At 36.2% G+C, this 57,671-nt stretch carries 39 protein-coding genes (1 of these 39 only partly in view); 38 read left to right on the top strand and 1 reads right to left on the bottom strand.

Annotation, left to right across the window (positions count from 1 at the left end):
• From GQR59_RS14630 to GQR59_RS14530, 21 genes are all read left to right on the top strand, one after another.
• Positions 1 to 370 carry the end of a glycosyltransferase gene (locus tag GQR59_RS14630; protein ID WP_160063900.1) on the top strand. It extends 434 nt beyond the left edge of the window, so the window shows 370 of its 804 coding nt (coding positions 435-804); its start codon lies beyond the left edge, outside the window; the stop codon is at positions 368 to 370.
• Complete coding sequence (locus tag GQR59_RS14625; protein WP_160063898.1) at positions 367 to 1,323, top strand: glycosyltransferase family 2 protein; 957 nt, start codon at positions 367 to 369, stop codon at positions 1,321 to 1,323. Before GQR59_RS14630 ends, GQR59_RS14625 begins: the two co-directional genes overlap by 4 nt.
• Positions 1,324 to 1,354: 31 nt before the next feature.
• Positions 1,355 to 2,272 (top strand): dTDP-4-dehydrorhamnose reductase, encoded by a 918-nt coding sequence (gene rfbD, locus GQR59_RS14620; RefSeq protein WP_160063896.1) that lies wholly within the window; start codon positions 1,355 to 1,357, stop codon positions 2,270 to 2,272.
• Positions 2,273 to 2,483: 211 nt separating this feature from the next.
• Positions 2,484 to 3,566 (top strand): dTDP-glucose 4,6-dehydratase, encoded by a 1,083-nt coding sequence (gene rfbB, locus GQR59_RS14615; protein ID WP_160063894.1) that lies wholly within the window; start codon positions 2,484 to 2,486, stop codon positions 3,564 to 3,566.
• Between the two features lie 2 nt (positions 3,567 to 3,568).
• Positions 3,569 to 7,315, top strand: a complete 3,747-nt coding sequence (locus GQR59_RS14610; RefSeq protein ID WP_236546780.1) for a glycosyltransferase — start codon at positions 3,569 to 3,571, stop codon at positions 7,313 to 7,315.
• On the top strand, positions 7,312 to 8,163 hold the full coding sequence (locus GQR59_RS14605) for a sulfotransferase domain-containing protein (RefSeq protein ID WP_160063892.1): 852 nt from the start codon (positions 7,312 to 7,314) through the stop codon (positions 8,161 to 8,163). The genes GQR59_RS14610 and GQR59_RS14605 overlap by 4 nt, the downstream gene beginning before the upstream one ends.
• Positions 8,151 to 9,887, top strand: coding sequence for a tetratricopeptide repeat protein (locus tag GQR59_RS14600; RefSeq protein ID WP_160063890.1), 1,737 nt, complete (start codon positions 8,151 to 8,153; stop codon positions 9,885 to 9,887). The genes GQR59_RS14605 and GQR59_RS14600 overlap by 13 nt, the downstream gene beginning before the upstream one ends.
• A complete protein-coding gene (locus GQR59_RS14595) occupies positions 9,888 to 10,655 on the top strand; it encodes an NAD(P)-dependent oxidoreductase (RefSeq protein WP_160063888.1) in 768 nt (255 codons plus the stop codon).
• A gap of 42 nt (positions 10,656 to 10,697) precedes the next feature.
• Positions 10,698 to 11,774, top strand: coding sequence for an FAD-dependent oxidoreductase (locus tag GQR59_RS14590; RefSeq protein WP_160063886.1), 1,077 nt, complete (start codon positions 10,698 to 10,700; stop codon positions 11,772 to 11,774).
• Between the two features lie 12 nt (positions 11,775 to 11,786).
• Positions 11,787 to 12,593, top strand: a complete 807-nt coding sequence (locus tag GQR59_RS14585; RefSeq protein ID WP_160063884.1) for a sugar phosphate isomerase/epimerase family protein — start codon at positions 11,787 to 11,789, stop codon at positions 12,591 to 12,593.
• Positions 12,594 to 12,695: 102 nt separating this feature from the next.
• Positions 12,696 to 14,123: a hypothetical protein gene (locus GQR59_RS14580; protein ID WP_160063882.1), complete on the top strand. Its 1,428-nt coding sequence runs from the start codon at positions 12,696 to 12,698 to the stop codon at positions 14,121 to 14,123.
• Positions 14,124 to 14,997: 874 nt separating this feature from the next.
• Positions 14,998 to 16,044, top strand: coding sequence for an HAD family hydrolase (locus GQR59_RS14575; protein WP_160063881.1), 1,047 nt, complete (start codon positions 14,998 to 15,000; stop codon positions 16,042 to 16,044).
• Positions 16,041 to 18,068 (top strand): rhamnan synthesis F family protein, encoded by a 2,028-nt coding sequence (locus GQR59_RS14570; protein WP_160063879.1) that lies wholly within the window; start codon positions 16,041 to 16,043, stop codon positions 18,066 to 18,068. Before GQR59_RS14575 ends, GQR59_RS14570 begins: the two co-directional genes overlap by 4 nt.
• 8 nt (positions 18,069 to 18,076) lie before the next feature.
• Complete coding sequence (locus GQR59_RS14565) at positions 18,077 to 18,925, top strand: hypothetical protein (protein ID WP_160063877.1); 849 nt, start codon at positions 18,077 to 18,079, stop codon at positions 18,923 to 18,925.
• 137 nt (positions 18,926 to 19,062) lie between these two features.
• Complete coding sequence (locus GQR59_RS14560; RefSeq protein ID WP_160063875.1) at positions 19,063 to 20,106, top strand: hypothetical protein; 1,044 nt, start codon at positions 19,063 to 19,065, stop codon at positions 20,104 to 20,106.
• A complete protein-coding gene (locus tag GQR59_RS14555; RefSeq protein ID WP_160063873.1) occupies positions 20,096 to 21,259 on the top strand; it encodes a glycosyltransferase family 2 protein in 1,164 nt (387 codons plus the stop codon). Before GQR59_RS14560 ends, GQR59_RS14555 begins: the two co-directional genes overlap by 11 nt.
• Before the next feature lie 145 nt (positions 21,260 to 21,404).
• Positions 21,405 to 22,631, top strand: a complete 1,227-nt coding sequence (locus tag GQR59_RS14550; RefSeq protein ID WP_160063871.1) for a hypothetical protein — start codon at positions 21,405 to 21,407, stop codon at positions 22,629 to 22,631.
• Positions 22,632 to 22,713: 82 nt separating this feature from the next.
• Positions 22,714 to 23,739 carry a hypothetical protein gene (locus GQR59_RS14545; RefSeq protein WP_160063869.1) on the top strand — a complete coding sequence of 342 codons (1,026 nt, stop codon included), beginning with the start codon at positions 22,714 to 22,716 and terminating at the stop codon, positions 23,737 to 23,739.
• A gap of 135 nt (positions 23,740 to 23,874) precedes the next feature.
• Positions 23,875 to 25,629 carry a glycosyltransferase family 2 protein gene (locus tag GQR59_RS14540; RefSeq protein WP_160063867.1) on the top strand — a complete coding sequence of 585 codons (1,755 nt, stop codon included), beginning with the start codon at positions 23,875 to 23,877 and terminating at the stop codon, positions 25,627 to 25,629.
• A 46-nt stretch (positions 25,630 to 25,675) separates the two neighbouring features.
• A complete protein-coding gene (locus GQR59_RS14535; protein WP_160063865.1) occupies positions 25,676 to 26,776 on the top strand; it encodes a sulfotransferase family 2 domain-containing protein in 1,101 nt (366 codons plus the stop codon).
• 418 nt (positions 26,777 to 27,194) lie between these two features.
• On the top strand, positions 27,195 to 28,589 hold the full coding sequence (locus GQR59_RS14530) for an MBL fold metallo-hydrolase RNA specificity domain-containing protein (protein ID WP_160063863.1): 1,395 nt from the start codon (positions 27,195 to 27,197) through the stop codon (positions 28,587 to 28,589).
• Positions 28,590 to 30,266: 1,677 nt separating this feature from the next.
• Here the strand turns inward: GQR59_RS14530 and GQR59_RS14525 are convergent.
• Positions 30,267 to 31,571: an ABC transporter substrate-binding protein gene (locus tag GQR59_RS14525; protein WP_160063861.1), complete on the bottom strand. Its 1,305-nt coding sequence runs from the start codon at positions 31,569 to 31,571 to the stop codon at positions 30,267 to 30,269.
• Between the two features lie 345 nt (positions 31,572 to 31,916).
• On the opposite strand from GQR59_RS14525, the gene GQR59_RS14520 reads away from it, so the two are divergent.
• The 17 genes from GQR59_RS14520 (at position 31,917) to tusB (ending at position 57,447) form a co-directional block, all read left to right on the top strand.
• A complete protein-coding gene (locus GQR59_RS14520) occupies positions 31,917 to 33,947 on the top strand; it encodes a HAMP domain-containing methyl-accepting chemotaxis protein (protein WP_160063859.1) in 2,031 nt (676 codons plus the stop codon).
• A 695-nt stretch (positions 33,948 to 34,642) separates the two neighbouring features.
• A complete protein-coding gene (locus GQR59_RS14515; protein WP_025565275.1) occupies positions 34,643 to 35,293 on the top strand; it encodes an ABC transporter ATP-binding protein in 651 nt (216 codons plus the stop codon).
• 291 nt (positions 35,294 to 35,584) lie between these two features.
• Complete coding sequence (wecA, locus tag GQR59_RS14510) at positions 35,585 to 36,697, top strand: UDP-N-acetylglucosamine--undecaprenyl-phosphate N-acetylglucosaminephosphotransferase (RefSeq protein WP_160063857.1); 1,113 nt, start codon at positions 35,585 to 35,587, stop codon at positions 36,695 to 36,697.
• Positions 36,698 to 36,710: 13 nt separating this feature from the next.
• A complete protein-coding gene (locus GQR59_RS14505; RefSeq protein WP_160063855.1) occupies positions 36,711 to 37,667 on the top strand; it encodes a DHH family phosphoesterase in 957 nt (318 codons plus the stop codon).
• 199 nt (positions 37,668 to 37,866) lie between these two features.
• Entirely contained in the window at positions 37,867 to 39,036 is a 1,170-nt protein-coding gene (locus GQR59_RS14500) for a nucleotide sugar dehydrogenase (RefSeq protein WP_160063853.1), read from the top strand.
• Positions 39,037 to 40,653: 1,617 nt separating this feature from the next.
• On the top strand, positions 40,654 to 41,034 hold the full coding sequence (gene secE, locus GQR59_RS14495; RefSeq protein ID WP_160063851.1) for a preprotein translocase subunit SecE: 381 nt from the start codon (positions 40,654 to 40,656) through the stop codon (positions 41,032 to 41,034).
• A 9-nt stretch (positions 41,035 to 41,043) separates the two neighbouring features.
• Positions 41,044 to 41,592 (top strand): transcription termination/antitermination protein NusG, encoded by a 549-nt coding sequence (nusG, locus tag GQR59_RS14490; RefSeq protein ID WP_160063849.1) that lies wholly within the window; start codon positions 41,044 to 41,046, stop codon positions 41,590 to 41,592.
• Between the two features lie 290 nt (positions 41,593 to 41,882).
• Positions 41,883 to 42,311, top strand: a complete 429-nt coding sequence (rplK, locus tag GQR59_RS14485) for a 50S ribosomal protein L11 (RefSeq protein ID WP_113818378.1) — start codon at positions 41,883 to 41,885, stop codon at positions 42,309 to 42,311.
• Positions 42,312 to 42,315: 4 nt separating this feature from the next.
• Positions 42,316 to 43,020 (top strand): 50S ribosomal protein L1, encoded by a 705-nt coding sequence (gene rplA / locus GQR59_RS14480; RefSeq protein WP_025565260.1) that lies wholly within the window; start codon positions 42,316 to 42,318, stop codon positions 43,018 to 43,020.
• Positions 43,021 to 43,288: 268 nt separating this feature from the next.
• Entirely contained in the window at positions 43,289 to 43,792 is a 504-nt protein-coding gene (rplJ, locus tag GQR59_RS14475; RefSeq protein WP_025565259.1) for a 50S ribosomal protein L10, read from the top strand.
• Positions 43,793 to 43,835: 43 nt separating this feature from the next.
• Positions 43,836 to 44,201 (top strand): 50S ribosomal protein L7/L12, encoded by a 366-nt coding sequence (gene rplL / locus GQR59_RS14470; RefSeq protein WP_025565258.1) that lies wholly within the window; start codon positions 43,836 to 43,838, stop codon positions 44,199 to 44,201.
• Between the two features lie 319 nt (positions 44,202 to 44,520).
• Positions 44,521 to 48,555, top strand: a complete 4,035-nt coding sequence (gene rpoB, locus GQR59_RS14465) for a DNA-directed RNA polymerase subunit beta (RefSeq protein WP_160063847.1) — start codon at positions 44,521 to 44,523, stop codon at positions 48,553 to 48,555.
• 76 nt (positions 48,556 to 48,631) lie between these two features.
• Positions 48,632 to 52,852, top strand: coding sequence for a DNA-directed RNA polymerase subunit beta' (rpoC, locus tag GQR59_RS14460; RefSeq protein ID WP_160063845.1), 4,221 nt, complete (start codon positions 48,632 to 48,634; stop codon positions 52,850 to 52,852).
• Between the two features lie 3,095 nt (positions 52,853 to 55,947).
• Entirely contained in the window at positions 55,948 to 56,340 is a 393-nt protein-coding gene (locus tag GQR59_RS14455) for a RidA family protein (protein ID WP_160063843.1), read from the top strand.
• A 26-nt stretch (positions 56,341 to 56,366) separates the two neighbouring features.
• Positions 56,367 to 56,771 (top strand): sulfurtransferase complex subunit TusD, encoded by a 405-nt coding sequence (gene tusD / locus GQR59_RS14450; protein ID WP_160063841.1) that lies wholly within the window; start codon positions 56,367 to 56,369, stop codon positions 56,769 to 56,771.
• Positions 56,772 to 56,796: 25 nt separating this feature from the next.
• On the top strand, positions 56,797 to 57,156 hold the full coding sequence (tusC, locus tag GQR59_RS14445; protein WP_160063839.1) for a sulfurtransferase complex subunit TusC: 360 nt from the start codon (positions 56,797 to 56,799) through the stop codon (positions 57,154 to 57,156).
• Complete coding sequence (gene tusB, locus GQR59_RS14440) at positions 57,157 to 57,447, top strand: sulfurtransferase complex subunit TusB (RefSeq protein ID WP_160063837.1); 291 nt, start codon at positions 57,157 to 57,159, stop codon at positions 57,445 to 57,447.
• Positions 57,448 to 57,671 lie beyond the last annotated feature (224 nt).

Here is a 57,671-nt window from a genome sequence, read left to right as displayed (position 1 = left end):
TTACCTGCTCAATGATCGCTCTACTATGGTTAATCGTAAAAAAGGCTTATCCCCCTCTAAAAAATACTGGGCAAGTTGTGCGTTTCTGATTGTAAAAGCTGATGTCTATAATCAGCTTAATGGCTTAGATGAACGTTATTATATGTATTGTGAAGATATCGATTTTAGTTTTAGAGCCAATAAAGCGGGCTTTCCTCTTCAGTATTTTGAAGATGTCAAAGCGGTTCACTTCAGACGCTGCTCAAGCAAGCAGTTCTTAAGTAAATACTTCTTTTGGCATGTGCAAAGTGTCTTTAAATATTCATTTGGTAAGAAGCAAGAGTCAGCATTAAACTCGAGCCTTGAATACCAAAATCGCTATAAAAAATGATTGATATCGTACTAGCGACCTACAATGGCCAAGCTTTTTTAGCTGAGCAGATAAAATCAATACAAGCTAATGTCGGCTATCATAAATGGGTTAATAAAATCATTGTCACTGATGATGGTTCAACGGATAACACACAAAATATTGTTGCTACATTAGCCGAACAAGACAATAAAATAATTTGGATTGAAAACAGTAGTGGAAAAAAAGGCCCTAAAGATAACTTCGCCTTTGGATTAAGCCAAAGTACTGCTGACTACATTATGCTGTGTGACCAAGATGATATTTGGTTACCTCATAAAATAGAACTCTCTATGCAACACCTAAAGCAAGCTGAAAGTACCTTACCTCCCCACACTCCGTTATTAATTTTCAGTGATAAACAAATCGTAGATGAAAATTTACAACAGATCTGTAACAGCTATTTCAAACTGAAAAATATCAGCAAAGAATGGCATTTTAAGTTTAATCAACTATGCCAACAGAACGTCATTTCAGGTTGCACCATGTTATTTAATCGTGCATTAATTGATAAAGCCTTACCGATGCCTGAAAAAGCCTATATGCATGATTGGTGGTTAGGGTTAGTCGCACATCGCTGTGGTGAAATTGTATTTATTGATCAAGCATTAATTCAATATCGTCAGCATCATGCGAATGTCATTGGCGCAAAACACCGAAGTCTGTTCTCTTTATGCTTTCAATTTTTTAAACATTTGAAAGCATTTAAAAAAAGCCAACAAGCGCTTATTAACCAAGCAATTGCTTTTCAGGCATTTGAACAAAAAAATAAAATGATACCAAATAGAACAATTAATATACTAAGCTCTTTGAATTATCTGCCTATACACAAAAAAATATCTTATTTTTGTAAAGGGAATGTGACTCGTTCTCATTTTTTAGGTAGACTTGCTCTTTTGATATCGCTTTTAACAAGTAAACGTCAACGGCATTAAAAATGCACAATTAAAAACGAATAAGGTTGTTATGAAAGTATTAATTACAGGGAAAGGCGGCCAGTTAGCCTGGGAATTAGAGAGGTTAGTACCTAAAAGCGTACAGCTGCTTAGTTGCTCTGCACAAGACTTAGATATTACCGACGTAAATCAAGTTAATCATACGATTGAACAATTTCAGCCAGACATAGTAATTAATGCGGCTGCTTATACTGCAGTAGACAAAGCAGAAACCGATACAGAAACAGCTTATGCGGTTAATGATCTAGGCAGTGAATATCTAGCCCTTGCCTGTAAAAAAATTGAAGCTAAGTTAATTCATGTCTCAACGGATTTTGTTTTTGACGGTACCAAAACAACCCCTTATCAAACTGATGATCAAGTAAACCCCATTAATGTTTATGGCGCTTCAAAACTCGCTGGTGATATTAAAGTGAATGCTATTTTAGGGAGTCAAGCGACCATCATTCGTACCGCTTGGGTATATTCTGTTAATGGCAATAATTTTGTCAAAACAATGTTACGCCTAATGGCTGAAAAAGATCAATTAGGCATTGTCTACGATCAAGTCGGTACACCTACTTGGGCTAAAGGGTTAGCGACCATGATATGGGCGTTAGCAAGCAAAACCCAAAATCCACAAGAGACTGAATCAATATCAACATCAGCATCAACACCAAATACAGCTCAAGTTTTACATTGGACAGATGCAGGTGTTTGCTCATGGTATGACTTCGCCGTGGCAATACAAGAATTAGCCATTGAAAAAGGGTTGCTTGATAAATCCATTCCAGTACGTCCAATACCAGCAAGTGCTTACCCTACACCAGCGCAACGCCCAAGTTTTAGCGTGATTGATAAACAGTCAGCTGAGCAAGCGAGTGGAGTAGAAACAACGCATTGGCGAAAACAGCTATCTACAATGATGGATGAATTGAAAGCAAATTGAAGATTAAAGAGTTTATCTAACTAAGTTAGCAAATAGATAAGTTAGCAATTAGATAAGTTAACGATTAGGTAAATTCAAACCTTAAATTATAAAAAAGCAGCTAATAAACCTTAGATAGGGAACTCTGCTCAATTTAATTAAACGTTGTGAACTTAAAAAGTTAGAACATGACAGCGTTATAAATATTAACCAAAAAAGACGGAATAGTGATATGCGAAATTTATTAGTAACAGGTGGTGCAGGTTTTATTGGTGCTAACTACGTTTTATATTGGCTTGCAAACAATCCTCAAGATAAAGTGGTTGTATTAGATGCATTAACTTATGCAGGTAACCGTGAAAGTCTTGCATCAGTAGAAAGCAACCCAAATTTTGTATTTGCGCACGGTGATATTTGCGATACTGCATTAGTAGAAACGCTATTAAAAGAGCATAGCATTGATACATTAGTACACTTTGCTGCTGAATCACATGTCGACCGTTCAATCACTGGCCCTGATGCTTTTATTGAAACCAATATCATTGGGACTTACAGCCTATTAAAAGCGGCTAAAAAAGTATGGATTGACGAGCCGAAAGCAGACGGTAAAGCGCCACTTAAACATCGCTTCCATCATGTATCAACAGATGAAGTTTACGGAGAGCTAGGGCCAAACGATCCTGCATTTACTGAAGAAACGGCTTATGCACCAAATTCACCTTATTCAGCGTCTAAAGCCGCATCTGACCATCTTGTTCGTGCTTATCACCATACTTACGGTTTAGAAGTGACTACCTCTAACTGTTCAAACAACTATGGTCCTTATCATTTCCCTGAAAAACTTATTCCACTGATTATTACTAATATTCTTCATGATAAACCATTACCTGTTTATGGCGATGGTCAACAAATCCGAGACTGGTTATACGTAGAAGATCATGCTCGTGGCATTGAGTTGGTGCTAAACAAAGGTCGTCTAGGTGAAAACTACAATATCGGTGGCCATAATGAATGGGCTAATATCGATATTGTTAAATTAGTTTGTCAACTAATGAACGAACAGTTCCAAAAAAATCCTGCACTAGCAACCGCATATCCACTGGCTAAAACAGTATTTGAAAACAAAGCTGAACAGTTAATTACTTTTGTGACTGATAGAGCAGGCCATGATTGGCGCTATGCAATTGACGCGACTAAAACCAATAATGAATTAGGTTACAAACCTGTAGAGTCTTTTGAAACAGGTATTCGTAAAACGATTGAATGGTACTTGTCAAAAGAAGACTGGTGGTCACCTTTATTGGAAGAGAAGTAATAATGGATAAAAATAAAATGGAAAAGACAGTCTTGAAAGATAAAGTGACTGCAATAGAAAAAGGAATTGGATCAGATGAAAAGTCTGAAGCCATTACTCGCCCTATTAAAGCAGATACCATTAAAACTGAAAATGTTAAGGCTGAACCTATTAAAGCCCCAGTAAAAATACCGAATGTATATATTGATGGTTTAGTAGGGGACTCAATTCAAGGTTGGGCTAAGCAAGCGGATACTGTTGTTATTTTTATTGAAGATAATAAAATTGCAGAAGTCTCATGTAAAGAACATAGAGAAGACCTCAAAGCTATTTTAAAAGATCCTAAAGCAAGTTTTACTTATGTGTTAACTCAAAAAGATATTAAAAAAGAATGGTTGAATTTACCAAAATTGACGATTCAAATTGATTTTTTATCGGCTAAAACGCTAATAGAAACGGCACAGTTCAGCACTAGCATAGAACAGATCAAAGAAGAGGTTATTTATAAAGGCCTTGATACTAAGTTAGATATTGAATTTTACAAAGGTCACTACCCTGATTTAACTAAATTAACACCAGAGCAATTAAAGCAGCATTGGTTAAATGACGGTAAAAATGAAAAACGTTACCCAAATAAAGCTGTATTTGTGGCTAAATCACTACAAATGCAATTTGAATTTGATTACTCATTTTATAAACACTTCTACCCTGATTTATTAGCTGCTGGCGTAAAGAATGAAAGTGATGCTAAATTTCACTGGTATTTCCATGGTAAACAAGAAGGGCGTATTAAACAGTTAGAAGAGTGGGTGGAAAAACATAATAACACCGGTCTTCTATTTAACCCGTTAGATTATGACTTTATTGATGTTTTAGACAGAAATGTCGAATTGTCAGTGACGCTACAAGACTATTTAAATTTAGCGCAAGGATCGATGACTAAACCCATTAAGGTTGAAGAGACTAAAGAAAGTAACGCACGATTTTATCGTGGGTTAGGGTTAGGGTTGTATAATCAATTTAAAAATACAGGAGACCACGCTAAACTTCATAATGCGCGTAGTGCATGGCGTATTGTTTGTTATTTCCTTCCTTCAAATGAAATAATGGAAATTATTGCAGGTACTTATTTTGAGCAAAACGATTTTAGAACGGCACAAAAAGCCTATGAAAATGGTTATAAACTTAATAATAAAATCAGTTTTGGTGCATTAGGTTCTTTATTGCAGTGTTATGAAAAACTAACAAACATTACAAGTGGCTTAAAATTCTTAGTGCAGTACAAAAAAGATAATCCAGAGCAAACGCTTGTATTAGAATGGATTGATGATTTTTGTAAAAAACTTTACGAAGATAACCTAGGTGAAATGCAAGTGTTAAGTAACCTAGATCAAAGAAAAGAGCTAATCACTTGTGCCGAAAAATACACAGACCTTATCTATGATGCTTATTACCAGTATTATTCAACAGATGATGTGACAACGCTTAAACCAAACTTAAATACAGAAAAAGTATTGATTATTGGTGATTATCATATTCCTCAATGCATCCGCTACCGAATTGACCAAAAAGTAGAACAATTAGAGCTACAAGGCAAAACGGTTAAGACGGTAAGTTGGACTGAAATAGATCAAAATTCAAGTGAAGTTGCCTTGCATGATATCGTTATCTTTTACCGAGTCCCTTCTGTACCAAACGTCATAAAAGCATTAGCGCAAGTTAATGCCAATGGTAAAGCGTCATTCTTTGAAATTGACGACTTATTATTCGATGCATCATACCCAGCAGCGATAGAAACATTTGGCGGATATGTTGACATTAATACGCATATTGAACTGCGTAAAGCGTCAGGTAACTTCTCTGCATTAGCCAAAAAATGTCGTTTTGGTATTGCTTCTACCGAGTTGTTACGTCAAAAACTGGCAAAGTTAGTAAAATCTAGTGTTTGTTTATTACACCGTAATGGTTTAGATAGCTTAAATTACTTTTCAACAAGTAAAAGGTTAGGCAAAAAAACCATTGATATTTTTTATGGTAGTGGCACACAAGCCCATAATACTGACTTTATTGAATTAGCTTTACCTGCGCTTAAAAAAGTATTGAGCAAGCATAAAAACACACGTTTAATTATTGCTGGTTATTTAGAATTGCCTGACAGTTTTAAAACCACTTTTGCTACGCAATTATCAATGGTTCCACCAGTAAAAAGTGTAAGAGCTTATTGGAACCTGCTTGAGCAAGCTGACATTAACTTAGCTATTTTAATTGATGATGAAACCAACGGTTGTAAAAGCGAGTTAAAATGGTTTGAAGCGGCTTGTTTGAGCGTACCTTCTATTTTAAGCAGTACAGCAAACTATAGAGATGTTATTAATGATGGTGAAGATGCGATATTAGCATCAACGCCTACAGAATGGACTGACGCTTTAACTTCATTAGTGGATGATGCTGAATTACGAAATAAAATAGCAGACAAGGCCTTACAAAGAGTCAAAGTAGAGTACTCTTTAGAGACCCTAGGTGGTCAACTAGTAGAAGATATTCAAAATGTAGTCACTCCAACGACGAACAAAGTACAAAAAGCTAAGAAAAAAATCGCTATTGTTAATGTATTCTTCCCACCACAATCGATTGGTGGTGCAACTCGTGTAGTATCGGATAACTTTGATATATTACAAAAGCAATACGGCGATGATTATGAGTTAGTTGTATTTACTTCTGATGAACGCTGTACAACACCTTACAAATTGGAGTCATATCAACACCAAGGCGTAACCGTTTATCGATCAACAATTTTATTTAGAGAAAACATGGATTGGCATCCTAAAGATGACAATATGTATGATCTATTTGAAGCGTTTTTAGATCTTGAAAAACCTGACTTAGTACACTTCCATTGTGTTCAGCGCTTAACCGCCTCTATTGTTGAAGCAACAAAAGATAATAATATTCCTTATATTATTACGGCACACGATGCTTGGTGGATTTCTGATCATCAATTCCTTATAGACCAGAATGATAATGTTTATCCTGATGGCCATCCTGATATGTTTGCGCCGAGAGTATTACCTAACAATGTATCGTTAAGTGATTCTATTGAGCGTATTAATTATTACAAATTTCTCTTGAATGGTGCTAAGCAGTTATTAACCGTATCACAAAGCTTCGCTGATATTTACAATAAAAATGGTTACCCTGACATTCAGGTGAATAAAAATGGCATCAGCTCAACCGTTGAATGGAAGCCTAAAAATACAGCTCATACAGAAAAGGTGGTGTGCGCGCATATTGGCGGTATGGCCAATCATAAAGGTTACTTCCTACTCAAAGAAGCGATTGAGCAAGAACAACCAAAAAATGTTGAAATGTTGATTGTTGATCACTCAAAACCAGAAGGGTTTGAGAATAAAACTTTTTGGGGAAAAGTACCGGTTACTTTTATTGGGCGAGTAAGCCAAATAGGGGTCACCAGCCTTTATCAAAAATTAGATGTGTTATTTGCCCCATCAATGTGGCCTGAAAGCTATGGCTTAGTGACGCGAGAAGCTGCCGCTTGTGGTTGTTGGGTGGTTGCTAGCGAGTTAGGTGGTATTGGTGAAGATCTGATTGAAGGAAAAACTGGTTTCCGAATTAAGCCTAAATTAGATCGTCTTTCTAAGGCTATTAATAAAATAGATCAAAATCCGAAGCAATTTAAACAAAACATAATGCAAGTTGATATTCGAATTGTTGATAAACAAATTTTAGAATTAGTGGAGATATACAAGTGATTGATAACCTATTTTTAAGTGTTGGTGCAATGAAAGCTGGTACTACTTGGCTTTATGAGCAATTAAAGAATCATCCTGAAATACACTTTACTCCGGAAAAAGAAATTCATTATTTTGCGAATAAGGTCGGCATTGAAAATCAATTAAATCATCGTAATCGTATTTTGAAATTAAAAGGTGTTTTACAGAAAAATGCGAATGGGAATGCGAAATTTATTTCTCAAAACCTAGACGAAATATCATGGTATTCAGATTACGCACATGATGCTGAAATTTCTAATGAGTGGTATGAAAAGTTATTTAAATTTAACCCAAACAAAAAGCTGTGCGCTGATTTTTCAAATCTTTATTGTCAAATGAGTTCCGATGGTTGGGAGAACGTACGTAGAGCTGCAAAAAATGTCAAAGTTATTTATACGCTTCGAGATCCATTGGAACGTTTATGGTCACATTATAAGTTCCATATGAAATGGGTGAATCGTGAAGATGAAGCTTTGGATGCAGGCTTCGAGAACTTTAAAGAGTTACTCGATAAGAACTTCTTTTGGGTAAATGCTGAATATGCTAAAAATTATGAACTTTTAAAGCAGTCATTGAACAATGATGAGTTAATGGTTTTATATTTTGAGGATTTTAGAGAGCAACCAATTGAGATGTTAAATAAAGTACAAATTTTTTTGGGCATCGAACAAATCCAACCTAATATAGAAAATATAAACAAGAAAGTGAATAAAACAAAATCCTTTGACTTACCTGTAGAGTGGCTTGATTACATGAAAATAAAGTTAGAACCTGAAATTTCTGCTTTAAAAGATAATGGTTTATGGTGTGATAAATGGGGATCTTAGATAAAGGCGTTGATTTTTTAAGAGCTGGAAATATTGATCTTGCAATAGAATATTTTTTGGCTGCGAGCTTGGAATACCCAGAAAATGATGGTGTTTATCGGTTTTTAGGTAAAAGTTATGCATCATTAGGGGATAAAAATAAAGCCTCTAAAGCGATTGAGACAGCGATTAGAATAAATCCTGAACAGCCAATGTGGTTATATAAGTTGCTTGCTGAAACCAAATTAAATTTTGTTTATATTGAAGATGCAGAAGGAATATTACCAAGTAATGTAATTGATACATTAATAGATACGGTTAAACTTGAAGCTTTCCTAGGTTTAGAAGGAAGTGCGCCTTGTTCAACGGAAGGGGATGGTAAATTAGGCAATAAAATTATATGTAATGCACTTGTTAATAAAAAAATCACCTTCATTTCGCCTATTGATGGAAGTAAAGAAAGTACCGAATACTCTTTAATGGATGATGCTTATTTTTTTAAAAACGGTAAGTTTTTGCTGACTTTTTTTAGTGACTGGGCAAATCCATTCTTATTTTTTCAAATCTATTTAGTTGATAAAAATACAGTTGTTTTTGGTTATTTAGATCAACAATCTGAATTGCATACATACAATAAAAAACCTCATTCGTTTATGATGTATTATGCTAATTTACTAAGAACAATGACTTTATATAAAAAAGATATTGAGAGTTATTTAAAACACCCAATAAAACAAGTTATTTTATCAAATCAGAACTTTAAGCATTTAGGTCATGCGATTTGGAATGGAGTTAGCGCAACAAATCCATTGCTTTATCGAGATATTGTTCTTCCTCAAAAAGTTATTTCTTTTGTTCCCCAAGCAACTGTATTGCCTAGTTATTTAAAAGGCGTTGAACATCTCATTTCTAATGAGAATGAACAAAATATAAGTGATAAAAATAATTATCAAAATCAAGTTTTTAAGCTTTCAATAAAGGCTAATTATGTTCATGAATCAACGGCAAATCAAATTGTTAAAGGTGCTTTTTCTAGTATTAGCAATGATAAGATAAAAGAAATAATTAAATTCAGAGAAAGTCATTTTCCTATTATTTTAATTGGGCTTAGATGTGGAACCAGAGCATGGCTAAATCAAGAAGTAGGCTACGCGGAATTAATCAATAATGTTTTGCTTCATTATCCTAATGCTGGGTTTATTATTGATGGTATGAATTCTATTGAAAGTGAAGTGCATAGTTCTCACGCAAATATTGATTTGTCAGCTGAACTTCAAATTTCCGCCGCATTAAAAGGCAAGCACTCTAGTATTATTTCACTTGTCGGTTGTAGTGTTAATTTGAGTTTTACTTGGGGTGAAATTGTAGACTTTTTTGTAGCTCCATGGGGAGCAGGATTAGCTAAATATAAATGGGTTAATAATATTAAAGGTGTAGTTTACTCTTCTAAGTGTGTTTTAGAAGAAAAGAATGATCTCCATATATATGACGATGAAAAGTATAGAGAATTTGCCATTCCTGATTTTTGGCTTCCTTCCTCTTATTCTTCAAACTCTAATTATAAAACGTTAGCGGACTATAAGGCAGATAATCCAACAGGTAATGCATATTACTATCAAAGTTTTAATATTGATTCAAAAGAGTTATCAAAAATTGTTTTAGAGTATCTAAGTGGCATTTCACCATTTATGAAAGAGTTAAAATATAAATCTTTAAAAGTTATATCTAGTATTGGGGGAGTGTAAATGAGTAATGGATTAATAGGGTATACAGGGTTTGTTGGTGAAAATATTAAACTATCTATTCCAGGTGAGTTAATGTGCTACAACTCTTCAAATATAAATGATATTAAAGGGACTACTTTTGATATTTTATATATTAGTGCTATTCAAGCAAAGAAATGGTGGGCAAATCAGAATCCAGAAGAAGATAAGAATTTAATTGATCAATTATTTGGTTATTTAGAAAGTGTTGAAGCCAAAAAAGTGGTGTTTATTTCTACCGTTGATGTATATCAACCACCTTTGAATGCTAATGAAGACACTTCAAATAACAAGAATATACATGCTTACGGTGCTAACCGCTTATATGCAGAAGAAAGGGCGGCAGAGCTATTTGAGGACTTACATATAATTCGATTGCAAGGTTTAGTTGCCGATAATTTATCAAAAAATATAGTTTTTGATTTGAAAAATAAAAATATATTAGAAACGCTTAATCCAGATTCATCTTTACAATGGTACCCACTTAAGCGTTTGTATAGTGATATTGAAAATGTAATTAAAAATAAGATTCCTTTAATAAACTTAAGTGTTGAACCAATTAAAACACAATCAATTATTGATATTGCACCTTTAACTATTGAAGAAAGGAAAATTGTCTCGACCCAACCCGCTAATTATGTGAGTTATGATGTGAAAAGTAAGTATGCAAAACTTATGGGAGGAGATAATGGTTATATAGTAAATGCACAAGAGTCATTAACTGCAATAAAAAGTTATTTTGAATCATAAAAGTTAATAAAAAAGTAATAAAAAATAATAAAAGGTGAATGTATGGACGCTAAAATAGCGATTATTGGGGCTGGCTGGTATGGCTGCCATTTAGGTTTGATGCTCGATGCAATGGGGTGCGATGTCAGTGTTTTTGAAAAAAATTCAGACATTCTTGGTGAAGCCTCAGGTAATAATCAGTTTCGTTTACATTTAGGGTTCCACTATGCAAGGCATAGTCGAACACGTATTCAGTCGCGCGATGGATATGCTCGTTTTACAGAACGTTACCCTACATTATCTAAACCTATTGAAAATAATTTATATGTAGTGCCAAAGTTTGATAGCTTAGTTGATTTCGATACCTATAGATTAATCATGTTTTCATCTGGAATACATTTTCAAGAATTACGACCAAATGAATGGCCAAAGTACCTTAAAGATGTTGATGGTGTTTTAAAAGTTGATGAGCATGTTTTACTTACCAAAAAGGCTCGTCAACATTTTAAAGAGAAGTTAGCAGGAAAAATTCGACTAAATACTAAAGTCGAATTTACTGAGCAACAGGGTGACAAAGCAATTGTTAATGGTGAAGAGTTTGATTTTGTAATCGATGCAACTTGGGGGCATTTAGCTGATATAGATTACGATTGCTTTTATGAGCCAACGTTACTTTTATATTACCGCTATAAAGGTGAAGGTGATTACCCTGCAATTACAATGGTGGACGGGCCTTTATGCTCGATCTATCCAACAGAAAACGAAGGTATTTATACTTTGTCAAGTGTGAAGCATACTCCTTTAGGTCAATTTGAAACATCTAAAGAAGCTAAGCAAAGACTACGTGATTTTACAGAAGCTGAATTAAATATAAAAATTGCAGAAATAGAGGCGCACGTTAAAAACTTTGTCCCTGATTTCTGTGAACATTTTGAATATCATTCTCCGCAATTTAATATTAAAACTAAATTGCTCGGCGAGCATGATGATAGGTCATGTTATGTAAAAACAGATGACCGAATGATTTCTGTTTTCTCTGGGAAAATTGATACTATTTTCTTTGCTGCGCAAAAGGTCTGCGATTATCTAGAGCGCTATACACATGGTGAAGTTACCTCTGAAAAAATAAAAAGCAAATAAGGGTAATTAAGAATGAAATTATCAATAAGTAATTTAGCTTGGCCTGTAGAGGAAACTGATTGGTGCTTAGATCAATTAGTGAAACATAATATAAAAGGCGTAGAGCTTGCTCCTTTGAAAGTTTTTGATTCTTGGGACTCCGTTAATGAAGAAAGCATTAAGGCTGTTAGGAATAAATATGAAAGAGTAGGGCTTAAAATTAGTTCTTTCCAAGCAATTACTTATGCCGTTAATGATTTAGCTTTATTGGGTGACAGAGTTAAAGTTGATAATTTCTTACAGCATATGGATAAGGTTGCATTTTTACTGAGTGAGCTAGGTGGTGAAAATGCTGTATTTGGCAGTCCTGGTTTAAGAGTGAATAATGAATACAATACTCAAGAATTATCTGAGTTATTTATCAGAATAGATCGTGTTTTTTCGAAATATAAGGTGAATTTTGTACTTGAAACAGTACCTAACTATTATGGTTGTAAGTTACTTAATCGTATTGAGCAAACTGAAGCTTTTTTAAGTAGTTTAAAGCTAAGCAATGTTTCACGACATTTTGACTCTGGTTGTCAATATTTATCTAATGACTTGGAGGATATTATTCGTTGTAATGATTTCATTTCTAAATCAAAGCATCTCCATATATCAGAGGTGGATTTAAATAACTTTGTTAATCCATCTCAATATAACTCTAATATTACAGCACAAGTAAAAGAATATTATGAAGGGAATTGGTGTGTTTTAGAAATTAATGATAAAAATTATTCTAGAGAATGTTTTTTACAGTCTATGAGTAATTTTATTAAGTTGTTCTCTTATAAGCAATAACAATAATTTTGACTTTTCGTCTAGGAAGTATACCTATATTTTTTTTGATAGTTAAAGCCATAGAAAGCTATATTTCTAAACTAAACCACGGATTCAAAAAATATGAACTTAGAAAATAAAAACTTGAAAATTTTAGTAAATAATAAATATGCATTAGCTTTCTTTAATTATATATCAAATAAGAACTTAGAGGGGCCCGTAAGCTTAAACCTATTTAATTATGAAAGTAGTTCAAATATTATACTTGATGAAATAATTGATAGTAACATGAGGACTTTTATTCTTAATTCAAGAGATGTGATTTTTGAAAGTCTTGGTCATAATACTTTTTATGTAGGGAATGGTTTATCTTTAGAAAAATCATTAGTTATAGGTAGCAGTATTCTTTATTTAGGTTCTTATAAAAATAAAACTGTTGGTGTAATCTTTGGTAGCGGTTTTAATCGACTTATTGGGATTTTATTATATTCCAATTCGGAGTTTACTTTATATCTAGATAAAAATGATTTTACCAATACAGCATTAAACAGAAATATCACTGCTGATTTCTATAATAATGTTGAATTAAGTATGCCAATGTCGAGTATTATTACTTATTTAAGGGGTAATAAGAAAAGCGCGCAAAGTTTACTACTTCATCATTGGCATTTAGGGCATCATTTATGGAATGAGGTTAGTGTTTTACAAGAAGTTCAAGATATGGGGAAATGGCATGATAATTGGTCTCTAATAAAATCTTGCCCTACAAGTGAACATTTTGGATTGACTAGAGATTTATTTGAAAGTAAGGGAACTTCTGAGTTAACGTTAAATCAGAATGAAAATATAAATGAGGTGATTATAAATAAAAATTTATGTGTTTATATACCTATGTCTCGTCATATTAAAGAAAAAACAAGTATTAAAATATTAGAGCATGCTAAGCAATATACATCTGTTTTAAGCCAATTATTACCAAAAAATAAAGATCATATAAAAATCCTATTTAATATAAGGCTTGGAGATAGGGAATTATTAAATCAAATGGATCTTATTGAGTCTTTATCTAACAAACTTACATCAATTAATAAAAATCATACTATTTTTATAGACGGAATAAATAATAATAGAGGAGCTCGTGGTGAAAGTGTGGCCAATAAGACTGCCTTAGAAGATGAATTTGCCTTTTCTGATAAATTATTAACTTTATTACCAGATACCTGTGTATCGATGATTGGATGTTCTGTTTATGAATCTATATATGTTTGTAGTATTTCTGATTTATACATTGCGCCTTGGGGAGCTGGATTAGCTAAATATGCTTGGGTTTGCAATGCAAAAGGTTTTATTCATTGCAGTAATTATGTAAAAGAAAAGAAAAATGATTTGGCAATCTATGATGATCCGAGGTTCAGGGAAAATATAAGGAGTATTGATTTTTTGAAAGAAATTACGGATGAGAAGTCAGAACACATTGATGAGTTTAGAAGAAATTATTCCATTAATATTGAAAACGCTGTGAATGAACTTATTCAACATTTAATATCATAGGTATATTTAAGCTGTTCATATCTGAATATTCAAAAATATCTTACAAAAAATGATTGGTAATGCCTCTCGGTAATAGTCTCTTACGATACACCTAAGCATCAAGTCATTTTATACGAAGTGTGCTTTTTATTGATAAACATAAAATAATGCAAGAAAGCTTATTAGGGGACTTTTTAATAATTATTCTCATTGCTAGTTAACTATTGTTTATGATATTTTTTAGATATTAGATAAGTCTAAATATTAGTTTTATTCTGATATAAGTGTATGGATGTATTTTATGCCACACACTATTATCTTTATGGTTATAAAAATATAAAGTTCAATGGAGCACAAATTAAAAGAGTAAGAATATTATTTGAACTTAAAGCTTTCATCTTCCTGAACAGAATAACCATAAGTATTTACTGGTAAATCAACTATTAACGTTTATGTTTAGCTGTGGGTAAATAACGTCTATAGCCACTATTTCTAGGTTTTAATTTATCAGTTGCAAGAGATGCTATTTATCTGTTGAATAACACTTCCGCAATCTGATGATATAGACAAGCTATTTGAATGGTGGATAATAATAGCGTTAATGCGATCATAAACTCATTTGACACAGGGCGAATGATACGATTACATTAATTTATACTTTAGGTTGAAAGTTATATTGATTATTAGCAAATTCATAAGTAATGCATTTTTGTTATTTATTTATTTATATTTACAAATACTTTCTTATCTCAATAAACCTTAATTTATAGGAACTTTTTTTAATGTGAAGGCTCTATAAGTGACATCTTTACTTCAAAAAAAGCAGAAACCATCTTTATTTTACTATAAAATGCTTTTCACTATTAATGTCACTAATTTGTTAAAGAGTCATCAAATGTCAATTACTTCACTTCAGGAATTAGGGGCGACTCTCATTTCACCTATGTTTATTTTCTATAATCAAACATTAAGCAATAATGTTGATGAGAAAGAAAGAGTCTTCTTTTTAGCCCGTGAGGGATATTGGTTTAGCAGAGCTTACTCTGAGTTTTGTAAAGCAACCAATCGCGTTGATAACAGTCAATATATGCTAGTGTCTCGCGCCTTCCTTTTTAAAATAGGTTTATCAGAGCCTAAAACATTCCCTTACTCTTTAAACTTTAAGTTTGAGAGTAGCTTGTATGAGTTAATGCGCTCACGATTTATGTTGAGTGATAGTAGTTTAAGAAAAGTCTTTACTGAGAAACAACTGCAGCAAACCTTTTCGTTACCGGATGACCTTAAAAAAGTGTCTACTCTCTTAGTTCAAAAACAAGCAAAATTAAAACCTATCATTGCGCCTTCAAGTTCGGCTTATCATCAATACTTAACGTCTATTGGATTTTTTGATGTGGAAACGGTGAACCTAGTTGACCTTGGTTACAGCGGTACGATTCAAACATTACTTACGATTCTGTTCGAAAAGAATACTAAAGGGCATTATCTGATTGCCTCTAACCCTGGTAATAAAACAATAGAAAAACAAAAAATGACCATGGTAGGTTATTTAAAAGAGGGTGTGAAAATGGGCGGAGGCTATACGCCTTTAGATCGCTCCATGTTTTTAGAGTCTCTACTTACCGCACCTGTTGGCCAATTTCAGGATATTCGTCTTAGCCCACTGCCTGATGAAACGTTTGATACTTATTATGGTCGTAAAGTCACATCACAACATCAGTTTCATTTGTTAGAGCAGATATGCCAAGGCGCACTTAAGCAAATGAATGAGTATATAAAAGACGGTGTTACTTTTTCTGCAGCTGAAGTAGAAACGCTTTATACAACATTTGTAACTAAAAAAGGCATGTTACCAAAACATAGCTGGCCTCTTTTTACGATCGATGATGACATTGCCAGTGAAGGCACGGTAAATGGTTTGGACTTTTTTGGATTAAAAATATGAATTACAGAGCAATAGTTAAACGCTTACCTTTGGTAGGTAATATTTTAAGAAATAACCCTAAATTGATGCAAGCTGCAGTGAATGTTGAAAGCAAGTTGATTGCTAAAGAAGTGCCCGTCAATACTGGACTACAAGTTCATGTACCCACGCCTATTAACAATGACCCTGCGTTATTGGCAGATGCAAAGCATCATGGTCTTTTTGATTTTTCATGGTATTGCGATGTGCAAGATAAACCTTTTGATTCAGAAACGTCAGCGTTTAACGATTATTTAATGAAAAGTCGTTTTTCAAGTGTTAGTCCGAGTCCCGCTTTTAATAACTGGGATTATTTAAAAAATAATTTAGACGTTTATCATTTTGGTTTAAGTCCGCTTGAGCATTATGTGACGACGGGAATTAAAGAAGGCCGTATAAATACACCTTTTGCACCACGTTGGGAGCCTAATGATAAGATCGTCAGTGACATTGATTCTGAACTCATTAATACGCAAAAGGTCGCTGTTTGTTTACACGTTTTTTATGCAGACTTTTTAGATTATTACCGTCAATGTTTAGAGCATTTTCCTGTTAATGTGGATGTGTTTGTTTCTGTTAGTGATATTGCTTTAAAAGAGACTGCCATTGAAAAATTAGGGGCTTTGAATACCGTTAATAATATTGAAGTGGTTGCAGTACCTAACCGAGGTCGTAACTTTGGTCCTATGTTGGTTGAGTTTGGACAGAAATTATTAGATTACGATCTGTTTTGTCATTTGCACTCTAAAAAATCACTTTATTCAGGACGACCACAAACACAATGGGCTGATTACCTTGGTGAGTTTTTATTAAATGATGCCAATGTTATTGCTAAAGCCATTACTCATATGGCAAAAGATGAGCAATGTGGTATTTATTACCCAACCTCGTTTATGATGATGCCTGACTGGGTCAATCACTGGTTAAAAAATAAACCGTTTAAAAGTAAGTATTTTGAAGAGTGGGGGATGACCGACCATTCAGAGTTTATTGCTTACCCTGTCGGTGGCATGTTTTGGGCTAAACCAAGTGCTTTAAAGCAACTGCTCGATAAAGACTACCAGTATGAAGACTTTCCTGCTGAGCCTTTACCTAATGATGGTTCTGAATTACATGCGTTAGAAAGATGTATTGGTTTGTTAGCTGAGCGTAATGGTTATAAGCAGTTATTCTACTATCCTGAATTAGGCCGTTTCACACAAGATAAAAGCCATCTTTTCGCTAATTATGTGTGTAGCCAAGAGCAGCTTCTTCATAAAATACAGCCTTTTGATATCATTTCATTTGATGTGTTTGACACGTTGGTTCGCCGTTCTCATTTTGTACCTGATTATGCCAAACTTAAGTTAGGTCAATATTTAGTAGAACAAGGCGAAGTAAAAGATGCGCATGCCTTTGTTAAATTGAGAAATGCTGCTGAGTTTACGGTACGTAAGCAAAAGAATTTTAAAGGTGATGTTAAAATCGTTGAAACCTATCAGCAATTAGGCAAAGAGTTGGGCTGGGATGAAGAAAAGTCTCAGCGTTATTCTGATATGGAGTTTGCTTACGACCTTGATATGATTGAAAGTAAAGATGAAGTCGTTGATATTTTGAATGCGTTAATTGGCCAAAGAAAGACGGTTTATATTATTTCTGATACTTATTACTCTGAACACCAAATTGTATTGATGTTGAGAAAAGCAGGGGTGACCAATGGTTATCAATTATATGTGTCTTCTGAGTTAGACTTACGCAAAGATAGCGGTACTATGTGGGCATTTATGAAAGAGCACCTAGCTGATAAAGGATCTTTTGTACATGTAGGTGATAATGCGGTGGCTGATGCTCAAATCCCCGGCGATTTCGGATTAACCAATCTACATATTTTAAACCCGATGGATAAATGGCAAGCAGCAGGATGGGATAACCCATTTACTGAAGGCAATGAATTAAACGAACAACAAATTTTAAAATGGGGGCCATTGATTAGTCAATTTGGACGCTTCCCATTTTTAGGCGAGTAATTAACAGTATGAGTATTAACTTAAATCAACCTAAAACGATTATTTTCCATCCTGGTATTGGTAAGACGGCAACGAGTGCTATACAAAGTATTGGTTTAAAATTACCTTCTGATAATACTGAACAAGCTTGTTTTTCTCCTTATGGCGTTTTTGGAGGAGCGAGTAATTACTTTGCGTCTAATCATCCAGAGTATTCAGAGGTTAAGTTTAAAGAACAATGGGATGCACTGTTAACGTTTGCTTTGAATAGAAATGCTAGCACCGTTGTTTCTAGTGAGTTTCTTATTAGGGATAACCCTAAGCATATCGAAGCGATGTTAAAAGAAGCAAAAGAAAAAGGCCTAGAAGTTAAAGTGATTATTGCTGTCAGAAACTATACTGATTATCTTATCTCCGCTTTTTTACAGGCAGTGAAAGTGAATTGGGGGATTCCAGATAGCGAAAATATTTTTATGTTTTGTGAAAGAGAGTTTAATCAGATAAGAATGCCTTTGCTTGTTGACCAGTGGGCGAAACACATTGGCGATGAGAATGTTTTTTTAATGGATTATGACAAGCATAAACAAGACTTTGTTAATTTGTTTTTTGAAACCATTGGCGTTGATATTGATACTAATGATAAACAAGAAAATAAGGTTAATGAATCAATAAAATTAGAAATTGCACCTATGCTGCGTCACTTTGATCGTGTCAATGCAAATAAAGAACAACGTACTGAATTTATTAAATTTTTAAATTCATTAGAATACAAAAAACAACATTCGATAAATTTAAAAAAACGAATAGAAACACAAATAGTACGAAATGCTTTTACACACGATAAAGAACGCCTTTCAGCTAGATATACGTGGATTTAAGATTTTTATAATATTTTACATGTTTTTATTAATTAAATAGAAAGCGATATAACTCTTTAATCGTTAATAAGATATTTAAATTAAAATAGTATTAAGGGCTAATTCTTAGTCATTTTTTATTATCAAGTGAGTAATTGATGATCAACCTAGTTTTACATCCAGGTCACTCTAAGTGTGGCTCTACAACCATTCAAGACTTTATTTATGAAAATAGAGAAATACTTTTAAAACGAGGCATTTTTATTCCTGACGTGAACTTTAATTTTTGGGGGGATTCTGAGTATAAATTTAATTTAACTCAAACTCCTAGAGCTTATTTTGCGAAGGTTCAAAATGGAGACATACCTTTATCAGACTTAGAAAATAAATTAGATAAATTAGTAGGAAATGCTGAGAAACTAGGCTGTAGAAGAGTTATTTTATCGGCAGAGAATTTAATCAATGGTATTGGTTTACCTTCGACTGCTGGAATACATAAATTACTTAATAAAAAATTTAGCAGTGTAAATGTGGTTTATTACATTAGAAAACAAAGTGATCTATTTGTTTCTGCTTGGCAACAGTGGGCTCATAAAAAAGGTGAGTCTTTAGATGAATATATTGAAAGAATGATGACTACTAGTTTTGGTGATTTTCTTTTTATAGTAAATAAGCTACATAAATATTATCCAAATAAAAACTTTAATGTTTTCCCTTTACATAAAAAATCATTAACAAATAATGATTTGATTGAAGATTTTTGCTTTAGAGGAAAACTGAATAATAAAGGTTTAAAGTTGAAAATTGCTTCTAGCAATTCTGGTCTAAGTAATGCTCTTTGTCACACTATGTCTTCTATAAGCGATGTATATAAAGATGTTCATGATCAAGATATTAAACATGCGATTACGAGCCTAACTCCTCATTCGAGTAAAATTAGAGAGAAAAAATATGGAAATGATATCTCTAAAACTTTAATGAAGAGCTTATTTGAAAAATTTGAAAAAAGTAATAAAGAATTAAGTGAAAAGTATTTCCCTGATGTTTCATTTGTTGATGCGATGTCTTTAAGTAACACCTCAAAGAACCTTGTCACCCGTGAAGAAGAACTTGCAGATAAAATAGAAAGGTTAGAGGATTTAGTGACTATCCAAATGGATATGATTTTACAATTACATAATAGGTTAGAAAATGGAAAGTAAAATAAAGCTTATTGCTATTGCAAAAGACGAAGCTGCTTATTTACCTGAGTGGATTTTTCATCATTTACATTTTGGTTTTGATGCAATTGATATTTATGTCAATAATACGACTGACAATACATTTGAATTAAGCAATATACTGAAAGGTTTTAGTTCAGTTAAGCTATTAAATGGAGATGTTTTTTTTAATAATGAAGCTAAATCCCCGCAATTAACTGTATATAATGAAGCATTTTTAAATGCTAAAAATGCAGGATTTAGCCATGTCATGTTTTTAGACATCGATGAATTTTGGACTCCGGTAGATATGAAGTCTACTATAAAAAACTGTTTATCATCTTTAGATGCTGATGTTGTTTCTTTTGGGTGGCTGAATAAGTTTGAGAATAAGAAATTTGCTCCTGTGATTGAGGCTAAAATTACTGGAGAGCATCATCCTCTAGTTAAGACAATCATGAGTGTGAATATAAATATTGAAAAGCTTGATATTCACAATGTTACTGCAAAAAATGCTAAGTATGCTTTATCTGATGGTTCCACACCAATATTTACAAATACAAATCAGAAGTTGGTTTCTATTGATGAGGTCAAACCATATTTCATCATTCATAGAATGTATCGTAGTAGTGAGGAATACGTTTCATTATTAGGCAGAGGTCGCCCTAAAGGTGGTAGTGTATTCAAAGATAATCGAAATGGGTTTTGTCAATTAGAATATAAACTAAAAACGATTACATTGAATGAAGTTAATACTCTGAGTTATCACCAAAGTAGAGAAAATTTCCTAGAAATGCATATCCCTTTTGATTATATGCATAAAGCATACTGCTTTATCGACGAACGTTATAATGGAGTACTTGAGTTAATCAAAAACGCTTCTGTTAATGATTTAGTTGTTTTAAGAAAGATATTAAGGAATCTTGAGCTAGCAGATGTTAACGCTGCATATGCATTCTACTTACAAAATATTTTCGATTTTGTTGCAAAAGATGTTACAGATAACTTAAGAGATGCGGCTATTTTACTAGAAAAACGAAATCTAAATAAGTCATTAAAACTGATGCAATTAGCTTCTGTTTTTAGACCTAAAGGTCAGTTAATAATCAATAAAATCGAAGAGTATAAAAATAAACTTATCCAAGAAAAACGTTAGTAATATATTTGTTTTAATACATTAGTATTCCTTAGTCATGGTGACTTTTAAACTTATTAAAAAGTTATCCATCTTGTAATGGATTGATTGTAAATATCTTTAAAATTTTTCTTCTTTTTTCAAAAATGAGAGACCTTATTATTATATGAAAATTGTAGTTATCGGAACTTCCAATTCAGTGATGGGAGGAAATGGTTTTGTTAAAGCATTAAAATTAGATCATGAAGTTATACAGTTATCTTCAGGTAGAGTACCTTTTTTCTACCATATTAAAATGCTTGATAATAATAAGGAATTGATTGAGTCTTCAGATTTACTTTTAATCGATCATTATATTAATGATTTAAATTTTTATTTGGATGCATTAGGTCAATCATATAATCAATTCTGTGAAGATTTTTATACATTATTAAGCTCTATTAACACCAGAATATTAAATGTATTTTTTCCTGTTTTTGATTTAAAGAAAAGAAGTACTTTTGATTATTATGAGCGTGTAAAAAATCTTTCTAATCTACATTCTCTAAGTATATTAGATCTTAATGAAACTCCCTTTTCTGAACATCATTTTAAAGACAATATTCATCTAACTCATGATGCATCTTATGCCTTCGGCATTGTTCTGGGTAAAGAGTTACTTCTTTCTTCTATAGGTGAAAAGCCTAAAGGAGGGGACTGTGAAAGTATGCCATTTAAAATCGTCAATATTGAATCAATAAAAAACGATAACCAAGTGAAAGTGTTTAGCAATAGTCTAATGTCGATTAAATATTTAGATGTTAAAAATAAATTTATCGTTAACGTCTCAAATAGTGCGAAACTTTTGTCGTTCGGCTACCTCCGGATTAAAAATAACGAAGGTAACTCAGGTGTTATGATTAATGATCATAAACTTGGTTTGAGAGGAATTGGTTATTTTCATGAATCTATCGATTTTAATGTATTTGGCTCGCTTGAAATAAGTCCTGTTTTTGGTGAAAAGTTAACTTTAAATAACCTAATGGAAAGAGGCATAACGGAAGGTGATTTTTCATATTGTTATCTTACAGAATTCTTTTTTTACGACAAAAACTCACCTTTTCAAATAAGAAGTGCAGACAGATCTTTATTTACTATTAATTTACCTAAGCTACTTGATGTCGTTGATAGAATGAGCGTCAAAAATGATTTATTCAAACTGCCTAAATTACAAAATAAAACAATTAATATTTTACGTCAACTTGCGATTAGCCAGGAAAGTGAAAATATTGAAGTTGCATTTGATTTGATGACTCTCGCTAATTTAGCAAGACCTACGGGATCTGTTATTAAAGCGAAATTAATTCAATATCAAAATAAACTCGATGAAAGCAATAAAGAAAAAAATAATTAAAGTAAGCTAATTTAATTTTTGTATTTTTTCTACATTAGTATAGTTCGTTATTTTAATTAGTTTATATAACCTCAGGTGAGAAATGAAAATATTAGAGTTATTAAAAACCTTAAACTTAGATAGCGAATATGTTGGGGAAGATGTTGTCGCTGATATGTATTACAAGTATCGAATTGTCAGTTTAGATAAACCTATCGTTATTACATTTCCTCCTAATAGAAATAATATTAATAATGATCCTAAAGTATCACCTTTTAATTTCGATTTTTTATGTCGGTATGATGTGAATATTCTATGTTTTGGAGTGTTAGGACATCATGCTGATAATTATTTTATGCATCCTGATTTCTCTTCATTTATTGAAAAATTAGGTGTTGCTTTAAAACCTTTTAAAATACGTTTAGGTTACGCTAATAGTAAAGGTGGTTTTGGTATTGGAGCTTATGCCGAAGCTTTGAACTTAGATCATGCAATATTATTTCATCCAGTAAGTACTAAAAAATCAAGTCTAGTACCATGGGATACTCGACCTACGACTAAAGCTGCAGCTCATATTGATTGGTCTGGAAAGTACAATGATGTAAATATGGGAAATTGTAAAGGTTATATAATATACGATCCTGATAATGAAATTGATGTTAAACATGCTGTGCGTTTTGATGGCCTGAAGCATATAAAAATAAATGGCTTTGGGCATGGATCGGGGTATTATTTCTTAGCTAGAAACTCTGATGTTATTAAAGATATGATAAAAGAGTTCTTATATACGCAAGAAATAAATATGTTTAATGTTAGGAATAAAACTAAACTTTTAAGGTTTACATCAAACTACTACGATGTGCTTTTAAGTAAAAAGCCAAATAATTCGATACTCATTAAAAATCAAAAAAAATTAAAAGTTTTTTTAAATTCTCCAATGGTTAAATCTTCTAACACTATTAATACAGAGGAGGTTGATGGAATTAGAGATGCTGCAATAGCGCTAGAGGAAGTTGATATACAAAAAGCTATGAATTTAATGAAAATAGCTTTTAGGATAAGACCTACCGGCCCACTTATTAAAAGAAAAATAGCTGAATATCAGAAAAAGCTAAAAGCTAAAAGCTAAAAGCTAATTTACTAGATGTTACACACTTATTTAGTCTTTATTGTGTATTGTTTACTTAATATTATTGGTGTCTATGTAAATTTAAGATATATGATATTTGGTTAATGCTATTTACTAGCCCTTCATAGGATTCTGATGTTTAAACTGTGCTTTACAAAACTCCGTAATCAAGCTAAAAAAAGTAAATTACTGACTAAAGTGTATCGTCGTTATTTTATGACGTTACCTATTGATGCTGATTATACTGAAATAACCCAAGTGCAAAGTAAGCTGCTTTCTAAGCTTAAGGTTCGCTCAAATATCATCACCTTTTCAATACTTGTCCCTATCTATAAACCTGACTTAGCTTTATTTAAAGAGATGGTGTCATCGGTCTTAGCACAACATTATTCACATTGGCAATTAATTCTTGTAGATGATGCTTCTGAAGATGATCAGTTAACAGATTATTTACTCACATTAGAAAACGCATATCAGCAAATTAAAGTTGTTAAATGTACTGAAAATACTCATATTTCTTCAGCGTCTAATCATGGTTTGGCTATTGCTGATGGTGAATACTTAGTTTTATTGGATCATGATGATCTATTGCATAAAGAAGCGCTAAAAACAGTTGCTTATTACATCGATAAAAATCCTAACGCAAGGATCCTCTATAGTGATGAAGATAAGTTAACATCCAAGGGTGAACGAGCTTCTCCACATTTTAAACCGCAATGGAATCGAGATTTGCTCTACTCGATGAATTATATCTCTCATTTAGGGGTTTATAAAAAATCACTTGTAGATGCTATTGGTGGTTTTAAAGTGGGTGTTGAAGGAAGCCAAGATTATGATTTGTTGTTACGTTGCATTGAACACTGTGATGATTCGCAAATTATTCATATTCCTTATGTGCTTTACCATTGGCGTGCGATACGTGGTTCTACTGCGCTTGCTGAGTCTGAAAAAGAGTATTCTTCTGTTGCCGGTTTAGATGCACTTAAAGCACATGTGGGTTTTGACTCTGTTGAAATGGGTAAACTAGCCAATACTTATAAAGTTAATTGGCCTCTTCCTGAGCCTGCGCCTTTTGTGTCTATTATTATTCCGACTAAAAATGCTAAAGCATTGGTTAACCAGTGTATTGATTCAATTTATAAAAATGTTTTGTATCCAAGTTTTGAGGTTCTATTAGTTGATAATCAATCTGATGAGGTTGAATCAATTAATTATTTTAAAGCATTGGAAATGGAAGGAAAAATTAGGCTACTTCATTACAATAAGCCTTTTAATTATTCTGCTATTAATAACTATGGGGTCAGCCAAGCCAAAGGTTCATTAATTGTGTTAATGAATAATGATATTGAAATACTATCTGACGGTTGGTTAGTCGAAATGGTCTCTAATATTAGTCGAACTGATATTGGTTGTGTTGGTGCAAAGCTTTATTACCCTGATGGTAAACTTCAGCATGCTGGCGTTATTACTGGGTTAGGCGGTGTTGCTGGACATTCTCATAAGTATTTCCCTAAAAATCATTTAGGATATTTTAAACGATTACAAGTTGTGCAGAATTTATCTGCTGTGACGGCAGCTTGTCTTGCCGTACGTAAATCGGTATTTGAGGAAGTGGGAGGGTTGAATGAACAAAACCTTTCAATTGCTTTTAACGATGTTGATTTTTGTTTAAAAGTACAAGCTGCAGGGTATCGTAATTTATGGTCTCCTTATATTGAAATGATACATCATGAGTCGATTAGCCGCGGTGCTGAAGATACGCCTGAAAAACAAGCTCGCTTCGCTAGTGAAGTTAATTATATGAAAAAAACATGGGGCGAGCAGTTATTGAATGACCCTTGTTATAGCCAATGGCTTACTTTAGATAGAGAAGATTTCAGTTTGCGATAAATGAGTAATTACCTCGCATGAATTAATATTATGGTAAATAAATTTAATGTTTAAAAAATTGATTAATAAAACAAGTGTTATTAGTAGGCTTCGTCGTGTCACCGGGGTGTTTGAGCTTAGTGGAAAAAAGGTGCTTGGAAAGGAAATTATTCCATTAACTTTGATCGGTAAAACGAAAGGCGTTGATGATATTGAGTTAAATAATAATTTTTTCTTTATTCATATTCCTAAAACGGCCGGTACTAGCTTTAGAAAATCGTTGGAAGATAAATATTCTGTGATGGCGGATTATGGCGCTCAATCTGCGGAGACGCATGCTTTTTTGAAAGAGTGTATTTATACCAATAACGCTCCTTTATTGTTGAAAGGTAAATGTAAAACCTTGCAAGATACTTGGTTGACTGGTCATGTGCCTTTGAAGAAGTATTCTAATATGGTGTCTGCTCGTCATATTGTTACTTTTTTACGAGACCCGGTAGAAAGAGTTATTTCTCATTATAATCACAGTGTTAGTTACCAAGGTTTTAAAGGAGATTTGTCGAGCTTTTTAAAACAGCCTCATTCCTCCAACTTTCAAAAAAAGATTTTGAATACCTTACCACTGGGCTTGATCGGTTATATTGGTTTGACTGATTGTTATGATGAAAGTATTAGCTTGATTAATGGTTATTACGGACTCGATCTCGATGCTAAGAATACTAATGTGAATAAAAAGAAAACCATTGAAAAAGAAACTGTTTCAGAAGAGCTAAAAAAGCAGGTCAGTCAGCAGAATAAACAAGATATTGAATGTGTAGAACAGGCGCGTTTTTTACATCGTCAACGTGTTGCTTTGGTTAAAGAAAATAAAGAATGGGTTTATAGTCATTTCTCGATTAATCCACATAATGTGTTAGTAGGTTGTGCTTATTATAGTCATTCTGCTAAACCTGTAGAGTTTGATGTTTTTCGTAATGGTGAGCTACTTGACTCTTTTACTGCACAAGGGTTTTATGATGGTTTTGCTAAGGTTAACTTCCCTCGAGAGCGTTATATTGGGGTTCATATACCACTGACTAAACTAACTAAGAAAGGCGATAAGTTAGAAGTGTTTGCTAAGGAAACCGGTCAGCAACTGACTTATAAACCTTTAGTTGTTAAGAAGTAATGATTTACATTATTTAACGACTTTAGTTAGTGTGTTATTTAAACATCTTATAATAGGCACTGGAATAACTCAGTGCCTTGTCTTTATTTTCTTTTTTGTTCTTTGTTATATTAAATAAGTAATCTACATTTTGCACAGAAAAAATGACTTAGTTTAAGTCGTTAGTTGAGGTTTTTCGAAAGTTAACTTTGTTAATCGTCTGATGGGGAATTAACCAAAAGATGTTAATGCTTTAATGGTTGTTGCCTTTATGAAATTTACAATGAAGCAATAAATTATTTGAACAAGTAAAATAGAACAGTTAATTAGTGCAATTCTTATTATCCATTACCTTCTCATTTTTAATATATTACCTCGCTATTTATTATCATTATTCTTACGTTGAACCATACTCAATAAAAATGCTTTGGGAGGGTTTATGCAGATACTTCATCATGGTGCGGTTAATGGGGTGACAGGTTCTTGTCATCAATTGATTATTGACATCAATAATAGTTTGCTGGTGGATTGTGGTTTGTTTCAAGGTGCTGAAACGTCCGGTCGAGGTGATGATGATTTATTATCTATCGAGTTTGATATTAGTACAGTGCAAGCTTTATTGGTGACGCATTGTCATATTGACCATGTTGGACGATTGCCATATTTATTAGCAGCAGGGTTTAATGGGCCGATCATCGCCACAGAAGCGACTGCGGCTTTGTTGCCTATGGTGATTGAAGATGCGCTGAAAGTGGGAGTCACACGTAATCAATCGATTATTAAAGCCTGCTTGGCTCGTTTAAAGGATCAGTTGATTGCAGTGCCTTATCAACAATGGTTTGAGGTGACGTTAAAAGGGGCTCGTCGTACTAAAGTTAAGTTCCAACCTGCAGGGCACATTCTTGGTTCTGCTTATATCGAAATTGATGTTAAAGCTGATGTTAAGGGCTCTGAGCAGACTGCTAAGCGGGTTGTTTTTTCAGGGGATCTTGGCGCAACTTATTCTCCCTTGCTCGCTTCTCCTAAAAGTCCTTATAAAGCAGATATTGTAGTTATTGAAAGTACTTACGGTGATAAGAACCATCAAGGGCGACGTGACCGTGCTAAGAGTTTAGAAAAGGTATTAATTAAAGCGATTAGTGATAATGGTGTGGTGATTATTCCTGCTTTTAGTATTGGTCGCACACAAGAGTTGCTTTATGAGTTAGAGCAGATCACCGCGAAGGCTAAGTTTAAGAAGCTGGCTGATATTGAAGTGATTGTCGATTCTCCGATGGCCGCTAAATTCACTGAGCATTATCAACATTTTCAGACGCTGTGGGATGCTGAAGCTAAAAGGCGTGTAAAACAAGGGAGGCAACCTTTAAATTTCGATAGTTTATATACGGTTGATACGCACCAAGAACACATGCAAGTGGTTGAGTATTTAGCGAATCGTAGTAAACCAGCGATAGTGATTGCTGCGAGTGGTATGTGCAGCGGTGGCCGCGTAGTGAATTATCTAAAGCGATTTATTACTGAACCGACTGCTGATGTACTGTTTGTGGGTTATCAAGCTCAGGGGACGTTGGGGCGTCAGATTCAGCAATATGGTCCGAGTGGCGGTTATGTGTTTATCGATGGTGAAAAGTTAGATGTGAAAGCAGGTGTGCATACAATCTCAGGTTATTCCGCACACGCAGATCAGTCTAACTTAGTGAATTTCATTAAACGAATTCGTAAAGGCCCTGAAAAAGTAATCATCGTACATGGCGATCAACAAGCTAAAGAAAGTTTGAAAGATAAGTTATTGGCGCTGGATAAAAACATGCTTGTGGAAATAGGAAAAGGGTAATTGTGTGATGTTATTTTTTAGATTGTAGGTTTGCTATTCGGGGCGCTGGCTTTAGCCTGCTTGTTTTGATTTTAGTTTTTAGGTTTTGGTTTTTGGTATAACGTAATTGACGAACAACATTGTAAGATACGATACATCTTGTAAGGGGCGCTGGCTTTAGCCTGCTTGTTTTGACCTTAATCTTTTGAGCTTAATCTTTTGACCTTGAAGTTTGAACCTAGTGCCATTTATGATTCGCTTTGCTCAGCGAAGCTAATCGTTGTATGCGATACATCTTGTAAGGGGCGCATGCTTTAGCTTGCAGATTTTAATGTTTACATGTGTTGATTTTTTGACTTTGTAGTTAACAATCAAAAAACAACACACAAAACCCAAAACCCTGCAGGCTAAAGCCAGCGCCCCGAGTTCAAAAGCTTGCAGATTTTAATGTTTACATGTGTTAGTTTTTTGACTTTGTAGTTAACAATCAAAAATCAACACACAAACCTCTGCAGGCTAAAGCTAGTGCCCCGAGGTCAAGAGCTCTGCGAGTCCTGTTTAGCTTGCAGGTGTTTAATATTTGCATGTGTTGATTTTGACTTTGTAGTTAATAATCAAAAATCAACACACAAACCTCTGCAGGCTAAAGCCAGCGCCCCGAATATCAAGCTATGCTTGATAGCTATCGCAATTATGTTGAGATGAGCGATGGTGCTGATTTTTGATATAACGCAATTGACGAACAACATTGTAAGATGCGCTGGCTTTAGCCTGCTTGTTTTGACCTTAATCTTTTGAGCTTGAAGTTTGAACCTAGTGTCATTTATGGTTCGCTTTGCTCAGCGAAGCTAATCGTTGTATGCGATAACTCGCATACTGGCAGGCTAAAGCCAGCGCCCCGAGGTCAAGAGCTCTGCGAGTCCTGTTTTCAGCTTGCAGTGTTTAATATTTGTATGTGTTGATTTTGACTTTGTAGTTAACAATCAAAAATCAACACACAAACCTCTGCAGGCTAAAGCCAGCGCCCCGAATATCAAGCTATGCTTGATAGCTATCGCAATTATGTTGAGATGAGCGATGGTGCTGATTTTTGATATAACGCAATTGACGAACAACATTGTAAGATGCGATACATCTTGTAAGGGGCGCTGGCTTTAGCCTGCTTTTTTTGACCTTAATCTTTTGAGCTTGAAGTTTGAACCTAGTGTCATTTATGGTTCGCTTTGCTCAGCGAAGCTAATCGTTGTATGCGATAACTCGCATACTGGCAGGCTAAAGCCAGCGCCCCGAGGTCAAAGGAGCAAACCTAACACCAGAAGAATAAACCTCAACACCAGGAACCCTGCAAGCTGAAGCATGCGCCCCGAGGTCAGAAGAATAAACCTCAACACCAGGAACCCTGCAAGCTGAAGCATGCGCCCCGAGGTCAAAAGCATAAACCTCAACACCAGGAACCCTGCAAGCTGAAGCATGCGCCCCGAGGTCAAAAGAATAAGCCTCAACACCAGAATCCCTGCAAGCTAAAGCATGCGCTCCGAGGTCAAAAGAATAAGCTTCAACACCAGAATCCCTGCAAGCTGAAGCCTGCACCCCGAGGTCAAAAGCATAAACCTCAACACCAGAAACCCTGCAGGCTGAAGCTAGCGCCTCAGGCATGAAGCTTGTTGGCTTATGCTTTGAGGCTAACTGGTTTTAAGGTTAGTGGTTTGCTCGGCGCATTTCTCTTTCTGCTATCTTTTGTGCGCTGTCTAGTGCTTGTTTTACGCTGATCTTTCCTTCGAGTGCTTCTGCTATTGTTTGTCCAGCGAAGCCTGCGATGGAGACGAATTCAGGGATTGTTACAAATTGCACACTAGAGTAAGGCGATGGGTATAACGTGTTGTTTTCTGGGTCTATGCCATTGAGTGCGGTTAGCTCTGCTTTGGCAAAGTCACCTACTGCTTTTACATAGTCTGGGTTGTTGTAGGTTGATAAACGTGTTCCTGTTGGTACATTCGCCCAACCATTTTTATCTGCAATACGTTTTATATAGTCTTTTGACGTTGCCCAGCTAATAAATTTCTTTGCTGCTCCAACATTTTTTGATTCTTTTGGAATCGCTAATGCCCAAGACCATAACCAACTTGCGCCATTTACGGTGATTTGATATGGCGCTTCGGTATAAGACCAAAGTGAGGCATATTTACTTTGTGTGCTGTCGGTTAAGAATGATGCAGCAATTGAAGCATCAACCCACATTGCACATTTTCCTTGTCGAGATAAGCTTAGAATTTCGGTGAAACTGTTTTTTTCTGGATTAGGTGGTCCGTAATTGGTTAGTAAGTCTACATAGAAGTTGACCGCTTTGTTCCACGCTATTGTATTAATTTCTGGTTGCCAATCCATATCAAACCATCGACCACCAAAACTGTTCGCTATGGTTGATACTAATGCCATGTTGTCTCCCCAGCCTGGTTTACCACGTAAGCAAATACCATAGACTTCGTTGTCGGGATCGTGCACTGCTTTTGCTGCGTTTTGTATATCTGTCCAGTTAGGTCTTTTATTAAAAGAGATGTTGGCTTTATCTAGTATGTCTTTACGGTACATCAACATTGAACTTTCGCCGTAGAAGGGGGCTGCGTAAAGTTCTCCTTGGTATGATAAACCTGCTTTTATAGAAGGCAGTAGATCGTTTACGTCATAGCTGCTATCTGGCGATAATGGGATTAACCAGTTTCGCTTTGCCCAAATTGGTGTTTCGTATAAGCCGATGGTAACAACATCATAGTGACCTCCTGCCGATGCAATATCTGCAATCGCACGCATTCGCAAACTACCTTCGTTATAAATATGCCATTTGAGTTGGATGTCTGGATTATCTTTTTCGAAAGCCGGAGTTAATGCTTTCATTTCCATCATATGTGCGTTGTTTACTGTGGCAATATTAAGATCTAGTGCAGAGACATTCACGCTGAATGCGAACGACACTAAACTGAGGAAAAGGGTAGACGTTTTTTTCATTTGGTTTCCATCCTGGAACTTTTTACAAGGTTAATCGCGTTTGAATAATCGTGTGTGTATTCATCTATTTTACCGTTTATTTTATATAAAAAGTGTTAGTTAATTGATGAAAGTAACAAAATAATAGCACTGCTAATGTAAAATCAAAGCTTAAAAATCGACTTGAAGCGGTTATTTTATGTGTTAAGAACCTTATTATTCGATTTATTTAATAGTTAACCTAAACTAATCAATTAGTTGTAGTTATTTGACGTTTAAATTTACAAAATGTAAAAAATATAGTCAAATAGTAGAGTTATGATCTCTGTTATGGAAAGAGGGACAAATACGGATGAAAAGGGATTTATGAAAATATTTAATATCAATTTATCGACCAAAATCATATTGAGTTTTGGGTTGATAGGTTTTCTTTTCATCGGCATGGTTTTGTTTAGCTTTGTTAATGGAAAACAAGTTATATCTGGTTTGACATTAATTAATAATGAGTCGTCACCGGTGATTAGTTTCTCTTCTAAAACTAATGAATTGGTTAAAGCCACTGAACCATTAATTTTAAAATTATTGGTGAGTGAAACAAGCGAACAATACAAACAGACGTCAAATAAGCTTACTGCTAATAATCAACAGATCGTTTCTACTTTAAATGACTTCGGAGAGCTTAATTTAAGTCGTGAGTTTTCAACTGTGGTTGACGAAACGTTATTGCAGTTAAAAAATAATATGCAAGAAGTGGAAGCAAATTCATTATTGTTGATTGAAAAGCAATCGCAAATAGTGAATGCCATTGAAAGTACGCACAGTATTGTATTAACACTTGATGCTTTATTAGAAAAAATTGCACCACTGCTTTCTGATACGCTAATTGAGTTAGAAGATGAAGCAACCATTTCTATTGTTAATGAAGTTAATGCTTCAGTTATTTCGGGTATGTTGATTATTGAAAAGACCGCGAATGCTCAGTCTTTAGAAGCGTTGGACAATAGTAACCAACAATTTGTTAGCTGGCAGAATCAACACTCTAGTTTATTACCTTCTCTTATTTTTGCTTCAAACGATGGGTTTTATCAAAACTTTGTTCGTAAGTTATCAGCCCTGACATTATCTTTATTAGACGCTATTGAAGGTGAGCAAGGGTTATTGTCTATTCAGAAAAAAAGATTGGCGGCAATTAAGCAACAGAAAACTGATTTTGCGACATTAAAAGCGCAAACAGAGAATGCTAGTGTGTTAACAGGGTTATTATTAGATAAGTCATTCGCACAAAACAAAAAACTCGCGACCGATATTAATGAAAGCACACAAAGCCAAAATAATATTAGTATTGTTGTTGGTATTTTTATTCTGCTTTGTATTCTCGTGCTGTCTACGACGATGACACGCCTTATTCGTCGTGCCATTAAGCAGTTTATGGGGGAGTTAGATGCGTTATCTAATGGCGTATTACGTAATATACCAGCCTCTAAATCAAATGATGAATTTGGGCAATTGAATAATTATCTTATTAAGGTGATTAATAACTTAAAGCAGACTGTATTGGACATTGAAGATTCTTCTAAGAAAGTGGAAGACTCTGTTGCATCGGTTGTTAATACTTCTCAAAGCACACTCGATATAGTTAACCAACAAAAAGATGAATTGCACATGGTGGCAACGGCTTTGGTTGAAATGAGTTGTACTGCGAATGAAGTGGCGGAGCATACTGAAAAAACTCATGATGCAGTTATTAATGCCGTTGAGTTGTCTAAAAATGGCCGACAAAGTGTGTTAGATAATCACCAAAGTATTGAGCAGGTTGCCTCGCAAACTAAACTTACTTTATCGGCTATCAACAATTTACATAATGGTGTTAAAAGTATTCAAAATATTGTGGATACGATTACTGAAATTGCAGACCAGACCAATTTGTTAGCGCTTAATGCAGCCATTGAAGCAGCACGTGCAGGCGAGCAAGGAAGAGGTTTTTCTGTAGTGGCTGATGAAGTCCGTACTTTAGCAACGCGGACACAAAAATCTACTTTAGAAATTCAAGAGAAAATATCGACGATGATCCTTGATTCTAAGATGACCGTGGATGCAACGACTAAAAGTGAAGGTCTGGTAAATGAAAGCCTTAAACAAGCGAAACTAGCTGATGAAATGATTGCGAGTTTTGAAAGTAAAATGTCCGAGGTACAAGATTTAAGTTATTTAATTTCTACTGCGACAGAAGAGCAAGCGGTAACGGTAGCTGAATTAGATAAGAAAATTAATAAAATCGCGATGCTGGCTAATGATACCAATAGCAAAGCTGAGTCAGCTAAAGATGAAGCAACGTCACAAATTACTATTGCTAAAAACTTACAAGAGAATGTCGCAAAATTTGTTTTTGAACGTTAGGTGTTTAAAGCTTTTTAACTTTGAGGCGCATGGAAAATTAGGCGACAGACTATTGCTATGGACGGAGGAGCTCTGCGAGCCCTGTTTTCAGCTTGCAGTGTTTAATATTTGTATGTGTTGATTTTGACTTTGTAGTTAACAATCAAAAATCAACACACAAACCTCTGCAGGCTAAAGCCAGCGCCCCGAGGTTCAAAGAATAAAGTCTAGGTCAAAAGAATAAACCCTAACACCAGAAGCTCTGCAGGCTAAAGCCAGCGCCCCGAGGTTCAAAGAATAAAGTCTAGGTCAAAAGAATAAACCCTAACACCAGAAGCTCTGCAGGCTAAAGCCAGCGCCCCGAGGTTCAAAGGATAAAGTCTAGGTCAAAAGAATAAACCTCAACACTAGAAACCCTGCAAGCTGAAGCATGCGCCCCGCGGTCAAAGGAATAAAGTTAAAAGATGAACCCCTAACACCAGAAACCCTGCAGGCTAAAGCCAGCGGCCCAAGGTCAAGATATTCCCGTTCACACCAGAATCCCTGCAAGCTAAAGCATATGTAGCGAGGACACAGACTAAAGAAAAATGTTTAAAGGTGGCAGTTATAACTAATCACAATTAAATACTGGTTGTTTTGTTGATGGGGATCTTGCTCCCTTTTGTGAATAAAGATAAGCTAGCGATCCACTTTTTAACAAAGCTTTGTATAAAACTATGATTAAATTGCAAAACCTCACTAAGTATTATCCTTCTGATTTAGGCCCTCAATTTATTTTTCAGAATATTAACTTTGATATTCCTGATGGGCATAATATTGGGATTTTAGGATCGAACGGTGCAGGTAAGTCAACTTTATTTAGAATCTTAGCGGGTAGTGAGTACCCGAATAAAGGCAAAGTAGTGACAGACAAAGCTATCTCTTGGCCTGTTGCTTTATCTACTGGTATTCACCCTCAAATGACTGGGCGTGAAAATACGCGCTTTATTGGTCGTGTTAATGGAGTTGAAAATTTAGATGAATATGAAGAGAAAGTTAAAAACTTTGCTGAATTAGGCATCAAATACGATTTGCCTGTTAAAAACTATTCAAGTGGTATGAAGTCTCGACTTGCCTTTGGTTGTTGTATTGCGATTGATTTCGATGTCTATTTAATTGATGAAGCGACTTCGGTTGGTGATCAAAAATTCCGAACCAAGGCTCGCCAAGCTTTGTTGGCTAAACGAAAAACGGCCAGTTTGATTATGGTTAGTCATGATCTTAAAGAAATTGAAGAGTTCTGTGATAGTGCGATTATTTTACATCAAGGGGAATTAACTTTTTATCCTGACTTACAGCAAGCTTTGAGTATTTATAAAAGCCTGTAATTTTTTATAAGTAGTCTGTAATTATGCATTTATTTCATTGGTCGGTAGATAAACTGTATTTTTGCATATATAAAATATAAATGAACTTATTAATTGAGTTACTCTCTAAGCTATTGACTATTTAGTTATATATATCTGATTTTACCAATAAAAAAGACACTTTTTGTTATAGGGTATATTAAAAGTACTTTAAAAATAGTTAGTTAGAGTGCTATTATTAGGACTCAAATGGAATTGCCACTTGTATGACAAAAGTGAACAATAAGTAAGCAAATAATAAAGGTGTCAGTTATGTTAGGTTCAATGATAATAACGTCGCTTATGTCCTTTGTTGTCTCATCTTTTCTGTTTTATTTTTTCCATCCTAAAGCGATTCAATTTGGGCTGGTGGATAAAGCTAATCACCGTAAACTACATAAAGGTAATATCCCCGTTATTGGTGGCCCTGCTATTTATATTGCGCTAGTTTGCGTCTTATTTTTCGAACAAAAATTTACTTCTGAAGTCTTGTATTTTGTCTTGTGTAGCGGTTTTTTAATGTTACTAGGCGTAATTGATGACAAAATAAATTTAAAGGTATCACTGCGCCTACTCTCCATTATTGCGATTACCACTTTCCTTTATCATTTTGCGCAATTTAAAATAAACTCTTTGGGGAATTTATTTGCCTTGGGCGACATTAATTTATATGACGCATCGCTATTTTTTACGGTGATTGTGGTGATTGGGGTGATTACTGCTTTTAATATGGTTGACGGCGTTGATGGCTTACTGGGTTGTTTGAGTATCATCTCATTTTTATCTTTGGCTATTCTATTTGGTGTAAACGAACAATTTAAGCTCACTTCAATTTGTATCTGTTTTATTGCCGCTTTAATTCCTTTTTTATTATGTAATTTATCGATACTCCCTGGAAATCGTTATAAAGTATTTATGGGTGATTCGGGAAGCTTCTTTATTGGTTTTGTTGTTATTTGCTTATTGGTGGTGGGCAGTCAATCATCAATGTATGTAGACAGCCAGACTGGAGAATCAGACTCTTCACTTGCTTTTAGACCTATTACGTCTTTATGGGTGATGACGGTGCCATTATTAGATATGATTGCTAATATTATTAGACGTATAAAAAGCAAGCAGTCACCATTTCAGGCTGACCGCGGGCATTTACACCATAAATTACAAGATATTGGTTTATCAGATAAACAAGTACTGATTTTTATCTCTATCTTTGCTTTGATTGGGGCCACTATCGGTGTTGTTGGTGAAGTTTACCATTTGCCTGAAATTGTTATGTCTAGCTTACTTATACTTTTATTTGTCGTTTACTTTCACTTTTATTCACATACTTGGAAAGTAAGCGGATTAATTCATCGTTTATTTGGTAACAAGTTACCAGTTTCATAGGAAAGGTTATTTTATGCATTATGATATTTTTAACGGGGATGCCGACGGCATTATTTCATTAATACAGTTACGTTTATCTACCCCTTTGAAATCTTGTCTTGTTAGCGGAGTGAAAAGAAATATTCAATTATTAAAAACGGTATCAGCTAATGCTGAAGATACGTTTACTGTATTAGATGTTTCAATGGAAAAAAATACGCAGGCATTAATTGATGTGCTTGAAAAAGGTGCTGAGGTATTTTATGCCGATCATCATCGAGCTGGCGATATTCCTGAGTATGAAAAACTAACGGCATTGATCGATTTAGATGCCAATACTTGTACTGCGCTGATCGTTGACCACCATTTAAAAGGACAATTCCATGATTGGGCTATTTGCGCAGCATATGGCGATAATTTAATTGCTAAAGCTGACCAGTTAGCATCTGCAGCAGGTTATAGCGAAGCACAAGCAGAGCAGTTGAAAGAGTTGGGTACGTTAGTTAATTATAATGGTTACGGTGCTGATATTGCAGATTTACATTTTGACCCAGCTGAGTTGTTTACGGCTTTGTTAAAATATAAAAGCCCGTTTGATGTGTTTGAAGATAAAGCATCGCCTTATTATGCTTTACAAGCGGCTTACCAAGATGATTTAGAGAACGCGTTAGCTATTGCTGCTGTTTACAGTGGTAAAAAATTGAGCGTATTTGAATTGCCTGATGAAAAATGGTCTCGTCGTATTAGTGGTGTTTACGGAAACTTACTGGTTAATCAACAGCCAAACAGTGCTTTTGCGGTATTAACTAAGAATGAGCAGGGTGGTTATTTAGTGTCTTTACGTGCGCCATTAGAAAATAAACAAGGCGCTGGTGATATTTGTAGCCAATTTGAAACCGGTGGTGGTCGTGCAGCGGCTGCGGGTATTAATCATCTTCCTAGCGAGTCGTTACAACACTTTATTAGTACTGTTGAAACTTATTACGCTTAATTATGATCTTAATAATGTGTCTCGGTAAGCGCTAGCGATATTAAAATGTAACGTTTAATATCCTGAAAGCCTGAAAATAAACATTATGAATTATTTTGCTTTACTCGACTTTTGACTTATCAGAACTGAGAAAATACAGATATAATCACCTTGTTCATATTTTATTAAGTGATTCATTATCTACACAGAGAGATTTAAAATGAGAAAAATAGCAGTTGCTGGTACCGGTTATGTCGGATTATCTAATTCAGTTTTATTGGCTCAACATAACCAAGTCATTGCTGTTGATGTTATTGCTGAGAAAATCGCATTATTGAATCAAAAAAAGTCGCCTATTGCTGATGTTGAAATTGAAGACTTTTTAAAAAATAAACCATTAAACTTTACTGCAACGTTAGATAAAGAACTTGCTTATAAAGATGCTGAGTTTGTTATTATCGCCACGCCAACTGACTATGATCCAGAAACAAACTATTTTAATACGTCTTCAGTTGAGTCTGTTATTAAAGATGTGATGGCGATTAATCCGAATGCAGTGATGGTGATTAAATCAACTGTGCCTGTAGGCTATACAAGAAATATTAAAGAAGAATTGGGTTGTGAAAATCTTATTTTCTCTCCTGAATTTTTACGTGAAGGTCGTGCATTATACGATAACTTACACCCTTCTCGTATTGTGGTCGGTGAGCAGTCTGAACGCGCTAAAGTATTTGCTGGTTTGTTAGCTGAAGGTGCAATTAAAGAAAATATAGATGTATTGTTCACCGATTCAACAGAAGCAGAAGCGGTTAAGCTATTTAGTAATACTTACCTTGCTTTACGTGTTGCTTATTTTAATGAGTTAGATAGCTATGCTGAAGCACATAATTTAAATGCACGTCAAATCATTGAAGGTGTTGGTTTAGATCCTCGTATCGGTAATCATTATAATAACCCTTCTTTCGGTTATGGTGGTTATTGTTTACCTAAAGACACGAAACAACTACGTGCAAATTACGCAAATGTACCAAACAATATTATTGGCGCGATTGTAGATGCGAATACCACACGTAAAGACTTTATTGCTAATTCAATTATTGCAAAACAACCTAAAGTGGTTGGTATCTATCGATTAATCATGAAGTCAGGATCTGATAACTTTAGAGCATCAAGTATTCAGGGCATCATGAAACGCATCAAAGCAAAAGGCATTGAAGTGGTTATTTATGAACCTGTATTCGAAGGCGAAGATTTCTTTAATTCTAAAGTCATTAAGTCTTTGGAAGCGTTTAAAGGGATGTCGGATGTTATCGTTTCAAACCGTATGGTTGACGAAATCAAAGACGTAGCCGATAAAGTTTATACTCGTGACTTGTTTGGTAGTGATTAATTTATAGTTGAATAATCTCAGCGCTTTGGAACCGTAAATGCTTTTGACCTCGAGGCGCTGGCTTCAGCCTTTAGAGTTTTGTGTTGGTTTAGCTTTGAAGGTTGATAGTGTGCCTTTGACCTTGGGGCGCTGGCTTTAGCCTGCAGGGTTTTGTGTGTTAGGTTTTCTTCATTTTTCTTCAACTATAATGTGAAAATATAAAACTTAACTATCAACACAAAACAATCAACACAAAAAATCTGCAAGCTGAAAACACTAAAATAACCACGAAGCGCTACGCTACACGAAGAGCACGAAGAAAAGCTATAATCCATTACTTGTTATTAATCGCTTTTGCTCTAACCTTCATCACCCTTCATATCTTCGTGGTAAACCGCTTTTGACCTCGGGGCGCTGGCTTTAGCCTGCAGGATTTTGTGTGTTGGTTTTCTTCATTTTTCTTCAACTATAATGTGAAAATATAAAACTTAACTATCAACACAAAACAATCAACACAAAAAATCTGCAAGCTGAAAATACCAAAATAACCACGAAGCGCTACGCTACACGAAGGAAAAGCTATAATCCATTACTTGTTATTAATCGCTTTTGCTCTAATCTTCATCACCCTTTATATCTTCGTGGTAAACCGCTTTTGACTTTGGGGCACTGGCTTTAGCCTGCAGGGTTTTGTGTGTTGACTTTGGTTTCGTAGATTGAATATATATGTGCCTTTGACCTCGGGGCGCTGGCTTTAGCCTGCAGGATTTTGTGTGTTTGGTTTTCTTCATTTTTCTTCAACTATAATGTGAAAATATAAAACTTAAGAATCAATACAAAACAATTAACACAAAACACCTGCAAGCTGAAGCATGCGCCCCAAAGTCAAAAGCAACGCATGTAAACATTAAAACCTATAAGCTGAAAACAGGACTCGCAGAGCTCTTCCGAACATGACACTAAGCTGTCGGCTAATTCGCCATGCGCCCCGAAAGTCAAAAGCAACGCATGTAAACATTAAAACCTATAAGCTGAAAACAGGACTCGCAGAGCTCTTCCGAACATGACACTAAGCTGTCGGCTAATTCGCCATGCGCCCCGAAAGTCAAAAGCAACGCATGTAAACATTAAAACCTATAAGCTGAAACAGGACTCGCAGAGCTCCTCCGCTCATGACACTAAGCTGTCGGCTAATTCGTCATGGGCCCCGGAAGTAAAAGCAACACATGTAAACATTAAAAAGCCTACAAACTGAAAACGAGGCTTGCAGAGTTCCTATGCTCATAAGGCTAGGCTGGTGCATAACTCATCATGGGCGGTAAGTTCAAAGCATTTGCTAACTAAAATAATTGTATGGGAGGTTTTGTGGTTTTATGTGTTTATAATAGGGGGATTGGGAGCTCGTGATGGCTTTGTTTGTGTTTAATCAATAAGAATCACTCTTTTTGTGGATAATCAGGTTACAAAAGACAGAAAAATCCTTATACTTACGTCCTTTATTTTAGGGTGACGATTTTGCTTAATGTAAAAGAAATCTTTCACCTATTAAACAATCGCTTATATTAGGTGGTTGTTTTACCACTTAGCAACTGATGCTAAGAACGGTATTATTAATTTTAACAGTGGATACAATGCGTTATGACTACAGTAAATTCTGAAAACAGCAAAAGCTCTTTTGATGGGCTGAAATGGACTATCACCGTTTTATTATTAGCAGCAGTGATTGTTGGTAATTATTTATATGGTGAAGAAACACACGTTGTATTACGTGTGGCAATACTTTTAGTTTTAGCTGCTTTAGCAGTTCTTTCTGCTGCATTTACTGAAAAAGGCAAAACATTTATTGGCTTTGCTAAAGATGCGCGTCTTGAAGTACGTAAAGTTGTTTGGCCTACTCGCCAAGAAACAGTGCAAACTACATTAATCATCTTAGCAGTATCAACTATTGTTGGTTTAGTGCTATGGGGTCTTGATGGCATATTTGTTCGTGTCGTTTCGTTTATCACTACCTCTATTTAAGGGTTTATTATGACTGAAGAAGTTCAAAAAAAGAGATGGTATGTCGTTCAAGCCTTTTCTGGCTATGAAGGCCGTGTTCAAAAAACATTGTTAGAGCACATCCGTTTAAATGAAATGGAAGAGCACTTTGGCGAAATCTTAGTACCTACTGAAGAAGTTGTTGAAATGCGCGCTGGACAAAAACGTAAGAGTGAACGTAAGTTCTTCCCTGGTTACGTTTTAGTTGAAATGGCTATGAATGATGATAGCTGGCATTTAGTTAAAAGTATTGACCGTGTTATGGGCTTTATTGGCGGCACTAAAGAACGTCCAGCTCCTATCTCTCAAAAAGAAGTGGATAACATTCTTAACCGTTTACAAGAGTCTCACGATACACCACGTCCTCGTACATTGTTTGAAGCGGGTGAAATGGTTCGTGTTACTGATGGTCCATTTGCAGACTTCTCTGGTACTGTTGAAGAAGTTGACTACGATAAGAGCCGCTTAAAAGTATCGGTTTCTATCTTTGGTCGTGCAACGCCAGTTGAACTTGAGTTCTCTCAGGTTGAAAAAGACTAGTTAACTAATAGCGAGTTCGCTTTGTTAGACTATTAAAAAAGCCAATAAGGTCATCTTATTGGCTTTTTTGTTTTCAACGGGTGTAATAAATTTAAATTTGACTAAAAAAACAACAAAAGACCTTGTGAAGCAGGCGACGTTACAGTTATAATTCGCCGCCCATTTTATTTGTTATTTTATTTTAAGGTAATAAAGATAATTGGTTCTAATAGGCTGCAATAAGGCAGTCACTTACGTATTAACTGGGAAGCTGATTTTTCAGCGTTATACCCAAATAAAGGTAATATATCATGGCTAAGAAAGTAACCGCATATATCAAGCTGCAAGTTTCAGCTGGTATGGCAAACCCGTCACCACCAGTTGGTCCTGCACTTGGTCAACACGGTGTTAACATCATGGAATTCTGTAAAGCATTCAATGCAAAAACAGAAGCTCAAGAAAAAGGCGCGCCAGTTCCTGTAGTAATTACAGTATATGCTGACCGTTCTTTTACATTCGAAACTAAGACTCCACCTGCATCTTACTTACTTAAGAAAGCTGCTGGCATCAAATCTGGTTCTGCTGTACCTAATAAAGACAAAGTAGGTAAAGTAACAGTTGCTCAACTTGAAGAAATCGCTAAAGCGAAAGAAGTTGATTTAACGGGTGCCGATCTTGAAGCGATGGTACGTTGTATTGCGGGTTCTGCTCGTTCTATGGGTCTGGAAGTAGAGGGTTAATACAATGGCTAAATTATCTAAACGCATGACAGCTATACGCGCTGAAGTTGACGCAACTAAAGAATACGATATCAATGAAGCAGTAGCACTTTTACAAAAGTTCGCGACAGCTAAATTCAGCGAAAGCATTGATGTTGCCGTTAACCTAGGTGTTGATCCTCGTCGTAGTGATCAAAACGTACGTGGCGCAACTGTATTACCACACGGTACTGGACGTGAAGTTCGTGTTGCTGTATTTACACAAGGCGCTAACGCAGAAGCTGCTCTAGCTGCTGGTGCGGATATCGTTGGTATGGACGATCTTGCTGCTAAAGTTAAAGCTGGCGAAATGGACTTTGACGTTGTAATTGCATCACCAGACGCTATGCGTGTTGTTGGTCAATTAGGTCAAATCTTAGGTCCACGTGGTCTAATGCCTAACCCGAAAGTTGGTACTGTTACACCTAACGTTGCTGAAGCAGTTAAAAATGCTAAAGCGGGTCAGGTTCGTTACCGTAACGACAAGAATGGTATTATCCATTCTACAATCGGTAAAGCGACATTTACTGCTGAACAAATTAAAGAAAACCTAGAAGCTTTGATTATTGCTCTTAAAAAAGCAAAACCATCTGGCGCTAAAGGTCAATTTATCAAGAAAGTTTCTCTATCTACAACTATGGGTGCAGGTCTGAAAGTTGACCAAGCAACTCTAGTTACTGTAGTAGCGTAATTTTTTGTAGTCATTTGGTGATTAATCATCAAGTGACTATACAAGGTTGCATATTGTTTGTATAATATGCGACCTTACTTTGGAGGGCCTTAGGTCTCTTCTTAGACCGTAGGTGTTAAATTTTTTGATTTAACTTAATTTCCTGCGTAGACGGTACCGGACCCCAGAAAGATTATTCTACTGGATCCGTAACCAAAAATAGTGCCTCATCATTAGATGGGGGTGTTTATCTAGGGTAAAACCTAGTGGAATCCAGGAGTAAAACCAAATGGCATTAAGACTCGAAGACAAACAAGCTATTGTTGCTGAAGTCAACGAAGCTGCTAAAGGCGCTCTGTCTGCTGTAACTGCCGATTCACGCGGTGTAACAGTAGGTGCAATGACTGAACTTCGTGCAAAAGCACGTGCAAACGGTGTATTTTTACGAGTTATTCGTAACACACTAGCACGTCGTGCAGTTGAAGGTACTGACTTTGCATGTCTGGCAGATACGTTTACAGGTCCTACTATCCTTGCTTTTTCAAACGAACATCCAGGTGCAGCAGCACGTCTTTTAAAAGACTTTGCTAAAGCTAATGAATCGTTTGAAATTAAAGGGCTAGCATTTGAGGGTGAATTCATTGAAGCCGCTCAAATCGACCGTTTAGCGACATTACCAACATACGACGAAGCAATTGCGAAACTGATGGCTACTATCAAAGAAGCTGCAGCGGGCAAACTTGTACGTACTCTGGCTGCTATTCGCGACCAGAAAGAAGAATCTGCAGCGTAATTGCTGTAATACCATTTTATAATCTATATATAGGAATTGACTCATGTCTCTTACTAAAGACCAAATCATTGATGCTGTTGCAGAACTATCTGTAATGGAAGTTGTTGAACTAATCGAAGCAATGGAAGAAAAATTCGGCGTATCTGCTGCTGTTGCTGCTGCCGGTCCTGCTGCTGCAGGCGAAGCTGCTGCTGAGCAAACTGAATTCAACCTAGTACTTACTGCTTTCGGTGAGAACAAAGTTAAAGCAATCAAAGCTGTACGTGCTATCACAGGTCTAGGCCTTAAAGAAGCTAAAGAAGCTGTTGAATCTTGTCCTGCTGTTCTTAAAGAAGGCATTTCTAAAGACGAAGCTGAAGCTTTCCAAAAAGAGCTTGCTGAAATCGGTGCAACTGCTGAACTTAAATAAGTTAGTTTTTCTAACTTAATAGCTATGCAAATAGCTTTGGCTGGTGATTTTTTAATCACCGGCCTTTTTGCGCTATAGGATACCGTGATTTTTCATTATTTTTTACGGTCATCGGACGCTTAAGGTGATGTTATTGCCGTATTGCTTCAAACGATAAAGTCAGCGAAATAAGCTGCGCCTCAAAAGTAGGTTCAACCTGAAGTAGTACTGACAGTTAAAATATCATTAACACCAAAATAATGTGCCGCCGTTGTCATACATCAGATTCAAACCAAGTGAGACAACTATGACCAATTTTATCAGCGAGCAAAGGAACCACATGGGTTACTCTTATACTGAGAAAAAACGTATTCGTAAGGATTTTGGGAAACGTCCACAAGTGATGGAAAAACCATACTTGTTGGAAATTCAACTAGATTCATTCAAACGATTCATTGAAGTCGATTTAACTGGAGAGGTAGGTCTAGAAGCTGCTTTTAACAGTATCTTCCCTATCGCTAGTTATTCAGGTACCTCGGAACTACAATATGTAAGTTACCGTTTAGGCGAGCCTGTTTTTGATGTGAAAGAATGCCAAATCCGCGGAGTAACTTACTCTGCTTCTTTACGTGTTAAATTACGTCTTGTTATCTATGATCGTGATGCGCCAGCAGGCACGGTTAAAGATATCCGTGAACAAGAAGTTTACATGGGTGAAATGCCACTCATGACAGAAAACGGTACCTTTGTTATCAATGGTACAGAGCGTGTTATTGTTTCTCAATTACATCGTTCTCCTGGTGTTTTCTTTGACCATGATAAAGGTAAGACACACAGTTCGGGTAAAGTGTTATATAACGCACGTGTTATCCCTTACCGTGGTTCTTGGTTAGATTTTGAATTTGACCCTAAAGACAACTTATTTGTTCGTATTGACCGTCGTCGTAAATTACCAGCGACTATCATGTTACGTGCACTTGAGTACACGACTGAACAAATCCTAGATATCTTCTTTGATACAACTGAGTTTGTTGTTAAAGATGGTGTTATCACAATGGCATTGATTGCAGACCGTTTACGCGGTGAGCAGTTCAACTTTGACATCGTGAGCAAAGGTACTACTTATGTTGAATCTGGCAAGCGTATTACTGCTCGTCATATCCGTCAACTTGAGAAAGATGGCGTTAAGCTGCTTGAAGTACCGTTTGAATATTTAGAAGGTAAAGTATCAGCTAAAGATTACATCAGCAGCGAAACTGGTGAAATCATTGTTAATGCAAATGATATCTTTACACTTGAATTATTAGCTGAGCTTGCACAGTCAGGTATTAAAAAATTCGAAGCAATCTACAGCAATGAATTAGATTGTGGTTCATTTATATCAGACACATTACGTGTTGATTCTTCAACTAACCGTTTAGAAGCGTTAGTAGAAATCTACCGTATGATGCGTCCTGGTGAGCCACCAACTAAAGATGCAGCTGAAGGCCTATTCCAAAACCTATTCTTCGCAGAAGAACGTTACGACTTATCTAAAGTGGGTCGTATGAAGTTCAACCGTCGTGTTGGTATTGATGGTGATGAAGGTCCAGGTATTTTATCTAAAGACGATATCTTAAGTGTAATGAAAACACTGATTGATATTCGTAACGGTAATGGTGAAGTAGATGATATCGATCATCTTGGTAACCGTCGTATCCGTTGTGTAGGTGAAATGGCAGAAAACCAATTCCGTGTTGGTTTAGTACGTGTTGAACGTGCTGTTAAAGAGCGTCTATCTTTAGGCGACCTTGATGCAACTATGCCGCAAGATCTGATCAATGCAAAACCTATTTCAGCTGCTGTTAAAGAGTTCTTTGGTTCTTCACAACTGTCTCAGTTTATGGATCAAAATAACCCGTTATCAGAAGTAACACACAAACGTCGTATCTCTGCATTAGGTCCTGGTGGTCTAACTCGTGAGCGTGCTGGCTTTGAAGTACGTGACGTTCACGCAACTCACTACGGTCGTTTATGTCCAATCGAAACACCAGAGGGACCAAACATCGGTCTTATTAACTCGTTAGCAACGTTCTCACGTACTAACAGTTACGGTTTCTTGGAAACGCCTTACCGTAAAGTTATTGATGGTAAACCTTCTGATACAGTTGAATATTTATCTGCTATCGAAGAGGGTACTTTCGTTATCGCACAGGCTTCTGCTAACGTTGACGAAAATGGTCTATTGAATGAAGAGATGATCCCTTGTCGCCATAAAGGTGAAACTACCTTTATGGGACCAAATGACATCGATTACATGGATGTGTCACCACAACAGATCATTTCTGTTGCTGCGTCACTTATCCCGTTCTTAGAACATGATGATGCTAACCGTGCCTTAATGGGTGCGAACATGCAACGTCAAGCGGTTCCTACCTTACGTGCTGATAAGCCATTAGTAGGTACTGGTATCGAGCGTCGTCTTGCTATTGACTCTGGTGTTACTATTATCGCGAAACGCGGTGGTGTAATCGATTATGTTGATGCATCTCGTATCGTTGTTAAAGTTGCTGATGATGAGTTACTTGCTGGTGAAGCGGGTATCGATATCTACAACTTAACGAAATACACGCGTTCAAATCAGAATACTTGTATTAACCAAAAACCAACGTGTAAACCTGGCGAGCCAATTGTTCGCGGTGACGTATTAGCAGATGGTCCATCTACTGATATGGGTGATTTAGCACTTGGTCAAAACATGAAGATTGCCTTCATGCCTTGGAATGGTTACAACTTTGAGGATTCAATCCTTATTTCTGAGCGTGTATCTCAAGAAGATCGTTTTACTACGATCCATATCCAAGAGTTCTCATGTATTGCACGTGAAACTAAATTGGGTACTGAAGAGATCACTGCCGATATCCCTAACGTTGGTGAATCTGCGTTAAGCAAGCTAGATGAGTCTGGTATTGTTTACGTTGGTGCTGAAGTTAAACCTGGTGATATCTTAGTAGGTAAAGTAACGCCAAAAGGCGAAACACAACTTACGCCAGAAGAAAAACTATTACGAGCTATCTTCGGTGAAAAAGCGTCTGATGTTAAAGACAGCTCTTTACGCGTAGCTAACTCAACTTACGCAACAGTAATTGACGTACAAGTCTTTACTCGTGACGGCGTTGAGAAAGATAAGCGTGCACTAGAAATTGAAGAGATGCAGTTGAAAGCAGCTAAGAAAGATTTAACTGAAAAGTTCAAGATCTTAGAAGAAGCTATCCATGAAAAAGCGTTGAAACTATTAGTTTCTGCTGGTCAAGAAGAAGCGCGTCTGCTACAGATGCCTAAAGCACAATGGTTTGACATCGTATTAAATGATGATGAAAAACAAACTTACTTAGACCAAATCAATGCGCAATACGATGAAGTTAAAGCAGACTACGATAAAGAGTTTGATATTAAACGTCGTAAGATTACACAAGGTGATGATTTAGCACCTGGCGTACAAAAAATTGTTAAGGTTTACCTTGCAGTACGTCGTCGTCTACAGCCTGGTGATAAAATGGCCGGCCGTCATGGTAACAAAGGTGTTATTTCAAACATCGTACCTGTAGAAGATATGCCTCACGATGAGTTTGGTGTTCCAGTTGATATCGTACTTAACCCATTGGGTGTACCATCACGTATGAACATCGGTCAGATCCTTGAGACACATCTAGGTCTAGCGTGTAAAGGTGTTGGTGAGAAACTAGAGCGTATGATCAAAGATCAACGTGAAGTAGAGATCAGCAAAGTACGTGAATTCGTACAAAAACTTTACTCGTTCGGTGATGCACCTTGTCATGTTGACTTAAATGACTTTGATGACGAAGCTGTATTACGTCTTGCTAAAAACCTCTATAAAGGTTTACCAGTAGCAACACCTGCATTTGATGGGGCTCACGAAAGTGAAATCCGTGAATTGTTACGTCTTGCTGACTTACCAGAGTCTGGTCAACTGCAATTAACTGATGGCCGTACCGGTATCGATTTTGAACGTAAAACGACGGTTGGTTACATGTACATGTTAAAACTGAATCACTTAGTTGATGACAAAATGCATGCGCGTTCAACAGGTTCTTACAGCTTGGTTACTCAGCAACCACTTGGTGGTAAAGCTCAGTTCGGTGGCCAGCGTTTCGGTGAGATGGAAGTATGGGCACTAGAAGCTTACGGTGCTGCTTACACACTTCAAGAAATGCTAACGGTTAAGTCGGATGATGTTAATGGTCGTACTAAGATGTATAAAAACATCGTAGACGGTGACCATAGAATGGAACCAGGCATGCCTGAATCATTCAACGTATTGTTGAAAGAGATCCGTTCATTAAGCATCAATATCGAGCTAGATGAATCGAACTAAAATTCGTTTTAGTTGAAAAATATGTGGCGTCTCGTTCCATTGAGACGCCTAGTTTTAACTCCTATGGGAGAGTAGCGTGAAAGACTTACTCAAGTTTTTAAAGCAACAAAATAAAACCAAAGAATTCGATGGTATTAAAATCGGTTTAGCATCACCTGAAATGATCCGTTCATGGTCTTTTGGTGAAGTTAAGAAACCTGAAACCATTAACTACCGTACCTTTAAACCTGAACGTGAAGGTTTATTCTGTGCACGTATCTTTGGTCCAATCAAAGATTACGAATGTTTATGTGGCAAATACAAACGCCTTAAACATCGTGGTGTTATTTGTGAAAAATGTGGTGTTGAGGTAACTCAAGCTAAAGTTCGTCGTGACCGTATGGGACACATCGAATTAGCATCACCTGTTGCACACATTTGGTTCCTTAAATCACTTCCGTCTCGTATCGGCTTAATGCTAGATATGACGTTACGTGATATTGAACGTATCCTATATTTTGAATCATTCGTGGTTGTTGAACCAGGTATGACTGATCTTGAGCGTGGCCAAATCCTTCTTGAAGAAGAATACTTGGACAACCTAGAGCAATGGGGCGATGAGTTTGACGCAATGATGGGCGCTGAAGCCGTTTTTGCACTACTTAAGCAACTTGATTTAGAGCACGAAATCAAAGGCATGCGTGAAGAGTTAGAAACAACTAATTCTGAAACTCGCCGTAAGAAATTGACTAAGCGTCTGAAGTTAGTGGAATCTTTCCACCAGTCTTCAAACAAACCAGAGTGGATGATCTTAACAGTACTTCCAGTACTACCACCTGATTTACGTCCTCTAGTACCACTAGATGGCGGACGTTTTGCTACTTCTGACCTAAATGACTTATACCGTCGTGTTATTAACCGTAATAACCGTCTAAAACGTCTTTTAGAGCTAGCTGCACCAGATATCATCGTACGTAACGAAAAACGTATGTTACAAGAATCTGTTGATGCGTTATTAGATAATGGTCGTCGTGGCCGAGCTATTACTGGTTCGAACAAACGTCCTCTAAAATCGCTTGCAGATATGATCAAAGGTAAGCAAGGTCGTTTCCGTCAAAACTTACTAGGTAAACGTGTAGATTATTCTGGTCGTTCTGTAATCACAGTAGGTCCAACTTTACGTTTACATCAATGTGGTCTTCCGAAGAAGATGGCATTAGAGCTATTCAAACCATTTGTATACGGTAAGTTAGAAGCATTAGGTCTTGCGACTACTATTAAAGCGGCTAAGAAATTAGTTGACCGTGAAGGTGGTGAAGTTTGGGACATCCTAGAAGGTGTTATCCGTGAACATCCAGTGCTACTTAACCGTGCACCAACACTTCACAGACTAGGTATCCAAGCATTTGAACCTGTATTAATCGAAGGTAAAGCGATTCAATTACATCCATTGGTTTGTGCGGCATACAACGCCGATTTCGATGGTGACCAAATGGCGGTACACGTACCGTTAACAATTGAAGCGCAGCTTGAAGCTCGTACGTTAATGATGTCTACGAATAATATCTTATCGCCTGCAAATGGTGAGCCGATTATCGTACCGTCACAAGACGTTGTATTAGGTTTGTACTACATGACTCGTACTCGCATTAATGCGCGTGGCGAAGGTATGTACTTCCTAAGTGCTAAAGAAGCTGAAAAAGCATACCGTGCTGGTGTTGTTGATCTACAAGCGATTGTTAAAGTACGTATGACTCAAGTTCATATTGCTGAAGACAAATCTCGTACATCGACTACTGAATTAGTTGAAACAACAATTGGTCGTGCGATCTTATCGTTAATCATGCCTGAAGGTCTTCCTTTTGAGCACGTTGATTTGAACATGGGCAAAAAAGCAATCTCTAACGTGTTGAATGCTTGTTACCGTTTACTAGGTATTAAAGACACGGTTATTTTTGCTGACCAATTAATGTATACAGGTTTTGAATACGCTACATTGTCAGGTGCTTCTGTTGGTATCGACGATATGGTTATTCCTGATGCTAAGAAAGTATTAGTTGAAGAAGCTGAAGCTGAAGTACTAGAAATCCAAGAGCAATTCCAAGCTGGTCTTGTTACTGCGGGTGAGCGTTACAATAAAGTTATCGATATTTGGGCAAGTGCGAATGAGCAAGTGGCTAAAGCGATGATGGAAAATCTGTCTAAAGAGACAGTTATTAACGCTAAAGGCGAAGAAGAAGTACAAGATTCGTTTAACAGCGTTTATATGATGGCCGATTCGGGTGCACGTGGTAGTGCCGCTCAGATTCGTCAGCTTGCTGGTATGCGTGGTCTGATGGCTAAACCAGATGGTTCAATCATCGAAACACCTATCGTCGCTAACTTCCGTGAAGGTCTAAACGTACTTCAGTACTTTATCTCGACGCATGGTGCACGTAAAGGTCTTGCCGATACCGCACTTAAAACAGCAAACTCGGGTTACCTAACTCGTCGTCTTGTTGATATTGCTCAAGATTTAGTTATTACTGAAGAAGATTGTGGTAGTACTGAAGGTCTATTAGTTACGCCATTGATTCAAGGTGGTGACGTTGTTGAACCACTTCGTGAACGTGTTCTAGGTCGTGTTGTTGCTCGTGACATCATTAAACCAGGTACTGATAACGAAGTATTAATCGCACGTAACGTATTACTTGATGAAAAATACTGTGACTTAATCGAAGAAGCGTCAGTTGACCAAGTATGGGTTCGCTCAGTAATTACTTGTAATACAGACTTTGGTGCTTGTGCACAATGTTACGGTCGTGATTTGGCTCGTGGACACATGGTTGGTCAAGGCGAAGCAGTTGGTGTTATGGCCGCTCAGTCTATCGGTGAACCTGGTACACAGTTAACGATGCGTACGTTCCACATCGGTGGTGCAGCATCTCGTTCTGCATCTGAAAACAGTATTCAAGTTAAAAATACGGGTAAAGTTAAATTACATAACGCTAAGTTCGTCATTAACTCTGATCAAAAAGTAGTTGTTATCTCTCGTTCTACTGAGTTAACCGTTATCGATGAATTAGGCCGTACGAAAGAGAATCACCGTCTACCTTATGGTGCTGTTCTTGATAAGCAAGATGGCGCAGCAATTACTGCTGGTGAAATCATCGCTAACTGGGACCCGCATACACATCCAATCATTACGGAAGTGGAAGGTAAGATCGAGTTCGTTGACTTCATTGAAGGCGTAACGATTAACAAACAAACTGATGAATTAACTGGTTTATCAAGTATTGTTGTTATCGATCCGGCTCAACGTCCATCTGCTGGTAAAGAGATGCGTCCAATGGCTAAACTAGTTGATGCTAAAGGTAATGATGTATTCATTCCAGGTACACAAGTTATCGCTCAGTATGCGCTTGCTGCAAATGCAATCGTAAGCCTAGAAGATGGTGCGCAAGTACGAGTTGGTGATGCGGTAGCCCGTATTCCACAAGAAAGCTCAAAAACTCGTGATATCACGGGTGGTCTACCTCGCGTAGCCGACTTATTTGAAGCTCGTACACCTAAAGACGCTGCGATCCTTGCAGAAGTTTCAGGTACATTAGCATTCGGTAAAGAGACTAAAGGTAAGCGTCGTCTTCTTATTACACAAGCTAATGGCGATGTGCATGAAGAGATGATTCAAAAATGGCGTCATCTAAACATCTTCGAAGGTGAGAAGATTGAAAAAGGTGAGGTTATTTCTGACGGTCCTGAGTCTCCTCATGACATTCTTCGTCTACGTGGTATTAGCCCAGTGGCTAACTACATCACAAACGAAGTACAAGAAGTATACCGTTTACAAGGTGTAAAAATTAATGATAAGCACATTGAAGTTATCGTTAACCAAATGCTGCGTAAATGTATCATTACTGATGCCGGCGATACGTCGTTCTTAGTGGGTGAGCAAGCTGAAGTTGTACGCGTTATCATTGAAAACCGTCGTCTTGAAGCTGAAGGCAAAAACGTTGCTAAGTTTGAATACCAGTTATTAGGTATTACTAAAGCATCGCTAGCAACTGAATCATTTATTTCAGCTGCATCTTTCCAAGAAACAACACGTGTTCTTACGGAAGCTGCTGTTGCAGGTAAATGTGACCAATTACATGGCTTGAAAGAGAATGTAATCGTTGGTCGCTTGATTCCAGCTGGTACTGGTTTTGCACATCACCGTACTCGTGCTGCAGCTAAAGCGAAAGAGCTTGAACCTGTAACTGAGCAACCAATCATTGACGTAGAAGCAGCTGAGCAAAACTTAGCTGACTTACTAAACGCCGTTGATTTTGGTGAGTAAGTAGTGAATATAAGCAATTAATTTTGCTTTAGAAAAAAGGTGCTTCGGCACCTTTTTTTATGCCTGAAATTTGAGTTTATTCGAGTTTGTACTTTGTGATTTGCTGTTTAAAGTCAAAAGCGGTCTACCACGAACACGAAGGGCGAAGTAAAAGTACTTAATAAAAAATAGTGAATAAAGTGCTTTTTGCTTAGCTTATTGTCTTTTCTTTATGTTCTTCGTGTAGCGGAGAACTTCGTGGTTATTTTGATATTTTCAAGTAAAAGGTCGATAATCGGAACTATGAAATTAAATTGTGTTGGTTGTCGCTTTTGTTATTCGAGTCCTGTTTTCAGCTTGCGGTATTTTGTCGCTTTTGTCATTAGGGGCGCATGCTTCAGCTTGCAGATCTTTTTTGTGTTGATTGTTGGATAGATTATTCAATTAATCATTCATGTTACAAAGATCAAAAAAGTAACCCCTAACACTAGAATCCCTGCAGGCTAAAGCCAGCGCCCCTAAGTCAAAAGCAGTTTACCACGAAGGTACGAAGGGTGAAGAAGGTTAGAGCAAAAGCGATTAATCATAAGTAATGAATTAGAGCTTTTCTTCGTGCCCTTCGTGGTTATTTTGGTGTTTTCAAGTAAAAGATCGATAATCAAAACTATTGATTTAAATTATGTTGTTTTAGGTGCGCATGGCGAATTAGGCGACAGCCTAGTGTCATGAGCGGAGGAGCTCTGCGAGTCCTGTTTTTAGCTTGCAGATCTTTTTTGTGTTGATTTTTAGATGGTGTACTCAATTCATAATTCATAATTCATAATTCTTTATTAGTGGTATAAAGATACAAACAATAAACCCTAACACCAGAACCCCTGCAGGCTAAAGCCAGCGCCCCAAAGTCAAAGACGGTTTACCACGAAGGGTGAAGAAGGGGAGAGCAAAAGTACTTAATAAAAAATAGTGAATAAAGTGCTTTTTGATTAGCTTTTACTCTTTTCTTCGTGCTCTTCGTGTAGCGTAGCGCTTCGTGGTTATTTTGGTATTTTCAAGTAAAAGGTCGATAATCGGAACTATGAAGTTAAATTGTGTCGGTTGTCGCTTTTGTTATTTGGGGCGTATGGCCAATTAGCCGACAGCCTAGTGTCATGAGCGGAGAAGCTATGCGAGTCCTGTTTGTAGCTTGCAGATCTTTTTTGTGTTGATTTTTAGATGGTGTACTCAATTCATAATTCATAATTCTTCATTAGTGGTATAAAGATACAAACAACAACCCCTAACCTCAGAACCCCTGCAGGCTAAAGCCAGCGCCCCAAAGTCAAAAGCGGTTTACCACGAAGGTACGAAGGGTGAAGAAGGTTAGAGCAAAAGCGATTAATCATAAGTAATGAATTAGAGCTTTTCTTCGTGCCCTTCGTGTAGCGTAGCGCTTCGTGGTTATTTTGGTGTTTTCAAGTCAAAGGTCGATAATCGGAACTATGAAGTTAAATTGTATGGTTGTCGCTTTTGTTATTTGGGGCGTATGGCCAATTAGCCGACAGCCTAGTGTCATGAGCGGAGAAGCTCTGCGAGTCCTGTTTTTAGCTTGCGGTTATATTTACTCGGGGCGCATGCTTTAGCTTGCAGATCTTTTTTGTGTTGATTTTTAGGTGGTGTGCTCAATTCATAATACTTCATTAGTGATACAAAGATACAAAGATACAAAAATAAAAACAACAACCCCTAACCCCAAAGCCTCTGCAAGCTAAAGCCAGCGCCCCAAAGTCAAAAGCGGTTTACCACGAAGGTACGAAGGTACGAAGGGTGAAGAAGGTTAGAGCAAAAACGATTAATAACAGATAATGGCTTATAGTTTTTCTTTCGTGTCCTTCGTGTAGCGTAGCGCTTCGTGGTTATTTTGGTGTTTTCAAGTAAAAGATCGATAATCGGAACTATGAAGTTAAATTGTGTCGGTTGTCGCTTTTGTTATTTGGGGCGTATGGCCAATTAGCCGACAGCCTAGTGTCATGAGCGGAGAAGCTCTGCGAGTCCTGTTTTTAGCTTGCGGTTATATTTACTCGGGGCGCATGCTTTAGCTTGCAGATCTTTTTTGTGTTGATTTTTAGATGGTGTACTCAATTCATAATTCTTCATTAGTGATACAAAGATACAAAGATACAAAGATACAAATATTAAAAGAATAAACCACAACACCAAAATCTCTGCAGGCTAAAGCCAGCGCCCCAAATTCAAAAGCGGTTTACCATGAAGGTACGAAGGGTGAAGAAGGTTAGAGTAAAAACGATTAATAACAGCTAATGGCTTATAGCTTTTCTTTCGTGTCCTTCGTGTAGCGCAGCGCTTCGTGGTTATTTTTGTGTTGATTTTTAGATGGTGTACTCAATTCATAATTCTTCATTAGTGATACAAAGATACAAATATTAAAAGAATAAACCACAACACCAAAATCTCTGCAGGCTAAAGCCAGCGCCCCAAATTCAAAAGCGGTTTACCATGAAGGTACGAAGGGTGAAGAAGGTTAGAGTAAAAGCGGTTAATAACAGGTAATGGATTATAGTTTTTCTTAGTGTCCTTCGTGTAGCGCAGCGTTTTGTGGTTATTTTGGTGTTGATTTTTAGGTGGTGTACTCAATTCATAATTCTTCATTAGTGATACAAAGATACAAAGATACAAAGATTAAAACAATAACCACAACACCAAAATCTCTGCAGACTAAAGTCAACACCCCAAATTCAAAAGCGGTTTATCGCGAAGGGTGAGAAAGGTTAGAATAAAAGCGGTTAATAACAGATAATGGATTATAGCTTTTCTTCGTGTCCTTCGTGTAACGTAGCGCTTCGTGGTTATTTTGGTGTTTTCAAGTAAAAGGTCGATAATCGGACCTATGAAGTTAAATTGTATTGATTGTTGTATGGGTTAATCAATCAATTAATCATTTGTTGTGCAAAGACCAAAACAATAAACCCTAACCCCAAAATCCCTGCAGGCTAAAGCCAGTGCGCCGAAGTTCAAGAGACTAGAGTCGATTTCTAAGTTTTTTCTTATTTCACGTTGTTTTTATTTTGCTTCTACTTCAATATACAGTCTCAAATTTAACTGATTAGGATAAGCCTTAAATGACAACTAAAAAAATTATTAGTACAGAACAATCGCCATCAGCAATTGGTCCATATTCTCAAGCTAATCAATTCGGTGATATGATTTTTACTTCTGGCCAAATTCCATTAAACCCAGAAACAATGGAAATTGTTGAAGGTGGCGTTGCAGAACAAACTGAGCAAGTAATGAAAAATTTATTTGCTGTTCTAGAAGCAGCTGGTGCAACTGGCGAAACAGTAGTGAAAACAACTTGTTTTATTAAAGATATGAATGACTTTGTTGCTTTCAATGAAGTTTACGGTAAATATTTTGCAACATTAGCACCTGCTCGTTCATGTGTTGAAGTTGCTCGTTTACCAAAAGATGTATTAGTTGAAGTTGAAGCTGTTGCATTTGTAGCGTCTAAATAAATTCAATTTAGACTATAAGGTTAATAATGTCTGACCATCAAGTAACAAAATTTACACTCTTAGTGACTGGCAACCCAGCAAGTCAGCAAAGTGCCTCTAGTGCATACCAATTTTGCTTTGCAGCGTTAAAAGCAGGGCACAAAGTTAGTGGCGTATTTTTTTATCTTGATGGTGTATTGACGGCAAGTAACCTGATTAGCCCAGCAACCGATGAAGTTAATTTACCGGATTTATGGGCTGATTTAGCTAAAGAATATCAATTTCCATTAGAGGTTTGCGTTTCTGCTTCTTTACGTCGTGGGATTGTTAATCAACAGGAAGCTGAACAATTAGCACTTTCCAATTATAATCTTAAATCACCTTTTGTATTAAGTGGGTTAGGTCAGTTAGCTGAGTTGTCAGCCAATTGTGACCGTCTGGTACAATTTTAGGTTGGTGAAACTTTAGGATATGAGCATGGAAAAGAAGATTGGTATTGTAAATCGACGTGCACCGCATGGAACTACTCATGCACGTGAAGCGTTAGATCTGAGTTTGGCTCTTTCTGCGTTTAATGAATCTTTAAGCCTTTTTTTTATTGGTGATGGCGTCTATCAATTGCTTGCCAAGCATCAAGCTGATTTGATTCTGCAAAAAGATTTTCAACCTATGTTACAAATGCTTGAGCTTTATGATGTTGAACAAATTTATGTTTGTCAGCAATCACTTTCTATAAGAAATATTTCGGTAGAACAATTAGTTATTAAAACTACACTGCTAAGTACCGATGAAATAAATTCACAGCTTGCTATGCAAGATCAATTGTTGAGTTTTTAAATGATATTACATACGGTTAATAGCTCCCCATTAAGTACTTTTGCGCTACATGATTGTTTAAAGCAAATCGCTGATAATGATATATTGTTATTGATAAACGATGCAGTGATAGCAACGAGTGCGACTATCGAACAAAAAGCAACTCTACTAAAGCTGCATGAGAGTAAGCGTTTGTTTGTTTTACAAGATGATCTCGAGGCGCGTGGCTTAATGGCTAATGTAGGTCAAATAATCGATTATCCTGCTTTTGTGGATTTAACGATTCAATGTAAAAGCCAATTAGCTTGGTAATAAGCACTTTTTAGTTAATATTAGTTTTCCTTAAATCTCGCCACTTTGAATACTATTACCTTTACATCTTGATCTCTTTAACGTGGTTAACTAAATACCTGCGTTTTATCTTTGTTGTTTTGTGAGCAAAAACACAATTGCCTATTTATTGACTCGCCTTTCTATTAAGCGTAAACTCTTGCGACCCTAATCTTTAGGGCTTGATTTTTCACACACACATTAGG

The sequence above is a fragment of the Psychromonas sp. L1A2 genome, assembly GCF_009828855.1.
Taxonomy (GTDB): Bacteria; Pseudomonadota; Gammaproteobacteria; order Enterobacterales; family Psychromonadaceae; genus Psychromonas.
Note: the sequence above shows the minus strand (reverse complement) of the source record. Positions and strands in the feature narration are given on the sequence as shown.

Coding starts and splice junctions, on each gene's coding strand:
- GQR59_RS14625 (WP_160063898.1), top strand. CDS start 367: ATGATTGATATCGTACTAGCGACCTACAATGGCCAAGCTTTTTTAGCT.
- rfbD (WP_160063896.1), top strand. CDS start 1,355: ATGAAAGTATTAATTACAGGGAAAGGCGGCCAGTTAGCCTGGGAATTA.
- rfbB (WP_160063894.1), top strand. CDS start 2,484: ATGCGAAATTTATTAGTAACAGGTGGTGCAGGTTTTATTGGTGCTAAC.
- GQR59_RS14610 (WP_236546780.1), top strand. CDS start 3,569: ATGGATAAAAATAAAATGGAAAAGACAGTCTTGAAAGATAAAGTGACT.
- GQR59_RS14600 (WP_160063890.1), top strand. CDS start 8,151: ATGGGGATCTTAGATAAAGGCGTTGATTTTTTAAGAGCTGGAAATATT.
- GQR59_RS14595 (WP_160063888.1), top strand. CDS start 9,888: ATGAGTAATGGATTAATAGGGTATACAGGGTTTGTTGGTGAAAATATT.
- GQR59_RS14590 (WP_160063886.1), top strand. CDS start 10,698: ATGGACGCTAAAATAGCGATTATTGGGGCTGGCTGGTATGGCTGCCAT.
- GQR59_RS14585 (WP_160063884.1), top strand. CDS start 11,787: ATGAAATTATCAATAAGTAATTTAGCTTGGCCTGTAGAGGAAACTGAT.
- GQR59_RS14580 (WP_160063882.1), top strand. CDS start 12,696: ATGAACTTAGAAAATAAAAACTTGAAAATTTTAGTAAATAATAAATAT.
- GQR59_RS14575 (WP_160063881.1), top strand. CDS start 14,998: ATGTCAATTACTTCACTTCAGGAATTAGGGGCGACTCTCATTTCACCT.
- GQR59_RS14570 (WP_160063879.1), top strand. CDS start 16,041: ATGAATTACAGAGCAATAGTTAAACGCTTACCTTTGGTAGGTAATATT.
- GQR59_RS14565 (WP_160063877.1), top strand. CDS start 18,077: ATGAGTATTAACTTAAATCAACCTAAAACGATTATTTTCCATCCTGGT.
- GQR59_RS14560 (WP_160063875.1), top strand. CDS start 19,063: ATGATCAACCTAGTTTTACATCCAGGTCACTCTAAGTGTGGCTCTACA.
- GQR59_RS14555 (WP_160063873.1), top strand. CDS start 20,096: ATGGAAAGTAAAATAAAGCTTATTGCTATTGCAAAAGACGAAGCTGCT.
- GQR59_RS14550 (WP_160063871.1), top strand. CDS start 21,405: ATGAAAATTGTAGTTATCGGAACTTCCAATTCAGTGATGGGAGGAAAT.
- GQR59_RS14545 (WP_160063869.1), top strand. CDS start 22,714: ATGAAAATATTAGAGTTATTAAAAACCTTAAACTTAGATAGCGAATAT.
- GQR59_RS14540 (WP_160063867.1), top strand. CDS start 23,875: ATGTTTAAACTGTGCTTTACAAAACTCCGTAATCAAGCTAAAAAAAGT.
- GQR59_RS14535 (WP_160063865.1), top strand. CDS start 25,676: ATGTTTAAAAAATTGATTAATAAAACAAGTGTTATTAGTAGGCTTCGT.
- GQR59_RS14530 (WP_160063863.1), top strand. CDS start 27,195: ATGCAGATACTTCATCATGGTGCGGTTAATGGGGTGACAGGTTCTTGT.
- GQR59_RS14525 (WP_160063861.1), bottom strand. CDS start 31,571: ATGAAAAAAACGTCTACCCTTTTCCTCAGTTTAGTGTCGTTCGCATTC.
- GQR59_RS14520 (WP_160063859.1), top strand. CDS start 31,917: ATGAAAATATTTAATATCAATTTATCGACCAAAATCATATTGAGTTTT.
- GQR59_RS14515 (WP_025565275.1), top strand. CDS start 34,643: ATGATTAAATTGCAAAACCTCACTAAGTATTATCCTTCTGATTTAGGC.
- wecA (WP_160063857.1), top strand. CDS start 35,585: ATGTTAGGTTCAATGATAATAACGTCGCTTATGTCCTTTGTTGTCTCA.
- GQR59_RS14505 (WP_160063855.1), top strand. CDS start 36,711: ATGCATTATGATATTTTTAACGGGGATGCCGACGGCATTATTTCATTA.
- GQR59_RS14500 (WP_160063853.1), top strand. CDS start 37,867: ATGAGAAAAATAGCAGTTGCTGGTACCGGTTATGTCGGATTATCTAAT.
- secE (WP_160063851.1), top strand. CDS start 40,654: ATGACTACAGTAAATTCTGAAAACAGCAAAAGCTCTTTTGATGGGCTG.
- nusG (WP_160063849.1), top strand. CDS start 41,044: ATGACTGAAGAAGTTCAAAAAAAGAGATGGTATGTCGTTCAAGCCTTT.
- rplK (WP_113818378.1), top strand. CDS start 41,883: ATGGCTAAGAAAGTAACCGCATATATCAAGCTGCAAGTTTCAGCTGGT.
- rplA (WP_025565260.1), top strand. CDS start 42,316: ATGGCTAAATTATCTAAACGCATGACAGCTATACGCGCTGAAGTTGAC.
- rplJ (WP_025565259.1), top strand. CDS start 43,289: ATGGCATTAAGACTCGAAGACAAACAAGCTATTGTTGCTGAAGTCAAC.
- rplL (WP_025565258.1), top strand. CDS start 43,836: ATGTCTCTTACTAAAGACCAAATCATTGATGCTGTTGCAGAACTATCT.
- rpoB (WP_160063847.1), top strand. CDS start 44,521: ATGGGTTACTCTTATACTGAGAAAAAACGTATTCGTAAGGATTTTGGG.
- GQR59_RS14455 (WP_160063843.1), top strand. CDS start 55,948: ATGACAACTAAAAAAATTATTAGTACAGAACAATCGCCATCAGCAATT.
- tusD (WP_160063841.1), top strand. CDS start 56,367: ATGTCTGACCATCAAGTAACAAAATTTACACTCTTAGTGACTGGCAAC.
- tusC (WP_160063839.1), top strand. CDS start 56,797: ATGGAAAAGAAGATTGGTATTGTAAATCGACGTGCACCGCATGGAACT.
- tusB (WP_160063837.1), top strand. CDS start 57,157: ATGATATTACATACGGTTAATAGCTCCCCATTAAGTACTTTTGCGCTA.